The following is a 56,842-nucleotide window of genomic DNA, read 5'->3' as shown; positions in this document are numbered from 1 at the left end:
TCCGAAGAACTGCTCAGACAAGCCGCTGTCCACGGCCGGCGGCCGCTTCCACCACAGCAGCGCGGCGATCACGAACACATAGCTCAGCACGTCGGCGCCATAGGCCGCCGCCGCGCCGAAGCTGGCCAGCAGCAGCCCGCCGATGGCCGGGCCGAGCGCACGGGCGATGTTGATGCCCAGCGAGTTCAGCGCCACCGCGTTCTTCAGGTCGTTCCGCGGCACGAGCTCGGGCACGATGGACTGCCAGGTCGGCCCCATCAGCGCCGCGCCGATGCCGCCGACGAAGGTCAGCGCGACGAGGTACTCGACGGTGAGCGTGTTCGTGCGCGCCAGCAGCAGCAAGGCGCCGCTGACGAGCGCCAGCAGGACCTGGATGCCGATCAGGAAGCGCCGCCGGTCCAGGATGTCAGACAGCACGCCCGCGGGGATGGCCAGCAGGAAGATCGGCAGCGTGGCCGCCGTCTGGATCAGCGCCACGGCCGTGGGGCTGGCCGACAGCTCGGTCACCATCCACGAGCTGGCCACATCGCGCATGAAGCTGCCGATGTTGCCCAGCACCGTGGCGGCCCACAGCACGGCGAAGATGGGTTGGCGCAACGGCGCGAAGCTGCTGGAGGTGGGTGGGGTGGTGCTCATGGTGTGATGTCCAGGTCATGCCAGGCGACGAGCAGGAATGCACCCGCCAGGCCCCAGTGTTCGAAGAAGGCGTTGGCCGCAGGCCGCCGCTGTGTGGCGGGCAAGGCCCAAAAGCGGTCGGCCAGCAAGCTGGCCAGCACCGTGAAGCCGGCCAGCGCCAGCGCGCCGAGCCAGCGGTAGCGGCCTGTCACCACCATCACCGAGGCGACAAGCTCGAGCGCAATGGTGGCCACCGCCAGCGGCGCAGCGGGCGCCAGGCCGAACTGCCGCATCTCGGCCACGGCACCGGGGAAGTCGCGCGCCTTGTCGAACGCGCCCTGCAGGTAGGCCGAGCACAGCAGCAGCAAGGCCAGGCCGTGCGCCCAGGGCGACACGAAGGCGCTGCGCAGCACGTCCATCAGACCGCCCAGCATGCGCAGCCCAGCGCGCCCCAGAAACCCTGGAGGTCGCTGATCGGCAGCTTGCTGGTCCAGGCCGTGGCGTGCTGGTGGCCGTGCACGCTGCAGTCGTTCGCGCAGGCGCAGGCGGCAGCCGCCTGGCGCAGCGAGGCCTGCAGCGGCGCGCCCTGCTCGCCCCAGTTGCCGTAGCCGCCGAAGCGCCGCACGGGCGACCAGTCCGGCATGGCCGGCGGCGGCGCGCCGGCGTCGTGCGCCGCGAAATCGCCGGCCGCGTAGACCACCTTGCCACCGACCACCGTCAGCAGCGCCGTGGTGTCGGCGATCTCGGACTCGGCACAGGCAAAGAAGTCGCGGTCGGGCACCACGAGGTCGGCGAACTGGCCTTCCTCGATGCGGCCCTTCTTGCCCTCCTCGTTGCTGAACCAGGTGACGTTCTCGGTCCACATGCGCAGCGCGGCCTCGCGGTCCAGGCAGTTGCGCTGCGGGTACAGCTGCAGGCCGCCGACCGTCTTGCCCGTGACCAGCCAGGACAGCGACACCCAGGGGTTGTAGGAGGCGACACGCGTCGCGTCGGTGCCGGCCGAGACCTTGACGCCCTTGTCCAGCATGCGCTTGACGGGCGGCGTGGCCTCGGCCGCGCCGGCGCCATAGCGCTCCACGAAGTACTCGCCCTGGTAGGCCATGCGGTGCTGCACGGCAATGCCGCCGCCCAGTGCGGCGATGCGGTCGATGGAGCGCTCGGAGATGGTCTCGCAGTGGTCGAAGAACCAGTTCAGGCCGGCGAGCGGCACGTCCCGGTTCACCTTCTCGAACACGTCGAGCGCGCGCGTGATGGTCTCGTCGTAGGTGGCATGCAATCGCCAGGGCCAGCGGTTCTGCGCGAGAAGGCGCACGACCTCTTCGAGATCGCCCTCCATCTCGGGCGCCATGTCGGGCCGCGGCTGGCGGAAGTCCTCGAAGTCGGCCGCCGAGAACACCAGCATCTCGCCCGCGCCGTTGTGGCGGAACCAGTCCGTGCCCTGCTTGTACTGCGAGGTGGCGGTCCAGTTCAGGAAGTCGGCCTTTTCCTGCTTGGGCTTTTGCGTGAACAGGTTGTAGGCCAGGCGGATCGTGAGCTGGTCGGCCTTGGCCAGTTCCTCGATGACGGCGTAGTCGTCGGGGTAGTTCTGGAACCCGCCGCCCGCGTCGATGGCGCCCGTCACGCCCAGGCGGTTCAGCTCGCGCATGAAGTGGCGGGTGGAGTTCAGCTGATATTCGTACGGCAGCTTGGGGCCCTTGGCCAGCGTGGCGTAGAGGATGGACGCGTTGGGCTTGGCCAGCAGCAGGCCGGTGGGGTTGCCCGCCGCGTCACGCGTGATCTCGCCACCGGGCGGCGCGGGCGTGTCGCGCGTGTAGCCCACGGCCCGCAGCGCGGCGCCGTTGAGCAGTGCGCGGTCGTACAGGTGCAGCAGGAAGACGGGCGTGTCGGGGGCGACCGCGTTGATTTCGTCCAGTGTGGGCAGGCGCTTCTCTGCGAACTGGTGCTCGGTGAAGCCACCCACCACGCGCACCCACTGCGGCGCGGGTGTGATGTCGACCTGGCGCTTGAGCATGGCCATGGCGTCGGCCAGGCTCTTCACGCCGTCCCAGCGCAGTTCGAGGTTGAAGTTCAGCCCGCCGCGGATGATGTGCAGGTGGTTGTCGATCAGGCCCGGCAGCACGCGCCTGCCACGCAGGTCGATGAGCTTCGTGTCAGGCCCGGCGAGTGGCATGACCTCGTGGTCCTGCCCCACCTTCAGGAAGCGGCCGTTCTGGATGGCGACGGCGCTGGCCGTGGGCTGGCTGCGGTTCAACGTGGTGAACAGGCCGCGGTGCAGGATGAGTTCGGGGGTGGTGCGTGTCGTCATTGGGCGCTCCCATGGGTTGTGATGCGTTCAGTGCGCGGTCCGAGGACATTGGACGGCCCCTCCGCAATTCCCCGCCCCGGGCCGCAGGCGGCCTGGGGCGGGGGACATTCGCTTCGTTCCGTCCACCGTCGTCCCGATCCGCCACCGCCTCAAGGCTCAGCCTTCATGCGCCCCGAACATCGCCCGCGCATAGTTGATCCCGATCCCATACCCCCCACCGAACTTGCGCGCAATCCCGGTCGTCATCTCATAGGTATCCGTCCGCGCCCAGTCGCGCTGCATCTCCAGCAGGTATTGCAGCGAGGTGATGGGCTGCGCACCGGCCTGCACCATGCGGTCCATCGCGCGCTCGTGCGCCTCGGTGGAGATGTCGCCGCAGGCATCGGCGATCACATAGACCTCGAAGCCCTGGTCCAGCGCCGACAGGGCCGGCCCCACGATGCACACGCTGGTCCACAGGCCGGCCAGCACGATGCGCGACTTGCCGATCTCGTTGATGCGGGCGATGACGGCCGCGTCTTCCCAGGTGTTCATGGACGTGCGGTCCAGCAGCGCCAGGCCCGGGAACGGCGCCGTCACCTCCTCGAACATCGGGCCGGAGAAGCTCTTCTCGGCCACGGTGGTCAGGATGGTCGAGGCACCGAAGCCGGCGGCCGCGCTGGCCACCAGGGCCGCGTTGGAGCGCAGCTGCACCGGGTCGATGGAGTGCGTGGCGAACGCCATCTGCGACTGGAAGTCGATCATGACCAGCGTGTGGTCCGTGGGGTTCAACAGCTTGGCGCCGGGCGTGGGGGTTGCGGTGATGGCCATGGTGATGCTCCTGGTTGGGTCGAAGAAAAATGCAGGGGTGCCAGCGAAGCGGCGGATGGTCGGCTGTGCGCCGCCCGCTGGCTAGACCGTTTGTGCGGCCCGTTGAAGGAATGTGCTCAGGCGCTCATGCAGCCGAATCGACCAGCACCAGCTCGGCATCGGCCAGCGCCGTCACCCGCACCGTGTCCACGTCGCGGATGGCCGCACCGTCGCGGGCCTCGAAGCGCACGCCGTCGATCTCCACTGCGCCCGTGGCCGGCACCAGGTAGCCGCGGCGGTCCTTGCCGAGGCGGTACTCGGCGCTCTCGCCGGCCTTCAGCGTGGCGCCGAGCACCCGGGCGTTGGTGCGGATCGGCAGTGCGTCCTCATCGCTCTCGATGCCGCTGGCCAGGGCTACGAACTGCCCCGAGCGCTCGCCCTTGGGGAAGGGCTTGGCGCCCCAGGAGGGCGCCTTGCCGCGGCCGTCCGGCAGGATCCAGATCTGGAAGATCCTGGTCACGCCCGGCTCCTGGTTGTATTCGGAGTGGCGGATGCCGGTGCCTGCGCTCATCACCTGCACGTCGCCCGCTTCGGTGCGGCCCTTGTTGCCCATGTTGTCCTGGTGCGTGATGGCGCCTTCGCGTACATAGGTGATGATTTCCATGTCGGCATGCGCATGCGGCGGGAAGCCCGTGCCGGGGGCGATGGTGTCGTCGTTCCACACGCGCAGCGAACCCCAGCTCATGCGCGCCGGGTCGTGGTAATCGGCGAACGAGAAGTGGTGCTTGGCGTCGAGCCAGCCGTGGTTGGCACCGCCGAGGGACTGGAAGGGGCGACGTTCGATCATGCTGTTTCTCCTGGGTTTCCGGTTGCGATGGAGTGAATGTAGGATCCATCGATCGATAAGAGAATAGAAAAGATGGAAAAGCATCCATTCCGAACCTGACATGCAAAAACTTCCGGACCTGGAGGCCTGGGCCATCTTTGCCAAGGTGGCCGAGACCGGCTCGTTTGCCAAGGCGGCGGCCGACCTGGGCATCTCGCAGCCCACCGTGTCCAAGGCGCTCACAAGGCTGGAGCAGCGGCTCAAGACCATGCTGTTCCACCGCACCTCGCGCAAGATGTCGCTGACGGCCAGTGGCCAGGTGGCGCTGGAGCGCGCCGCGCGCATCCTGGCCGAGGGCGAGGCGGTGGAGGCCGAGGTGACCGAGCAGTCCACCAGCCTGCGCGGCACGATCCGGCTGGCCGCGCCCATGTCGTTCGGCGTGTCGCACCTGGCGCCCGCGCTGCCGGCCTTCATGGAGCTGCATCCGGACGTGACGCTGGACCTGCATCTGAGCGACGAGCTCATCGACATGGTGGCGCAGGGCTTCGACGCGGCGCTGCGCATCTCCTCCCTGCCCGACTCCAGCCTGCTGGCGCGGCGGCTGTGCACGGTGCGGCTGCTGCTGGTGGGCGCGCCCGCCTACTTCGCCGTGCACGGCACGCCGGGCCATCCGCGCGACCTGGCCACGCACCGTGCGCTGCGCTACGTGCACGCGCGGGCCGGCGAGGCCTGGCGCTTCCAGCATCCGCGCAAGGGCGAGTTCTCGCAGGTCGTGCCCTCGGCCCTGCGCGTGAACAACGCCGAGGCGCTGGTGCCGGCCCTGCGCGCCGGCCTGGGCCTGGCCATGCAGCCGGAGTTCCTGGCCTGGGAGGACCTGCGCGCGGGCCTGGTGCAGTCCACGCTGGACGACTGGCAGGTGCCACCGATCGCACTGCACATCGTCACGCCGCCGGGGCGGGCCAAGCCGGCACGGGTGGAGGCCCTGATCGAATACCTGGCGAAGCATTTCGCCAGCGCGCCGTGGGCGGGCAGCACGGGCTGAGCGCGCGGCGCGCGGCCGCTACAACAGCTCGATCGCCGCGAGGCTCTTCAAGCGAGGTCGCGACGCGGCGCGCTGGCTATTGCTCCCTCTTCATCTGGGAGAGGGTTGGGGTGCGGGCGCCCGCCACCAGCGTGGCGCCCTGCCCCCCCTACCCCGCCACCCCATACGGCGTGAACCGGCTCTGGTTCTCGTCCACATCCAGTGGCCGCCCCACGAACGGGAACGCGCGCTGCGGGCAGGCCACGCGTTCGCAGACCTTGCAGCCCATGCCGATGGGCGTGGGCACCTCGGCGTCCTGCAGGTCCAGGCCCTTGGAATACACCAGCCGCTGCGCATGCCGGATGTCGCAGCCCAGGGCGATGGCGAAGGTCTTGCGCGGCGAGCCGTAACCGCGCTGGCCGTGCGTGACCGTGCGCGCGATCCACAGGTAGGCCCGGCCGTCGGGCATGCGCGCCAGCTGGGTGAGGATGCTGCCGGGCTGGGCGAAGGCCTCGTAAACGTTCCACAGCGGGCAGGTGCCGCCCGTCTTGGAGAAGTGGAAATGCGTGGCCGACTGGCGCTTGGAGATGTTGCCCGCGCGGTCCACGCGGATGAAGAAGAACGGCACGCCGGGCGCGTCCGCACGCTGCAGCGTCGATAGCCGGTGGCACACCGTCTCGAAGCCCACGCCGAAGCGGCGCGCGAGCCGGTCGATGTCGTGGCGCAGGGCTTGCGCGGCCTGCAGGAACACGCCATAGGGCAGCAGCAGCGCGCCGGCGAAGTAGTTGGCCAGGCCGATGCGGGCGAGCGTCTGGGCTGCGGCGTCGCCCAGGTCGGGCACGGCGATCAGCCGGTTGATGGCGGCGTCCTGCTCCAGCAGCGCCAGCTGCGTGGCGAGCTGGAAGGCCTGCTGCCCGCTCTCCAGCCCGCCCGACAGGCGCAACACGCGGCTGGCCGGGTCGTAGCGGCGCTGGCTGTCGTCCGTGTCTTCCTCGGTCGGCACCACGCGCACGCCGTGGCGCTGCAGCAGGCGCTGCAGCAGCCATTCGTTCAGCGGCCCACCGGCACTGCGCGCCTCGGCCGCCAGGCCCTCTGCGGCCGTGTCCAGGGCGTCGAAGTAGTTGCCCTGCGCGAAGAAGAAATCGCGCACGACCTCGAACGGCATGGGCCGCGCATGCACGGCCCCGCCGCGACCGTCGCCAAGCTCCACCGAGATGGCTTCCAGGCGGGCCATGGCGTCCGCATGGCGCCGGTGCAGCGCCAGCAGCGCGCGGCCCACGGCCGGCATCTGCGCCGCGACCTCGCGCAGCTCGGGCAGGGCCACGGTCTCGCCGCCCGGGTTGTCGGCCAGCGCGTCGCGCATCTCGGCGACCAGGCGCGCTTCTTCGTCTTCGGAGAACTGCTGCACGTCCACGCCCAGCGTGCGGCTGATCTTGAGCAGCACGGCCACCGTGAGCGGCCGCTGGTTCTGCTCGATCTGGTTCAGGTAGCTGGGCGACAGGCCCAGCGCCTGCGCGAGCGCCACCTGGCTCAGCCCGCGCTCGGCACGCAGGCGGCGCAGGCGCACGCCCATGTAGGTCTTTTTCATCGCATCATCGCCTCGCGCATCTTCGCAACCTTCGCAAATTCAGCCCATTCCATTCGCAACCATTTGCCATTTCAGTGCTTCACCGGGGGCGCCATTCTGCGTAAATTGCGAACATTCGCAAGCCCACCCGCATCGACCGGAGACCGCATGACCGCTGCCACGACCGCCCCCGCCTTCAAGCCCAAGAAGTCCGTCGCCCTCTCGGGCGTGACGGCCGGCAACACCGCGCTGTGCACGGTGGGCCGCACCGGCAACGACCTGCACTACCGCGGCTACGACATCCTGGACATCGCCGAGGTCTGCGAGTTCGAGGAGATCGCCCACCTGCTGGTGCACGGCAAGCTGCCCACGCGCGCCGAACTCGCGGCATACAAGGCGAAGTTGAAGGCCCTGCGCGGCGTGCCGGCCAGCGTGAAGTCGGCGCTGGAGCAGATCCCCGCCAACGCCCACCCCATGGACGTGATGCGCACCGGCGTCTCGGCCCTGGGCTGCACGCTGCCCGAGCGCGACGACCACAACACGCCCGGCGCGCGCGACATCGCCGACCGGCTCATGGCTTCACTGGGCTCGATGCTGCTGTACTGGTACCACTGGTCCACCCAGGGCAGACGCATCGAACTGGAGACCGACGACGACTCCATCGGCGCGCACTTCCTGCACCTGCTGCATGGATCGAAACCCAGCGCCGCGTGGGAGCGCGCCATGCACACCTCGCTGAACCTGTACGCCGAGCACGAGTTCAACGCGTCGACCTTCGCCGCGCGCGTGATCGCCGGCACGGGCAGCGACATGCATTCGGCCATTGCCGGCGCCATCGGCGCGCTGCGTGGCCCCAAGCACGGCGGCGCGAACGAGGTGGCGTTCGAGATCCAGAAGCGCTACGACAACCCCGACGAGGCCGAGGCCGACATCCGCCGCCGCGTACAGGCCAAGGAAGTCGTGATCGGCTTCGGCCACCCCGTCTACACCGTGAGCGACCCGCGCAACGTGGTCATCAAGGGCGTGGCGCGCACGCTGTCGCAAGAGGCCGGCTCGACCAAGATGTTCGACATCGCCGAGCGGCTGGAATCGGTGATGTGGGAGGTGAAGCAGATGTTCCCCAACCTGGACTGGTTCAGCGCCGTGAGCTACCACATGATGGGCGTGCCGACCGCCATGTTCACGCCGCTGTTCGTGATCGCGCGCACCAGCGGCTGGGCCGCGCACATCATCGAGCAGCGCGTGGACAACAAGATCATCCGGCCGAGCGCAAACTACACGGGGCCGCAAGACCTGGCCTTCGTGTCGATCCAGGACCGCAAGTAAGCCCCATGAACACCCGCTACCGCAAGAACCTGCCCGGCACCGCGCTGGACTACTACGACGCGCGCCAGGCCGTGGACGACATCGCGCAGGGTGCCTACGACGCTCTGCCCTACACCGCGCGCGTGCATGCCGAAAACCTGGTGCGCCGCTGCGACCCGGCCACGCTGACCGATTCGCTCAAGCAACTCATCGAACGCAGGCGCGACCTGGACTTTCCGTGGTTCCCCGCGCGCGTGGTGTGCCACGACATCCTGGGCCAGACTGCGCTGGTGGACCTGGCCGGCCTGCGCGATGCGATCGCCGACAGGGGCGGCGACCCGGCCCAGGTCAACCCCGTGGTGCCCACCCAGCTGATCGTGGACCACTCGCTGGCCGTGGAGTTCGCGGGCTTCGACCCCAACGCATTTGCCAAAAACCGCGCCATCGAAGACCGCCGCAACGAGGACCGTTTCCACTTCATCGAGTGGACCAGGAAGGCGTTCCAGAACGTCGAGGTGATCCCGCCGGGGAACGGGATCATGCACCAGATCAACCTCGAAAGAATGAGCCCCGTGGTGCATGCCAAGGACGGCGTGGCCTACCCCGACACGCTGGTCGGCACCGACAGCCACACGCCGCACGTGGACGCGCTGGGCGTGATCGCCATCGGCGTGGGCGGGCTGGAGGCCGAGAGCGTGATGCTGGGCCGCGCCTCGTGGATGCGCCTGCCCGACATCGTGGGCGTGGAGCTGACAGGGAAGCCGCAGCCGGGCATCACGGCCACCGACATCGTGCTGGCGCTCACCGAATATCTGCGCAAGGAAAAGGTGGTCGGCGCGTATCTGGAGTTCTACGGTGCCGGCGCCGCGGCGCTGACATTGGGCGACCGCGCGACCATCTCCAACATGACGCCCGAGTTCGGCGCCACGGCCGCGATGTTCTCGATCGACCAGATGACGATCGACTACCTGCGCCTGACCGGGCGCGAGGACGCGCAGGTGCGGCTGGTCGAAATCTACGCGAAGCAAGCCGGTTTGTGGTCCGACGCGCTGGCCAGCGCCGAGTACGAACGCGTGCTGCGCTTCGACCTTTCGAGCGTGGTGCGCAACATGGCCGGTCCGTCGAACCCGCACAAGCGCCTGCCGACCTCGGACCTGGCCGCGCGCGGCATCGCGGCCAAGTGGGAAGAGGTGCCCGGCCAGATGCCGGACGGCGCCGTGATCATCGCGGCCATCACGAGCTGCACCAACACCAGCAACCCGCGCAACGTAATCGCCGCGGGCCTGCTGGCGCGCAACGCCAACGCACGTGGCCTCGTGCGCAAGCCCTGGGTCAAGACCTCGCTGGCGCCAGGCTCCAAGGCCGTGCAGCTGTACCTGGAAGAAGCCGGCCTGCTGCGCGAGCTGGAGCAGCTGGGCTTCGGCATCGTGGCCTTCGCCTGCACCACCTGCAACGGCATGAGCGGCGCGCTGGACCCTGCCATCCAGCAGGAGGTGATCGCGCGCGACCTGTACGCCACGGCCGTGCTGTCGGGCAACCGCAACTTCGACGGCCGCATCCACCCCTATGCCAGGCAGGCCTTCCTGGCCTCGCCGCCACTGGTGGTGGCCTATGCGATCGCGGGCACGGTGCGCTTCGACATCGAGAAGGACGTGCTGGGTGTGGACGCCGAGGGCCGCCCCGTCACCCTCAAGGACATCTGGCCCAGCGACGCCGAGATCGACGCCATCGTGGCCAGCAGCGTGAAGCCCGCGCATTTCCGCCGCGTGTACGACGCCATGTTCCAGATCGGCGTGGCGAGCGATGAGACGATCAGCCCGCTGTACGACTGGCGCGCGCAGAGCACCTATATCCGCCGGCCGCCGTACTGGGAAGGCGCGCTGGCCGGCGAGCGCACGCTGCGCGGCCTGCGCCCGCTGGCCGTGCTGCCCGACAACATCACGACCGATCACCTGTCGCCCTCCAACGCCATCCTGCGGGACAGCGCGGCCGGCGAGTACCTGCACCAGATGGGCCTGCCCGAGGAAGACTTCAATTCCTACGCCACGCACCGCGGCGACCACCTGACGGCGCAGCGCGCCACCTTCGCCAACCCGCAGCTCGTCAACGAGATGGCCGTGGTCGATGGCCAGGTCAAGAAGGGCTCGTTCACGCGCATTGAGCCCGAGGGCCGCGTGGTGCGCATGTGGGAAGGCATCGAGCACTACATGCAACGCAAGCAGCCGCTGATCATCATCGCCGGCGCCGACTACGGCCAGGGCAGCTCGCGCGACTGGGCGGCCAAGGGCGTGCGGCTGGCGGGCGTGCAAGCCATCGCAGCCGAGGGCTTCGAGCGCATCCACCGCACCAACCTGATCGGCATGGGGGTGTTGCCGCTGGAGTTCAAGCCCGGCACGAACCGCTTGACGCTGGGGCTGGATGGCACGGAGACCTACGACGTGGTGGGCGAGCGTCTGCCCCGCGCGACGCTGACGCTGGTGGTGCGGCGGCGTGATGGCGAGCTGGTGGAGGTGCCGATGACCTGCCGGCTGGATACGGCGGAGGAAGTGTCGATCTACGAGGCAGGAGGGGTATTGCAGCGGTTCGCGCAGGACTTTCTGGCCACGGCACACGCGGCCTGAGGGGCGAGCACACAATGGACCGTGCCTTCCCCCTCCCTGCTGTTCATGGCCAAGCCCTCGCCCGACGTGTGCGAGCAGATGCAACGAATCCTCGCGACCGAAGGCTGGGACCGCCAACTGGGCGAAGCGCTGTTCGACGCGCAGAACTGGCACCAGTCCCTGTCGCATCCGCTGCCTTACAGCGATGCACTGCGCAATCGCTTGCTAGATATCGGTTCGCGCATCGACGCGGCGGCATTCACGACGGTGCTGAACCGCGTGCGCGGCAGCGGCTTGGCCGGGCAGGCCGATGCCATCCATTGGGCATTCCATGCGACTCGTCCGCCAGCCTTCGATGCACTGGTGAAGACCATTCGAGACGGCTTGCAGACACTCGGCCTGGAAGGCATGCCAGGACACAGCCCACACGTCACCATCAGCTACTGGGCACCGACCAGGCTCGCCGTGCAGAAGATTGCGCCCATCGCGTGGCGGATCGAAGAACTCCTGCTGGTCGAAACCTGCAGTTCACCCTACCGCGACCGCACGCTGGCCAGCTGGCCGCTGCGGCCCGTGCCGGCAGGACTGGAAAGCCAACGCGAGCTCTGGTGACGGGCCTTTCGCAAGAGCAAAGAGGCGCGAGAGAATGGCGCTCTCGGCTCCCCTCTCCCCTTGTGGGAGAGGGGTTGGGGGAGAGGGGTATGCATCAGCGCGACTTCACCAAAACCTTGCGCCAGAACATGACCGAGGCCGAGCAGCGCCTGTGGTACCACCTGCGCGCACACCGTATGGCCGGCCAGAAGTTCCGGCGGCAGCAACCCATCGGCCCCTACACGGTGGACTTCGTGCATTTCGGCGCGCGGCTGATCGTCGAAGCCGATGGCGGGCAGCATGCCGATTCACCACGCGATGCGGTGCGCGACGCCTGGCTGCGAAGCCAGGGTTTTGAAGTGCTGCACTTCTGAAACCACGACATCCTGCAGAACACGGACGTGGTGCTGCAGGCCATCTGGGCGTCAGTGGATGCCGCTGCCCCCTCTCCCCCAACCCCTCTCCCGCGAGGGGAGAGGGGAGCCAAGACATGACACATCCTTCCCAAATCAAGATTCCCGCCACGTACATGCGCGGCGGCACCAGCAAGGGCGTGTTCTTCCGCCTGCAGGACCTGCCCGAGGCCGCGCAACGACCCGGCCCCGCGCGCGACGCATTGCTGCTGCGGGTGATCGGCAGCCCCGACCCGTACGGCAAACAGACCGACGGCATGGGTGGCGCCACGTCCAGCACGAGCAAGGCCGTGATCCTCTCGCAGAGCGCACGGCCGGGCCATGACGTGGACTACCTGTTCGGCCAGGTGGCCATCGCCCAGCCCTTCGTGGATTGGAGCGGCAACTGCGGCAACCTGTCGGCCGCAGTGGGGCCGTTCGCCATCTGCAATGGCTTGATAGACGCCAGCCGCATCCCGCGCGACGGCATCGCCACCGTGCGCATCTGGCAGGCCAACATCGGCAAGACCATCGTCGCGCATGTGCCCATGACGGGCGGCGTGGTGCAGGAGACCGGCGACTTCGAGCTCGATGGCGTGACCTTTCCGGCCGCCGAAGTGCAGCTGGAGTTCATGGCCCCCGCCGAGGAGGGTGAGGGCGGCGCCATGTTCCCGACGGGCAATGTGGTGGACGACCTCGAAGTTCCCGGCGTCGGCGCGCTCAAGGCGACGCTCATCAACGCCGGCATCCCGACCATCTTCGTGAACGCCGAGGCCATCGGCTACACCGGCACCGAGCTGCAGGGCGCCATCAACGGCGACGCCGAGGCGCTCGCCAGGTTCGAGGCCATCCGCACGCACGGCGCGCTGCGCATGGGGCTGATCCATCACCTGGACGAGGCCGCCAAGCGCCAGCACACGCCCAAGGTCGCCTTCGTCGCCAAGCCAGCCGCCTACACCACGTCCAGCGGCAAGGCCGTCGCAGCCGGCGATGTGGACCTGCTGGTACGCGCCCTGTCCATGGGCCAGTTGCACCACGCCATGATGGGCACGGCGGCCGTGGCCATCGGCACGGCCGCCGCCATTCCCGGCACCCTGGTGAACCTGGCGGCCGGCGGCGGCGAGCGCCAGGCGGTGCGCTTCGGCCACCCGTCAGGCACCTTGCGCGTGGGCGCCGAGGCCGCGCTGGTCGATGGCCAATGGACCGTGACCAAGGCCGTCATGAGCCGCAGCGCGCGCGTGCTGATGGAAGGCTGGGTCCGCGTGCCCGGCGACAGTTTTTGAATTTCGAGGAACCGCCATGTCCACCCGCCAACAACTCAAAGCCCTCGCCGAAGCCCGCCGCGGCGTGCTGGTGCCGGGCGCCTTCAACGCGCTGTCGGCCAAGGTCATCGAAGACCTGGGCTTCGAGGCGATCTATATCACCGGCGCCGGCGTGACCAACATGTGGTTCGGCATGCCGGACCAGGGCTTCATGGGCCTCTCCGAGATCGCCGACCACACGGCGCGCATCCGCGACGCGGTGCGCCTGCCGCTGATCGTGGACGCCGACACCGGCTTCGGCAATGCACTCAACGTGCGCCACACGGTGCGCGTGCTGGAGCGTGCCGGCGCCGACTGCATCCAGCTCGAAGACCAGGTCGCGCCCAAGCGCTGCGGCCACTTCTCGGGCAAGGAGGTGATCTCCACCGAGGAGGCCGTCGCCAAGATCAAGGCCGCCGTCGATGCGCGGCACGACCCGGACTTTCTCGTGATGGCCCGCACGGATGCCTGCGCCACGCAGGGCTTCGAGGCCGCGGTGGAGCGCGCGCAGAAGTTCGCCGAGGCCGGGGCCGACATCCTCTTCGTGGAGGCGGTGACCACGGCCGAGGAGATCCGCGCCCTGCCTCAACGGCTGGCCACTCCGCAGCTCATGAACATGGTGATCGGCGGCAGGACACCGATCTTCGGTGCCGAGGAACTGGGTGCGCTGGGCTACGGCATCGTGCTGTACGCCAATGCCGCGCTACAGGGCGCGGTGGCGGGCATGCAGAAGGCGCTGACGGTGTTGCGCGACACCAGGCGCATCGACGAGGACGCATCGCTGGTGACGCCTTTTGCCGAGCGCCAGCGGCTGGTGGGCAAGCCCGAATGGGATGAACTGGAAAAGCGCTACAGCTGAGCCCGGGCCCAGGGCAAAAAAAAGCCCGCCCGTCGGGACGGGAGGGCTGATCTGGAGGAGCTACGGGGAGTCGAACCCCGCTTCTCAGGATGAAAACCTGATGTCCTAACCGATAGACGATAGCTCCGAAGGCCGCGATGTTAACCCGACATTCGGGCAGTTTCGCTGGCACCCCTAGATTTTCTTGCGCGCACTCACGCAGGTCGCAGCATTGTTCACATGGAACCCGCCCGCAACCGGGCGCGCCCTTCACCTACGGATAGACGGGATGCATGCACCGGCGCAGTGCGCGAGCGCGCTCCTACAGTGGCGCACCTTTCAACTACTGGCACCGCACATGAGCACCACCTATCCCCCCTCTGCCGATCGCATGCCACGCATGGACCGGCCTGTGGACGTCCTGTCCAACCTGCGTTCACGTGTGTCGTGGGGCGCCGTGTTCGCAGGCGTCGTCATCGCCATCGTGGTGCAGATGGTGTTGAGCCTGCTGGGCGCCGGCATCGGCCTGTCCACGGTGGATCCGCTGCGCCACAGCAGCCCGGACATGGCCAGCTTCGGCATGGGCGCCGGCATCTGGTGGGCGATCAGCAGCGTGATTTCGCTGTTCGCCGGCGGCTGGGTCGCGGCGCACCTGGCCGGCTCGCCCGAGAAGTCCGATGCCATGCTGCACGGCCTGCTGACCTGGGGCCTGGCGGCCATCGTCACGGCCTACCTGCTGGCTTCTGCCGTAGGCGCCGTGGTGCGTGGCGGTGCCAACGTGGTAGGCACAGCCGCCACGGTGACGGCCAGCGGCGCGGCCGCAGTGGCCGGCCCGGCGGCCGAGATGGCGAAAAAGCAGCTGGAAGCCAGCGGCATCTCGTGGGATTCGATCAAGGCCCAGGCCCAGGAACTGCTGAAGCAGACCGGCAAGCCCGCGCTGCAACCCGGCGCGCTGGAAGACAAGGCTGAGGCGGCCACCGAGGAGGCCAAGGCCGCGGCCGCCAATGCCGGCGCCGCAGGCAGCACGCAAGCTGCGGGCGGCGACATCCAGGCCGCCATCCAGAAGATCATCGACTCGGGCAAGGACACGGTCGACCAGGTGGACCGCGATGCCGTGGTGAACATCGTGATGGCACGCTCGGGTGCCACGCGACCTGAAGCCGAAGCCCGCGTGGACGGCTGGATCAAGACTTACCAGGACGCCCGCGTGAAGTACCAGGAGCAAAAGGCAGCCGCCGAAGCGAAGGCCCGCGAAGTGGCTGACGCTACCGCCAAGGCATCGTCGCAGGCGGCCCTGGCCACCGTGGCAGCCCTGGTGCTGGGTGGCATCGCCGCCGCACTGGGCGGCCTGGCCGCACGCCGCCGGTACCTGGTGGCCGTGCCCCGCACCGTAGCCTGAACGTCAACCCCGCACGAGGACCCGCTATGTTCCGCATCATCAAACTCGCACCGCTCGTCTTGATGGCCTGGCGCTGGTACAAGGGCAAGGGCGCCAGCGCGGCGCCGCGCGCCGGTCTCCCGCGGCGCTGACACGCCATCTGACTGAACACAGGCCGGCTCTTGCCGGCCTGTTGCTATTGCAGCGCCGGGTATGCGTGGCCCCCGCCGCCCCGGAGCTTGAACACGCTCACCAGTTGCTCCAGCCGCGCCGCCTGATGGTTCAGCGACTCGGCGGCCGATGCCGCCTCTTCCACCAGCGCTGCGTTCTGCTGCGTGGTCTGGTCCATGCCGGCGATGGCCTGGTTGATTTGCTCGATATCGCTGGACTGCTGGTGGCTGCCGCTCGCGATGTCGCCAATGATGCGCGTGACCTCGGCCACGCTGGCCACCACCTCGGCCATGGTCTTGCCGGCCTCGTCCACGAGCTGGGTGCCCTGCTCCACGCTGCCGACCGAGGCATCGATCAACTGCTTGATCTCCTTGGCGGCAGCGGCCGAGCGTTGGGCCAGGCCGCGCACCTCGGAGGCCACCACTGCGAAGCCGCGGCCCTGCTCGCCGGCCCGCGCCGCCTCCACGGCCGCGTTCAGCGCCAGGATGTTGGTCTGGAAGGCGATGCCGTCGATCACGCTGATGATGTCGACGATCTTGCGCGAGGACGTGTTCACGGCGCCCATGGTGGCGATGACCTGGTTCACGACCGCGCCGCCGCGTGCCGCCACTTCCGAGGCCGTGGCTGCAAGCTCGTTCGCCTGGCGCGCATGCTCGGCGTTCTGCCGCACGGCGCCGGTCAGCTCCTCCATCGACGCGGCAGTCTGCTCCAGTGCGCTGGCCTGCTGCTCGGTGCGCGCCGACAGGTCGTTGTTGCCGGCCGCGATCTCGTGGGAGGCGGTGGCGATCGACGCGGTGCCCGCCCGCACCTCGCCCACGATGTTGGCGATGCTGTCGCGCATGGTCTGCATGGCGTGCAGCATGCTGCCGTTGTCGCCGGGCTTGAGCGCGATGTCCACCGACAGGTCGCCCTGCGCAATGCGTTCGGAAATGCGCATGGCCTCGCCAGGCTCGCCGCCCAGTTGGCGCAGCAGCCGGCGCGCGATCGCCACGCCGATGGCCGCCAGCACAGCGGCCAGCAACAGCGCGCCCAGGCCGAACTGCAGCACGCGGGCACGGATCGCCGCGTCCACCGTGTCCACGTACACGCCGGAGCCCACCAGCCAGCCCCAGGGCGCGAAGCCCTTCACGTAGGACGCCTTGAGCACGGGGTCTGTGCTGCCCGGCTTGGGCCACAGGTACATCACATAGCCGGCCTCGCGCTCGCGCACCACGCGCACGAACTCCACGAACAGCCGCATGCCGGTCGGGTCCTTGTTCTCGGTGAGGTCCTTGCCGTCGAGCTCGGGGCGGATCGGATGCATGACCATGGTCGGGTGCATGTCGTTGATCCAGAAGTACTCGTTGCCGCTGTAGCGCATCGCCCTGAGCGCGTCCTTGGTGGACTGCTGTGCCTGGGCCTGGGTGATCTTGCCGGCCACGGCCTGAGCGTGGAAGTGGACCATCAGGCTGTGGGCCGACTCGACGTTCTGGCGCACGCTGCTCCTGCGCTCCTCCATGATCAGATGGCGCTCGGTGAACAGCGCTGCCGAGGCGATGACGATGACGCCCAGCACGGCGCTGGCGATCAGCAGGCCCAGCAGCTTGGCAATGCCCATGGATCGTTGCGTTCTGTCCATCCCATACTCCCTCGTGCCGCGCACATTCGCCCAAAACCGCACGAATGCTACGCCCGCGTGGGCCGGCCGAAGCCGTGAGGAAGGGCCAAAAGTCCGCCAAATGGGCCCGCTGGGCGGGCCGCTCAGCCCCGGCCGTCGCCCGCGGCGTGCCGGCTGGCCAGCAGCGCGGCCTCGACCCGGCTGCGCACCTGCAGCTTCTGCAGGATGTTGGTCACGTAGTGCTTGATGGTCTTCTCGGACAGGCACAGCGCGTCGCCGATCTCGCGGTTGGTCTTGCCGCTGCCGATCAGGCCCAGGATGCGGCGCTCGCGCTCGGTCAGCTCCTGCAGTGGGTCGGGCGCCTTGTGCCGCGTGAGCGAGACCAGCATCTCCGCTGCGATCGAGGGCGACACGTAGACCTCACCCGCCACCGCCCCGCGCAGCACGCCGGCCAGCTCGCGCGCCGACACGCCCTTGAGCACGTAGCCGCGCGCGCCGGCCTTCAGCGCGGCCAGCAGCTTGTCCTTGTCCTCGGACATCGTCAGCATCACGATGGCCGTGGCCGGGCAGGCCATGGCGATACGCTCGGCCGTGACGATGCCGCTCCAGCCCGGCATGCTGATGTCCAGCAGCACCACGTTCGGCAGCAGCGCCTGGGCCAGCGCCAGCGCTTCTTCGCCAGACGCCGTCTCGCCGACCACGCGGAAATCCGGGTCCAGCCCCAGCGAATGCACCACGCCCTGGCGGAACAAGGGGTGGTCGTCGACCACCAGCACCTCGATCACTTCAGCCATGGGCCTGCTCCAGGCTGGCCAGCGGCAGGCTCACGCGGATGGTGGTGCCGCGGCCCGCGTGGCTGGTGACGTCGAACGCGCCGCCCAGCGATTCGACGCGCTGGCGCATGCCGCGCAGGCCCAGGCGGCGGCGCGCCAGGGCTTCGCCCACATCGAAGCCCGGGCCGTCGTCGCGCACCTCCAGCGTGAGCGCGCGCGCATCGGCGCGCAGCCCGATGCGGCAGGCCGCTCCGGCCGCGTGCCGCAAGCAGTTGGCCAGCGACTCCTGCAGCAGCCGGTACAGCGTGGTCTTGGTGCGCACGGGCACCTGCAGGCCCGGCGCGACCTCGGCCGCGAGCGTGACGGGGTGCTGCGTCTTGGCGCGGAAGTCGCGCACCACACGCGCCGCCACTTCGTCCAGCGCCAGCGGCTCGATGTCGGGCAGCTCCAGGTCGGCGGAGATGGCGCGCAGGTCGGCCATCGCGGCCTGCACGGCGTCGCCGATGCGGTCCAGCGTGCGTGCAAGCGCCACAGGCTGTGCATCGCCCGCGTCGCGCAGGTTGCTGATCTGCATCAGCGCGAAACCTAGATCTTGGCACGGGCCGTCGTGCACGCTGGCCGACACGCGCTGCAGCAGCGCCTCGTGCAGCACGATGGCGCCCTCGGCCGCACGCCGCACGCGGGCGTTGAGCTCGCGGTTCTGCGCGTCCAGCGCGGTCAGCTGCAGCACCTGCTGGCTCAGCGCGCCCTGCTGCGCGAAGATCGTCTGGCTGCCTCGGCGCACGACGGCGAACAGCAGCAGGTAGGTGGCCAGCATGACACCGGCCACCACGCCCCAGCTGCGCCGCTGCGCGATGCGGGCCTCGCGGTCCACCTCGTCGGGCAGTTGGTAGAACTCGGCCACGGCGCCGATGTGGCCGCGGTCGGAGGTGTGGATCGGCGTGTAGGTCTCGATCAGCCGCTCCAGCGGCTGGCCGTGGTCGGCCTGCGCCTGGCCGCGCCGGACGCTGAGCTCCGAGAAGATGCTGCCGGCGCTGGCCGCGGCCAGACCTTCGTCGATCGCCAGCTTCTGGCCGATGCCCTTGCCGTCGCTGGTGAACAGCACCAGCCCGTCGGGCCGCCAGATGCGCAGCGAAAGGATGCGCCGCGCCCATTCGGTGTCTGCCATCAGCGCCTGCAGCGCCTGGCGTTCGGCCTCGCCCAGCGTGCCGGTCACGCCCACGCGCTGCAGCTGCGGGGCGATGAAGCCGTCGACATACAGCGCCGTGTCGGCACCGATGCGCTGCACCACGCTCGCGTGCACCTGGCGGCCGACCCACCAGCCCACGCTGAGTGTGGTCGCGAACAGGATGGGAAAGCTGACCAGCAGGAACTGCTGCGACAGCGACAGGCGTGCAGCCGGGAACTTCATGCGCGCACTGTAACGGCCCGCTTACATGGCCACCATGGACCAAGGTCCCGACCGATCGCGACCATGCGCGGGCGAGATCCCGCCGTTCTGCCCTGTTGCATCAGCGGGCCGGTTCCTACGATCGCCTCCGTCGCCCACCACTTCCTGACGGAGCCCCCATGCCCTTGCTGTCTTCCATGCCCCATCCCCGCGCCGCCGGCCGCTCGCTGCTGCTGGGCGCCGTGCTCGTCCTGTCCACCGGCCTCGCCGCGGCCGCATCGTCCAAGGGCTGCGAAGGCGGCGGCTTTCGCGTGCTGGGCCTCTCCGGCAAGGTCGACACCACGGTGCCCGCCTCGGCGGTCGCCGCGCGCTTTCTGGTGCAGGGCAAGTACGTGCAGTTCGAGGTGGACGCCGCCAGCTTCGGCATCCGCAACTATGTGCTGACCGGCGCGGCCAACCCGCTGGACATGACCGGCGGCGTGCCGACCACCGTGTTCGCCGCCAAGCTGCCCGACCACCGCGGCGCCACGCTGACCAGCGGCGTGGACGTGGAACTGAATGACGAGGGCATCGAGCTCATGCGCGAAGGCCCGCAGGTCACGATGAAGCTGCAGGCCAAGGACTGCGCCAGCGGCGGCGTGTTCCAGATGGAGGTGGAGCGCGTGGACGAAACCTCCACCGTCTTCACGCACACGCTGGCCACCAACCCGGGCAACCCCACGCTGAGCACCTTCTACTTCGACAACCGCAACTTCCGCAACCGCGAGGGCGATGCCGTGCCGTACAAGGACACCACCGTCGTCGTCACGCCGCGCATCAACTTCGGCAACGACTACTCGGCCAAGCTGGTCGGCCGCGACAGCCCGCAGGTCGCCACGCGTATCCCCGACCCCACCTGCGTAAACGGCATCTTCCGGCGCAACGGCACCATCGACAACGTGGCGCATTGCGGTCTGACATCACGCTGGGACGTGGCCAGCGGCGGGCGCATGGGCATGGTGTTCGGCGAGGACGCGACCGAGGTCGCACCACCGGCCACGCTCTGCACGCACCAGTGCCAGGCACAGAACCGCGTGAAGGGCCGCTCGACGGTGCTGGGCTTCCCGTTCCTGGTGGCGCCCGGTGATCGGCTGATGCCGCGGCGCTGAGTCTCAGAAAGTCGCCTGCGGGATCTCGCCCGGCCCGAACACCAGCGACACGCGCGCCTCGTCGGGAATGGCTGGCAGGCTGGCGTCCAGCGCCTCCCAGGCACTGCGCAGTTCGGCCAGCCGCCCAGGCTCGCGCGCGGCCAGGTTGGCGCGCTCACGCGGGTCGGCCACCACATCGAACAGGTACTCCGCGCCGTCCATGCGCAGGTACTTCCAGGGGCCACGAACCAGCGCGCGCTGGGCGCGGTGCTTCATGCGCCAGAACAGGTCGCGCGCAGGCGCGGGGGCGCTGGGGTCGTCGAACAGCGGCAGCAGGCTCTGGCCGTCCAGCGGATGGTCGGCCTGGGCCGCGACGCCGGCCGCGTCGAGGAAGGTCGCGGTCCAGTCCATGGTCATGTTGGGCTGGTCGCTCACGCCATCGGCCGCGATGCGGGCCGGCCAGCGCGCCAGCAGCGGCACGCGGATGCCGCCTTCCAGCAGGTCCATCTTGCCGCCCACGAAGGGCCAGTTGTTGGAGAAGCGCTCGCCGCCGTTGTCGCTGGTGAAAACGACCAGCGTGTTGTCGGCCAGGCCGCGCCGCTCCAGCGCATCGAGCACCTGGCCGATGCCGTCGTCCATCTGCGTGACCATGGTCTGGTAAGTGGCCAGGCTGCCGCCGTCCAGGTGCTTGATGCTAGTGCCGATGCGCTGCGACTCGGCCGCGTCCTCGCGCGTGACCCAGGGCCAGTGCGGCGCGCTGTAGTGCAGGCTCAGCAGGAAGGGCTGGTCGGCCGACTGGCGCTCGATGAACTCGGCCGCACGTGCGCTCAACAGGTCGGTGAGGTAGCCGTCGCGGTGGATCTCGGTCTCGTTGTCCCACAGGTCGTGGTTGCCGCGCGAGTCGGTGTGCGAGAAGTAGTCGGTGCCACCGGCATGGAAGCCCCAGAACTCCTGGTAGCCCGATTTGCGCGGGCCGAAATGCGACGGGTAGCCCAGGTGCCATTTGCCGACCAGTGCGGTGGCGTAGCCGGCATCGCGCAACAGCGAAGGCAGCGTGGGATGCTCGGGCGGCAGGCCCAGCACCTTGTCGCCATGAGCGCCCGCCAGTGGCTCTTCGGCCGCGCCGCGCAGACGGTACTGGTAGCGGCCCGTGATCAGCGCAAAGCGCGTGGGCGAGCAGACCGCCGAGTTCGAATACCCGCGCGTGAAGCGCAGGCCTTGCGCGGCCATGCGGTCCAGCCGCGGGGACACGTCGATGGCGCGGTTGTGCGCATCGCGCGCGCCGGTGCAGCCCAGGTCGGCATAACCCAGGTCGTCGGCCAGAATGAAGATGAGATTGGGGCGTGGGGTCGTTGCAGGCATGGCGGGCACTCTACACGCCGGGCGTGCCGTGCACGGCGGGCCAGCGCGGCATCCAGCCAGTGAGGAACTCGGCGAAGCCCTGGGCAGCGGGCGACAGGCTGCGCGTGGCGGACCGGTACAGGCAGACGGTGCGGATGGCCTCGGGTTCGACCACGCGCCGCATCACGAGGCCGAAGTAGCCCGCCATCGGCGCCACGTAGGCGGGAGCCAGCGTGGCCACCCGGCCCTGCGCGGCGATGCCCAGGGCGGTGGAGACGTTGTCCACGATGTCGACGGGCGCGATGCGCGCGCCTTCGGGCGAGCTGAGCCGCATCATCTCCACGCTGCGCTCGTGGTCGCGGCCGGCGGCCAGCAGGGCGTGCTCGCGCAGCATGTCCCAGCGCACCGTCTTGCGCCTGGCAAGCGGGTGCGACTTGGCGCACCACAGCACCCAGGGGCTGGTGAACAGCGGCTGGCGCTCCACGTCGGTGCCCACGGGCCGGTCCGGCCCCACGGCCAGGTCCACATCGCCGCTGGCCACGCTCTCGACCAGGCCATCCACCGGCAGGTCGCGGATGCGCACCACGACCTTGGGGCGCTCGGCCGCATAGGCCTGGATGGCCGCGGGCAAGGCCACACTGGCGATCACCATGGGCGCGCCGATGCGCACCACGCCGGCCGCGCGGTGGCGCACATCGGCGGCCGCGCTCTCGCAGGCGTGCACGTGGCGCAGCACGGTCTCGGCCGAGGCCAGAAAGTCGCGGCCCGCGCTGGACAGGCCCACCCGCCGCGTCGTGCGGTCGAACACGCGAAAGCCGACGACGGACTCGAACTCGGCCACGAGCTGGCTCACGGCCTGCGCGGTCAGGCCCAGGCGCTCGGCGGCGGCGTTGAAGCTGTGCAGCTCGGCCACCGCGACATAGGCCTCCAGCTGGCGTAGCGTGAAGCGGGTCAATGGCATGGGCGGGATTATCAAGCTGTGCTTGATAACGGCGCGGATTCCATTGCTGGTGCCGGGACGCCATGGCCTGCACACTGGCCGCCCTCCCCCACGAGAGACAAGCCCATGCTGGAGACATCCGTTCACACCGCCCTGGCGAGCGAACTGCACCGCGCCGAGCAGAAGCGCGAGCAGGTTGCGCAGTTTTCCAAGCGCCATCCCGGCATGACGATGGAGGACAGCTACGCAGTCCAGCGCGCCTGGATGGACATCAAGCGGGCCGAGGGCCGCCGCGTCATCGGCCACAAGATCGGGCTGACCTCGCGCGCGATGCAGATCGCCTCGCAGATCACCGAGCCCGACTACGGCTGCCTGCTGGACGACATGCTGCTGCAGGGCGGCAGCGAGGTGGAGGCGGCGCGCTTCATCGTGCCGCGGCTGGAAGTGGAGTTCGCCTTCGTGCTGGCCCGCCCGCTCAAGGGTGCGCATGTCTCGCTGATCGACGTGCTCAACGCGACCGACTACGTGGTGCCGGCGTTGGAGCTCATCGACGCGCGCATCGAACAGTTCGACCGTGACACCAAGGCGCCACGCAAGGTGCTGGACACCATTGCCGACAACGCGGCCAATGCCGGCATCGCGCTGGGCGGCCGGCCCATGAAGCCCGACGCGGTGGACTGGCGCTGGGCCGGCGCGCTGCTGTTCAAGAACGGCCAGGTCGAGGAGTCGGGCCTGGGCGCGGCCGTGCTGAACCACCCCGGCAACGGCGTGGCCTGGCTGGCCCACAAGCTCGCGGCCTTCGACCAGGGGCTGGAAACCGGCGAGATCGTGCTGGGGGGCTCGTTCACGCGGCCCGTTGCCTGCGCGGCCGGCGATGTGTTCCATGCGGACTACGGGCCGCTGGGCTCGATCTCGCTGCGTTTCGTTTGAAGGAGCGTTCATGAGTTTGCTGGACATCGCGGGCATCGCCGTCTCGCCCGACCACTACATCGCCGGCCAGCGCGTGGCCTCGGCCGAGCGCTTCGCGCTGCATTCGCCCATCGACCAGCGGCCGCTCGGCCACATCAGCGAAGGCCTGGCCGAGCACGTGGAAGCCGCCATCGTCGCGGCGCAGCACGCCTTCCCGGCCTGGAGCGCGCTGACGGCGGCCGAGCGCAAGCCCTACCTGGACCGCTTCGCCGACGAGATCGGCAAACGCGCCGATGCCTTCTGCTTGCTGGAGAGCAACGACGCGGGCGTGCTGCTCTCGCGCATGCGCCACGGCGTGGTGCCGCGCGCGATGCTCAACATCCGTTGGTTCGCCGAGCATGCGCTCACGCTGCAGGACCGCCCCATCGAGACCGAGCAGGCCACGCACCTCGTGCGGCACGACCCGGCCGGCGTGGTCGTCGTCATCACGCCCTGGAACGCGCCGCTCATGCTGTCGACCTGGAAGCTCGGCCCGGCCCTGGCGGCCGGCAACTGCTGCATCCTGAAGCCGCCGGAATGGGCGCCGCTGACCTGCTCGCTGCTGGCCGATGCCGCGCATGCTGCCGGCCTGACGCCCGGCGTGTTCAACGTGGTGCAGGGCACGGGCGCGAACACAGGCGCCCGGCTCGTCAGCGACGCGCGCATCGCGCGCGTGTCGTTCACGGGCTCGGTGCCCACAGCCAAGTGGATCGCGCAGGCGGCCGGCGCCAACCTCGTGCCCTGCAGCCTGGAGCTGGGCGGCAAGAGCCCCTTCATCGTGCTGCCCGATGCCGACCTGGAACAGGCCGCCGCCACCGGCGCGCTGATGTACCGCAACGCGGGCCAGGTCTGCCTGGCGGGCACGCGCTTTCTCGTGCACGCCCAGGTGGCCGAGGCCTTCATCGCCGCGATGCGCGCGCATGTCGAGAAGCTGAACGTGGGCGACCCGCGTGAGGAAGCGACCGAGGTTGGCCCCATCATCCACCCGCGCCAGCTCGAACGTGTGGCCGGCTTCGTCGAGCGCGCCGTGGCGGCCGGCGCGCGCGTGCTGTGGGGCGGCGCGCGGCATGCGTTCGGCGCGCAGTACTACCAGCCGACCATGCTGGCCGACGTGGCGCAGGGCAGCGAGATCGTGCAGAACGAGGTGTTCGGCCCGGTGCTGACGCTGCAGACCTTCGCCAGCGACGACGAGGCCGTCCTGCTTGCCAACGGCACGGACTACGGCCTGGGCGGTGTCTGCTATGGCGAGACCGCACACGCGACCGAGGTGGCGCAGCGCGTGCGCACCGGCTTCATCTGGGTCAACAGCTTCGGCATCCGCGACCTGGCCGCGCCGTTCGGCGGGATCAAGCGCAGCGGCATCGGCCGCGAGGGCGGCGACTGGAGCTTCGAGTTCTTCTGCGACGTGAAGGATGTCGTCGTGCCGAAGAAGCCCTTTCGCGCCAGCTTTTCGCACCGATAAGGAGACGACACCATGGGACAGATCGTCGGCGCCGCGCTGGTCTCGCACCACCCGGGCCTCATGCAATGCGAGGAGTTCCGCCGGCTGCAGGGCGCGGGCGAGGACTCTGACTTGATCGCGGGCTACGCTCGGCTGCGCCGCAAGATCGCGGCGGCGCAGCCCGACGTGGTCATGATCTTCGACTCGCACTGGTTCACTACGGGCTACCACCTCGTCGATGCCGGAAAGCACTACCAGGGCACCTACCTGTCGGACGAGATGCCGTGGTACCTGCACGGCGTGCCCTACGACTACCGTGGCCAGCCCGACCTGGCGTTCGCAATAGAGGAGCTGTCGCGTGAACGGGCCGGCTACCACCGCGCCATCAGCCACCCGGAGCTGGGCCGGCAGTACCCGACCATCAACCTCGTGAAGCAACTGCGGCTGGAGCTGGCCGGGCTGCCGGTCGTGACGGTGAGTTCGTGCCAGAACTGCGAGTGGCCGCACTTCCTGCAGTCTGGCGAGATCATCGGCGAGGCGATCCGCCGTTCGAACTACCGGGTGCTGCTGCTGGCCTCGGGTGCGCTGAGCCACAAATTCAACGGCATCGACTGGAAGCCCAAGCATCCGCGCATCTTCCACGAGAGCAATGTCTCGCGGCCCGAGAACATCGAGAGCGACAAACAGGCCATCGCGCTGTTCGCCGAGGGCCGGCACGACCTGATCCTGGAGCGCTGGGACGCGGACTACCGCAGGAAGCCCTGGGAAGCCTTCGGCGCGCACTACCTGCAGATGCTCGGCGCTCTGGGCGGTGCGGCCTGCACGGCCAGGGGCCAGCAACTCTCTGTCTATGAGAACGCCCGCGGTACGGGCAATGTCCACATCTGGTTCGACACACCATGAACTTCGAATTTCCGTACCAAGAACTTCCGGCCGTGATGCGCGGCCCGCGCGTGGAGCGGCGCCGCGTGCTGATCGGCGGCTCGGCCTTCTGGGGCACGATGCTCGACGGTGCGCAACTGCGGCTGGACGACGGCCGCGTGGTCGATCCGGGCGCCCTGCCCCATCTGCCGCCGGTGAAGCCGAGCAAGATCATCGCGGTGCACATCTCCTACAGCTCGCGCAGCATGGAGACGCGCAACCGCCCCAAGCCGACCGACACGCCGACCTACTTCACCAAGCCACCGACCGCGTTGAACGGTCATGGCGGCCAGATCCTGAAGCCGGCCGACTGCCAGTACCTGAACTACGAGGGCGAGTACGCGGTCGTCATCGGCAGCACCTGCCGCAATGTGACGCCCGACGAGGCCTGGGACCACATCGCCGGCTTCTGCCCGGCGCTGGACATGGGGCTGCAGGACTTTCGCGACACCGACCAGGGCTCGATGCTGCGCGTGAAGGGCGCGGACACGCTGCTGCCCATCGGCCCCGGCATTGTGCGCGGCGTGGACCTGTTCGCGCAGACGCTGCGCACCTATGTGAACGGGCTCGTCGTGCAGGAGGCTCAGATCGGCGAGGAGACCATCTGGGGCCCGCACTATGTGATCGCCGACATCGCGCGCCACATCACGCTGGCGGCGGGCGACGTGATCCTGATGGGCACGCCCTGTCATTCACGCTCTGTGAACGCGGGCGATGTGGTGGAGTGCGAGATCACGGGGCTGGGGCGTCTGGCCGGCACGGTGACGGCGGTGGCGCAGCCGCGTGCCAGCGCGTTGGGCGTGGGCCATGCGCCGACCGACACGCCGGAGGTGCGCCGGGTGGCGCTGGGCTTCGACGAGCGCGTGCCGCAAGAGCTCAAGGACAACCTGCACGCTGCGCGGAAGGCACACGGCGGCATCGGCTGAAACGCAGTCCAGCGCGCAAAAAAGAAAAGGACCCGTTGGGTCCTTGACTTTGCGAATCTGGAGCGGGAAAAGAGTCTCGAACTCTCGACCTCAACCTTGGCAAGGTTGCGCTCTACCAACTGAGCTATTCCCGCATGTCTGAAACCGCTGGCTCCCCCCACTTGCGTGGAATGGAGCGGGAGAAGAGTCTCGAACTCTCGACCTCAACCTTGGCAAGGTTGCGCTCTACCAACTGAGCTACTCCCGCGCTTCAAGCCTCAAATTATAGCGCGATTTTTCACGTCCCGGCAAGTCGTCGCGCTTTTTTGATGCGTTCTCAATGCTTCGTCGACGTCGCTGGCGGCGTGGCCTGCACAGCCACGTCGAGTGCAGCCGGCGCAGCTGCGACCTCCTCGTCGGACAGCGCGGTCGGCATGCGCTCCAGCGCCACTTCGAGCACCTGGTCGATCCATTTCACGGGCACGATCTCGAGGCCGTTCTTCACGTTCTCGGGAATCTCCTGCAGGTCCTTGGCGTTTTCCTCGGGGATCAGGACGGTCTTGATGCCACCGCGCAGCGCGGCCAGCAGCTTTTCCTTCAGCCCGCCGATGGCCGTGACTTCGCCGCGCAAGGTGATCTCGCCCGTCATCGCCACGTCGCTGCGCACGGGAATGCCGGTCAGCGCCGACACGAAGGCGGTCGTCATCGCCGCGCCGGCACTCGGGCCGTCCTTGGGCGTCGCGCCATCGGGCACGTGGATGTGGATGTCGCGCTTCTCGAACACTTCGTCCTTGATGCCCAGGCGGCGCGAGCGGCTGCGCACCACGGTCCGCGCGGCCTCGACCGACTCTTTCATGACATCGCCGAGCGAACCGGTGCGCGTGATCACGCCCTTGCCGGGCATGATGGCAGCCTCGATTGTCAGCAGGTCGCCGCCCACCTCGGTCCACGCCAGGCCCACGACCTGGCCGATCTGGTTCTGTTGCTCGGCACGGCCGTAGTTGTACTTGCGCACACCCAGGAAGTCGTTCAGGTTCTCGGCATTCACCGTGACCTGCGGCGTCATCTTCTTGAGCTGCAAGGCCTTGACCACCTTGCGGCAGATCTTGGACAGCTCGCGCTCGAGCGAACGCACGCCGGCTTCACGCGTGTAGTAGCGCACCACGTCGCGCACGGCGTCCTCGGTCACCAGCAGCTCTTCTTCCTTCACGCCGTTGTTCTTCAACTGCTTGGGCAGCAGATACTTCAGCGCGATGTTGACCTTCTCGTCCTCGGTGTAGCCCGACAGGCGAATAACTTCCATGCGGTCCAGCAAGGCCGGCGGGATGTTCATCGAGTTCGAGGTCGCGATGAACATCACGTCGGACAGGTCGAAGTCGACCTCGACGTAGTGGTCACCGAAGGTGTGGTTCTGCTCCGGGTCCAGCACTTCGAGCAGTGCGCTGGACGGATCGCCGCGGAAGTCCGTGCCCAGCTTGTCGATCTCGTCGAGCAGGAACAGCGGGTTGCGCGTGCCGACCTTGGACAGGCTCTGCAGCACCTTGCCCGGCAGCGCGCCGATGTAGGTGCGGCGGTGCCCGCGGATCTCGGCTTCGTCGCGCATGCCGCCCAGCGCCATGCGCACGTACTTGCGCCCGGTGGCCTTGGCGACCGATTGGCCGAGAGATGTCTTGCCAACGCCCGGAGGGCCGACCAGGCACAGGATCGGCGCCTTCACCTTGTCCACACGCTGCTGCACAGCGAGATATTCCAGGATGCGGTCCTTGACCTTGTCCAGGCCGAAGTGGTCTTCGTTCAGCACCACTTCTGCGTTGGCCAGGTCGTGCTTGATCTTCGTGCGCTTGCTCCAGGGCAAGTTGGTCAGCACGTCGATGTAATTGCGCACCACGGTGGCTTCGGCCGACATCGGCGACATGAGCTTGAGCTTCTTGAGCTCGCCTTCGGCCTTCTTCAGCGCTTCCTTGGACATCTTGGCGAGGCGGATCTTCTTCTCGATCTCCTCGATGTCGGCACCCTCTTCGCCTTCGCCCAGTTCCTTCTGGATGGCCTTGACCTGCTCGTTGAGGTAGAAGTCGCGCTGGTTCTTCTCCATCTGGCGCTTCACGCGGCCGCGGATCTTCTTGTCGACGTTCAGGATGTCGACTTCGCGCTCGAGCTGGCCGTACAGATTCTCCAGGCGCTCGCGCACGTCGGACAGATCGAGCACGACCTGCTTGTTATCGAGCTTGAGCGGCAGGTGCGCTGCGATGGTGTCGGCCAGGCGGCCGGCATCGTCGATGCTGGAGATCGACGTCAGGATCTCCGGCGGGATCTTCTTGTTCAGCTTCACATACTGGTCGAACTGCTGCATGACCGCACGGCGCAGAGCTTCGACCTCGGTGTTCTTCTGCGCGGCATCGGGCGCTTCGATCGGCGTGACGTTGGCGCTGAAATGCGACTCACCGTCTTCGATGTGGTTCACGCGCGCGCGCTGCTGGCCCTCGACCAGCACCTTGACCGTGCCGTCGGGCAGCTTGAGCATCTGCAGGATGGTGGAGACGCAACCGACGTCGAACATGTCGGTGACCAGCGGCTCGTCCTTGGCGGCGGCCTTCTGCGCCACCAGCATGATGCGGCGCTCGGCCTCCATCGCGGCTTCCAGCGCCTTGATGCTCTTGGGTCGGCCGACGAACAGCGGGATCACCATGTGAGGGAACACCACCACGTCGCGCAGCGGCAGCAGCGGTAGATCCATCGGGGTAGGAGGCAAGGGAGTTTGACCGGACATGAAAATCCTTTGAGTGACCTGTCGAATATGGTCGCCAGCGTCACATTTTCAACCTCGGCGCTTTGACGCGCCGAAGCAGGGTTGATGGGGCCGGCTCACATGCAGCCGGCTCGTGCGGTCAGGCTTTCTTCGCCGCTTCGCGGTAGACCAGAAGCGGCGGCTTGTTTTCCTCGATCGTGGACTCGTCCACCACGACCTTGTCGACGTTGGCCGTCGTGGGCAACTCGAACATCGTGTTGATCAGCGATTGCTCCAGGATGGAGCGCAGCCCCCGCGCACCGGTCTTGCGCAACAGCGCCTTGCGGGCGATGGCCTTCAGCGCCGAGGGGCGGATCTCCAGGTCCACGTCTTCCATCGACAGCAGCTTGGCGTACTGCTTGATCAGGGCGTTCTTGGGCTCGGTGAGAATCTGGACCAGTGCGTCTTCGGTCAGCTCGCCGAGCGTCGCAACCACGGGCATGCGGCCGACGAGCTCGGGGATCAGGCCGAACTTGATCAGGTCTTCCGGCTCGACCTCGAGGAACACTTCGGTCAGGGCGCGCTCCTTCTTGCTCTTGACCGACGCACCGAAGCCGATGCCCGACGATTCCGTCCGGTTGCCGATGACCTTCTCCAGGCCGGCAAATGCGCCACCGCAGATGAACAGGATATTGGTCGTGTCGACCTGCAGAAAGTCCTGGTTCGGATGCTTGCGCCCGCCCTGCGGCGGCACGCTGGCCATCGTGCCTTCGATGAGCTTGAGCAAAGCCTGCTGCACGCCTTCGCCCGACACGTCGCGCGTGATCGAGGGGTTGTCGGACTTGCGCGAGATCTTGTCGATCTCGTCGATGTAGACGATGCCGCGCTGCGCGCGCTCCACGTCGTAGTTGCAGCTCTGCAGCAGCTTGGCCACGATGTTCTCGACGTCTTCGCCGACATAGCCGGCTTCGGTCAGCGTGGTCGCGTCGGCCATCACGAACGGAACGTCCAACATGCGCGCGAGGGTCTGCGCCAGCAAGGTCTTGCCCGAGCCAGTAGGCCCGATCAGCAGGATGTTGCTCTTGGACAGTTCGACGTCGTCTTTCTTGGCCTTGTCCTTGTAACGCAGCCGCTTGTAGTGGTTGTAGACCGCCACGGACAAGGTGCGCTTGGCCACTTCCTGGCCGATCACGTAATTGTCGAGGTTGTTCTTGATCTCCACCGGCGTCGGCAGGTCGCCGCGCCCATCGCGCGCCTCAGCGCCAGCCGGCACTTCGTCGCGGATGATTTCGTTGCACAGGTCGATGCACTCGTCGCAGATGAAGACCGACGGTCCTGCGATGAGTTTCTTGACCTCGTGCTGACTCTTCCCGCAGAAGGAGCAGTACAGGGTTTTCTCGCTGGAAGAGCCTTTTTTCTCGGCCATGTAGGAGTGCCTTTAGAGGACGTGAAGCAATGATAACCAAACGGAAAACGGCGCCTTTCGTGAGAAAGGGCGCCGTTTCATGCGCTGTTTTACGCTTGGCGGGTCAGGGGCGCTTGGCGATGACCTGGTCGACCAGCCCGTATTCCTTGGACTCGTCGGCCGTCAGGAAGTAGTCGCGCTCGGTATCGGCCTTGACCTTTTCCAGCGGCTGGCCCGTGCGCTCGGCCAGGATGCGGTTCATCTGGTCCTTGGTGCGCAGGATGTCGCGCGCATGGATTTCGATGTCGGTAGCCTGGCCGCGCGCACCACCCAGAACCTGGTGGATCATGATCTTGGAGTTGGGCAGCGAGAAACGCTTGCCCTTCGCACCGGCAGCCAGCAGGAACGCGCCCATGCTGGCGGCAAAGCCGATGCACATGGTGGACACGTCGGGCTTCACGAACTGCATGGTGTCGTAAATCGCCATGCCGGCCGTGACGCTGCCGCCGGGCGAATTGATATAGAACGAGATGTCCTTGTCCGGGTTCTCGCTCTCGAGGAACAGCAGTTGCGCCACGACGAGGTTGGCCGTCTGGTCATTGACCTCGCCCACCAGGAAGATGATGCGCTCCTTGAGCAGGCGCGAGTAGATGTCGTAAGAACGCTCGCCGCGGCCGGACTGCTCGATGACCATGGGGACCATGCCCAAGCCCTGCGTGTCGAGTGAACTGTTGTGAATGACCATGTCTTTCTCCAGAGTTTGAGGGATGTCACCAGGGATGGAAGTGGGGGCCGCAGCACGAATCGCAAGCCCCGCCGGCATCAGCCCTGCTGCGCCATCAACTCGTCGAACCCGATGGCCTTGTCGTTGACCTTGGCCTGGCTCAGCACGTAGTCGGTCACGTTGTTCTCGATCACGGCAGCTTCGACGTCGGACAGGCGCTGACGATCGCCGTAGTACCAGCGCACCACGTCTGCCGGCTTCTCGTAGCTGGCGGCCAGGTCGTCGATGTGGGCCTTGATCTGCTCGGGCTTGGCGGTCAGATCGTTCTTGCGCACCAGCTCGGCAACCACCAGCCCCAGGCGCACGCGGCGCTCGGCCTGCGGACGCACGATTTCTTCAGGGATCGGTGCCTTGTCAGCGTCCTTGATGCTGCGGCTCTTCAGGTCGGCGCGCGCGCCTTCGATCATGCGGGCGATCTCTGCGTTCACGCTGGCGTTCGGCAGATCCAGTTCGGCCTTGGTCAGCAGTGCGTCCATCACGGCCTGCTTGTTGCGGGCCAGCAGGCGGAACTTGACTTCGCGCTCCAGGTTCTTGCGAATGTCGTTGCGCAGGCCCTCCACCGTACCGTCGGCGATGCCCAGGGACTTGGCCAGCGTGTCGTCGATCTCCGGCAGGTGGCTGGACTCGATCTTCTTGATCGTGACGAGGAAGTCAGCCTGCTTGCCGGCCACGTCCTTACCGTGGTAGTCGGCCGGGAACGCCAGCGGGAAGGTGCGGCTCTCGCCCAGCTTCATGCCGCGCACGGCGTCTTCGAATTCCTTGAGCATCTGGCCTTCGCCAACAACGAACTGGAAGTCTTCGGCCTTGCCGCCCTGGAACGGCTCGCCGTCGATCTTGCCTTCGAAGTCCACCGTCACGCGGTCGCCTTCGGTGGCGGCTGCATCCTGGGCGCGCTGCGCGAAGCTGCGGCGCTGCTTGCGCAGGATGTCCAGCGTCTTGTCGATGGCTTCGTCGGTCACCTCGGCGCTGAAGCGGTCGATCTCGGCCGTGGCCAGGTCACCGATCACGACTTCCGGGAACACCTCGAACACGGCGTCGAACGCCATCTGGCCTTCGGGCGAGCTTTCCTTCTCGCTGATGCGGGGCTGGCCGGCCACGCGCAGGTTGGCTTCGTTGGCGGCTGCGGCGAACGCTTCACCGACCTTGTCGTTCATGACTTCGTAGTGCACCGAGTAGCCATAGCGCTGGGCCACCACCGTCATGGGGACTTTGCCTGGACGGAAGCCATCCATCTTCACCGTGCGCGCCATCTTGCGCAGACGGGTGTTGACTTCGTTCTGGATCAGGTCGACCGGCAGCGACAAGGTGATCTTGCGTTCCAGCTTTTCGAGGGTTTCAACGGTTACTGCCATGGTGGTCTCGGATAAAGGAAGGGGTGGTGCGCGGGGGGGGACTCGAACCCCCACACCATTGCTGGCGTCAGGACCTAAACCTGGTGCGTCTACCAATTTCGCCACCCGCGCGTTTCGGTCAACCCACGATTTTAGCCGGTCGCAGCAGGCGCCCCGACCGGCCCGGGCTACCGCCTATCCGGCGGCCGCGGGCGCCTGCCTGCGCTCTTCGTCCGTGGGCCTCCTGACGCGGAACCAGGCCGCATACATGGCGGGCAACGCCAGCAGCGTCAGCACGGTCGCCACGACCAGCCCTCCCATGATGGCAACCGCCATCGGCCCCCAGAACACCGAGCGCGACAGCGGGATCATGGCCAGCACGGCGGCCAGCGCGGTCAGCACGATGGGGCGCAGGCGTCGAACGGCCGACTCGACGATGGCGTCCCAGGTCGGCACGCCGCGTGCACGGTCCTGCTCGATCTGGTCGATCAGGATCACCGAGTTGCGCTGGATCATGCCCATGAGCGCGATCACGCCCAGCAGCGCCACGAAGCCGAACGGCCGGCCCAGCAGAATCAGCGCACCGGCGACGCCGGCGATACCCAGGGGCCCTGTCAGGAACACCAGCATGGCGCGGCTGAAGCTGTGCAGTTGCAGCATCAGCAGCGTGAACGTGAAGAACAGCATGACCGGAATGCCGGCTGCGATCGAGGCCGAACCGCGGCTGCTCTCCTCCACCGCGCCTGCCACCTCGATGGCGTAGCCGGCCGGGCCCTGCTGCGCCCATTGCGCTTCCAGCGCACGCAGCCGCGGCAGCAACTCGTTGGTCACGGTGGCGCCCTGCAGGCCTTCGGAGATGTCGCTCTGCACCGTGATCGCGTAGTCGCGGTTCTCGCGCCACATCACACCGGGCTCCCAGTCAAACACCGGCTTGGCGATCTGCGTGAGCGGGATCTGCCGGCCCGAGGCCGTGGGCACGTAGGCGTTGGCCAGTGCCGTGATCACGCCCCGCTCGCCCTCGGGCTGGCGCAGCACGATGTCGATCAGCTTGTCGTGTTCGCGAAACTGCCCGATCGGCGTGCCGGACAGCAGCGTGCGGCTGGCCTGCGCGATCGACTGGCTGGTCACGCCCAGCGCGCGCGCCTTGGTCTGGTCGACCTCCAGGCGCACGATCTTCACGGATTCGTTCCAGTTGTCATTCACGCCGCGCGTGTTGGGGCTCTCGCGCATGGCAGCCTTGACCTCGTCGGCGCGCAGCCGCAGCGTCTGCGGATCGGGGCCGCGCACGCGGAATTGCACCGGATAGGGCACGGGCGGGCCATTGGGCAGCAGCTTCACACGCCCGCGCACCTCGGGGAATTCCTCGGCCAGCAAGCCCGGCAGCCGCACGCGCAGCGTCTCGCGCACCTTCAGGTCCTGCGACAGCACGATGAACTGGGAGACATTGGTCTGCGGGAACACCTGGTCCAGCGGCAGGTAAAAGCGCGGCACGCCCGAGCCCACCCACACGCTGACGGTGGACACCCCGGGCTCGCGCATGAGCCGTTCTTCCACGCGCTTGGCCGTGGCCTCGTTGGCTGCGAACGACGTGCCTTCCGGGAACCAGATGTCGACCAGGATTTCCGGCCGGCTCGAATCGGGGAAGAACTGCTGCTGCACGCGGCCCATGCCGACGATGCCCAGCGCGAAAATTAGCAACGTCGCCAGGATGGTCAGCCAGCGGTGCGCCACGCACCAGTTCACGGCACGCCGAAAGCTGTTGTAGAAGCCCGAGTCGAACATCTCGTGCGGCTGCTCCGGCGTTCTCGCCTGGCCGTGGTGGGCGTGGGTCTTGAGCAGCAGCGTGCCCAGGTAGGGCACGAAGTAGACCGAAACGAACCAGCTCAGCACCAGCGCGATCACGGTCACCGCGAAGATGGCAAAGGTGTATTCCCCCGTCACCGACTTGGCGATGCCGATGGGCAGGAAGCCCACGGCCGTGATCAGCGTGCCGGTCAGCATGGGCATGGCCGTGATCTCGTAGGCGAAGGTCGCGGCCCGCACTTTGTCGTAGCCCTCTTCCATCTTGCGCACCATCATCTCCACCGCAATGATGGCGTCGTCCACCAGCAGGCCCAGCGCGATGATGAGCGAGCCCAGCGAGATCTTGTGCAGGCCGATGTTGAAGTACCACATGGCCAGGAAGGTCACGGCCAGCACCAGCGGGATCGTGATGCCCACCACCAGGCCGGGCCGGATGTCGATGTAGTAGCGGCGCCACCAGTGCGCCTCGTGCGGCCTCGAATGGAAGCCCAGCGCGATGAAGCTCACGGCCAGCACGATGACCACGGCCTCGACCAGCACCTTGACGAACTCGTTGACCGAGCTGGCCACGGCGATGGGCTGGTTCTGCACCTGGGCCAGGCTGATGCCGGCCGGCAGCCCGCGCTCGATCTTCACAAAGGCCTTGTTCAGCGCCTTGCCCAGCGCAATGATGTCGCCGCCCTTGGTCATCGAGACGCCCAGCGCGATGACTTCCTTGCCCTGGTGCCGCACCTTGACGGCAGGTGGGTCGACGTAGCCGCGCTTGATCTCGGCGATGTCGCCCAGCCGCAGCTGCGCGCCCGTGGGCCCGCGGATCGGCATGGCGCTCAGCTCGTCGACGGCCTCGAACTGACCCGTGACACGCAGTTGCACCACGTCCAGCGGCGTCTGCACCGCGCCCGCGCTCTCGACCGCGTTCTGCTGGCCGAGCTGCGACAACACCTGGTTGAAGTCCAGCCCCAGCTGCGCCAGGCGGCGCTGCGAGACCTCGATGAAGACCTTCTCGTCCTGCACGCCAAACAGTTCGACCTTGGCCACGTCGGGCACGCGCAGCAGGGTCTGGCGCGCATCGTCGGCGAAGGTCTTGAGCTCGGCGTAGCTGAAGCCATCGGCCGACAGCGCATAGATCACGCCGTAGACGTCGCCGAAGTCGTCGTTGAAGAACGGCCCCTGCACGCCTTGCGGCAAGGTGAAGTGCATGTCGCTGATCTTCTTGCGCACCACGTACCAGAGATTCGCGACCTCCTTGGGCGGCGAGGAGTCGCGCAGCTCGAAGATGATCTGCGACTCGCCCGGCTTGGAATAGCTGCGGATGCGGAACGCGTACGGCACTTCCTGCAGCGTGCGCTCCAGCTTGTCGGTGACCTGCTCGGCCACCTGCTGGGCCGTGGCGCCGGGCCAGTAGGTGCGCACGACCATGGCGCGGAAGGTGAACGGCGGGTCTTCGTCCTGGCCCAGCTGGTAGTAGGCGGCAAAGCCCAGCAGCATCAGCACCACCATCAGGTACCGGGTCAGGGCGGGATGGTCCAGCGCCCAGCGCGAGAGGTTGAAGCCAGCCTTGGGCTGGTCCAGGGTGTTCGGTGCGCTCATCGCGGGCCTAGCGGGTGGCGGAGGCCGCAGCCGCCGGTGCATCGGCCTGGCCGCTTCCGACCCGCGGCTGGTAGACCGTGACCTTCTGCCCCGGTGACAACACATGCACGCCGGCTGCTACGACCTGCGTGCCCGGCTGCACGCCGGACGCCACGACCACATCGTTGCCGTCTGCCGTGGCCACCACCACCGGGACCGACTTCACCGTCATGCTGGCTTCGTCCAGCACCCAGACCGAGGTCGTGCCGGCCGCGTCGCGCTTGAGCGCACTGGTCGGCAGCTTCATGACCGGCGCCCCCGCCAGGCTCATGGACTGCGGCACCACGCTGACCGTCGTGCCCAGCGGCGGCGGGCTGGCCGTTTCCAGCGACACCTTGACCTGGAAGGTGCGCGTGGCCGCGTCGGCGCTGGCCGCCACTTCGCGGATGCGCCCCGCCAGCACGGTGTCCGAATTCCATTGCCGCACCTGCACGGGCGAGCCAACCTTCACTGCACGCACCCGATCCTCCGGCACCGCGAACACCACGTCGCGCACGCCGCTCTGGGCCACGCGCACCACCGGCTGGCCGGCACTGACGACTTGGCCGGGCTCGGCCTCTATGCCGGTCACCACGCCGGCCACGTCGGCGATCAGGCGCGCATAGCCCGCCTGGTTGCCCTGGGCCGACAGCTGGGCCTGGGCCTGGTCGAGCTGCGCCTGGGCAGCCTTGTAGGAGGATTCACGGCGCTCCAGTTCGGCGCCACTGATGAAGTTTTGTGCGCGCAGCTCCTGGTAGCGCTTGAGATCGGCGCTGGCCAGGTCGCGGTTCGTGGTGGCGGCCGCCACCTGGGCGCGGGCCGCATCGGCGGCCAGGCGCAGGTCCTGCGCGTCGAGCTCGGCCAACACCTGCCCGACCCGCACCGTCTGCCCCAGTTCGGCCTGCCGGCGCACGATCTTGCCCGCGACGCGAAAACCCAGCCGCGTCTCGATGCGCGGCCGCACTTCGCCGGCGAACGCCAGGTCGGTGCCATAAGCCGATGTGCCCACGGTGACGAGCTTGACGGCTCGCACGGGCTCTGGCGCAGGCTCGGGTTTGGAGCAGCCCACCAGCAGCGCGACGCCCAAGGCTGGCGCCGCAAGGGCCGCGCCCGGCAACTGAAAACGGCAGACGCGCCAAGGCTTGTATGACATGGAAGATCCCGAGAAAAGACGTCCGATGCTGGGGCCGGCGTCTGCTGATTTGCTACTGACTAGCGGGTTAGCAATCTAGGTAAAAGCCCGCTCCTTGTCAAACTGAAAAAGGTTCAGGCAAACAGGGCGACAATCCGCGCCGTGCGCGCCCCCCCTGCCCCGCCGCCGGCCGTTTCCGCGCCGGCCGTCGACCACTACGAAAACTTCCCCGTCGCCTCCTGGCTGTGCCCGGCGGCGCTACGGCCTGCCGTCGCCGCACTGTATTGGTATGCGCGCACGGCGGACGACATCGCCGACGAAGGCGATGCACGGGCAGACGAGCGGTTGGCCGACCTCGCTGCCTACCGGTCCGACCTGGACGCACTGTTCGCCGGTACCACGCCATCGGGCCGCTGGCCTGCCGTGTTCGGCCCCTTGCGTGCGGCGATCGCGCGCGATGGCCTGCCGCACAAGCCGCTGGCCGACCTGCTGGACGCGTTCGCGCAGGACGTGCGCAAGACCGCCGAGGGCGCAGGCTATGCCGACCGGGCCGAGCTGCTGGACTACTGCGCACGCTCCGCCGCGCCCGTCGGCCGCCTCATGCTGCACCTGTACGGCGTGCAGGACGACCGCGCGCTGGCGCACAGCGATGCCATCTGCTCGGCGCTGCAATTGATCAACTTCTGGCAGGACCTCTCGGTCGACCTGCCGCGCGCCCGCTACTACCTGCCGCAGGACCGCTGCGCCCACCATGGCACGACCCAGCAGGCGCCGACACGCGCTCTGGTGGCCGAACAGGTGCGCTGGGCGCGCGAGCTGATGCACAGTGGCGCGCCGCTGGTGCACCGCGTGCCGGGCCGCATGGGCTGGGAACTGCGGCTGGTCGTGCAGGGCGGGCTGCGCATCCTGGACAAGATCGAGTCCATGGATTGCGCGACCTGGCAGGCACGGCCGAAGCTGCGCCCCTGGGACGGCGTGGTGATGTTCTGGCGCAGCCTGTGGATGTGAGGCCGGAGCCCACCGGCGGCGGATGGGAGAATCGCCGCCCATGACACCTGAGCAGTACGTGCAACAAAAGGCCGCGGCCTCCGGTAGCAGCTTTTACTACGCCTTCCTGTTCCTGCCCAAGCAGCGCCGTGCAGCCATCACGGCCTTCTACGCTTTTTGCCGCGAGGTCGACGACGTCGTCGACGAAGTGGCCGATCCGGCCGTGGCACGAACCAAGCTCGGCTGGTGGCAGGCCGAGGTCGCCAAGTCCTTCGCCGGCCAGCCCACCCACCCCGTGATGGCCGCGCTGATGCCGCTGGTGCCCGAATTCGGCATCGAGCAGCGGCAGCTGCAGGCCATCATCGAGGGCTGCCAGATGGACCTGGAACAGACGCGCTACCTGGACTTCCCCGGCCTGCAGCGCTATTGCCACCTGGTGGCCGGCGTGGTGGGCGAAGTCTCGGCCTCCATCTTCGGCCAGACCGACCCGGCCACCACGCGCTACGCACACACGTTGGGCCTGGCCTTTCAGCTCACCAACATCATCCGCGACGTGGGTGAGGACGCGATGCGCGGCCGCATCTACCTGCCGATCGACGACCTGCAGCGCTTCGACGTGAAGGCGCACGAGATCCTGAACCGCGTGCATTCGGACCGCTTCGTGGCCTTGATGCGCTTCCAGGCCCAGCGTGCCCACGGCTATTACGACGAGGCCATGGCCGCCCTGCCGCCGGCCGACCGGCGTGCGCAAAAGCCCGGCCTGATGATGGCCAGCATCTACCGCACGCTGCTGCGCGAGATCGAAAGCGACGACTTCGCCGTGCTGCACCAGCGCGTGAGCCTGACACCCTTGCGCAAGTTCTGGCTCGCGTGGAAGGTGCAGGCCCTGGGCATGACGTGAGGGTCGGCATCGTCGGCGCCGGCTGGGCAGGCCTGGCCGCAGGTGTACGGGCGGCGCAAGCCGACCATGCCGTCACCGTCTTCGAGTCTGCGCGCACCGCCGGCGGCCGCGCCCGCAGCGTGGTGCACGCCGACGGTCTGATCCTGGACAACGGCCAGCACATCCTGATCGGCGCCTACACCCAGACCCTGGCGCTCATGCGCACGGTGGGCGTGGAGATCGAACAGGCCCTGCTGCGCCTGCCGCTGGACCTGCGCTTCGCAGACGGCAGCGGCATCCGGCTGCCCGACACCGCGCCGCCCTGGGACGCGATGGCCGGCATCGTGCGCGCGCGCGGCTGGACCTGGCGCGACAAGGCCGGCCTGCTGGCCGCCACCACGCGCTGGCAGCTGCAGGGCTTTCGCTGCGCGCCGGGCCTGAGCGTGGCCGCACTGTGCGCCGGCATGCCGCAGCGCGTGCTGGACGCCTTCGTCGAGCCGCTGTGCCTGTCGGCACTGAACACGCCCTCCGAACGCGCCAGCGCCCAGGTGTTCCTGCGTGTGCTGCACGACTCACTGATGGGCGGGCGTGGCGGCTCCAACCTGCTGATCCCGCGCCAGCCGCTGGGGGCTCTGTTCCCCGAGCCCGCCATCGCCTGGCTCGAGCAACGCGGGCACGGCGTACGGCTCGCGCACCGCGTGGCGTCGTTGCGCCCGAACGGCCCGCGCTGGCAGATCGACGGCCAGGACTTCGACTGCGTGCTGCTGGCCTGCCCGTCCTGGGAGGCCGCGCGGCTGGTGCGTGCAGCGCTGCCCGGTGCCGGCGCGTGGCTGGCCCGGGCCGAAGCCCTGCGGTTCGAGCCCATCACCACCGTCTATGCGCGCAGCGCCACCCGGCTCCCGCGCGCCATGACGGCCTTGCCCAGCGGGCCGGATGCGCCGGCCCAGTTCGTGTTCGACCGCCGGCATCTCGGCGCGGACGGCCTGCTGGCCTTCGTCGTCAGCGTGAGCGGCGGCACGCGCGAGGTGCTGGAGCAGCAGGTGCTGGCGCAGGGCCGGCGCCAGCTGGGCCTGCACGACCTGCAGGCCGTGACCACCATCATTGAAAAGCGCGCCACCTTCGCCTGCACGCCCGGCCTGGCGCGCCCCGCCGCGCGCATCGCGCCCGGCCTGGCCGCCTGCGGCGAGTATGTGGACGGCCCCTACCCCGGCACGCTGGAGGGCGCGGTGCGCAGCGCGCTCGACGCGGTCGCCAAGCTGTAGCTCAGAGCAGCGCGCACAGCTCGCGCAGGCTGGCCACGGTGACGTGGGGCTGCACCTGCTGCGTCCACGGATGCTCGCCGCGGTTGACCCAGGCCGTCTGCATGCCGGCCGCGTGCGCGCCCAGCACGTCGAGCAGGGCGTCGTCGCCCACGTGCAGCACCTGCGCCGCCTCCACGCCCGCCGCGGCGGCGCCGGCCTGGAATATGCGCGCATCGGGCTTGCCCACGCCGAAGCTCGACGCGCTGACGCTGGCGCGGAAGTAGCGCGCCAGGCCCACGCGCTCCAGGTCGGCATTGCCGTTGGACAGGGCCACCAGCGGAAAGCGCGCGGCCAGGTGGTCCAGCGCCGCCAGCGCGTCCTCGTACAGCTCGACCCGGTTGCGCTCGGCAAAGAACACGTCGAAGGCCGGTTCGGCCAGCGCGCCGTCCTCGCCGGCCCGCGTGAGCGCCAGGCGGATCGCCTCGCGCCGCATCAGGCTCATGTCGTGGGCCATGTCCTGGCGCACCTGCGCCACCTCGGCGCGCAGCGCCAGACGCGTCTCGGCGCTGGCGTACAGCGCGGCGGTCAGCGGCGCGTGCTGGCCCAGCCAATCGGCCAGCACCGCCTCGGCGCGGGCGATGGTGGGCCAGATCGGCCACAAGGTGTCGTCCAGGTCCAGCGTGATGGCATGGACAGCATCGGTGTTCAGCGTTCCCATAGGTGCCGGAGAATACGGCATGCCCCTTCACGCCGCGCCCGCCACACCCACCCCCTCCGACCAGACCGCCGTCCTCTATTGCAACCTCGGCACGCCCGATGCGCCCACGGCGCCGGCCGTGCGCCGCTACCTCGCCGAATTCCTGGCCGACCCGCGCGTGGTGGAGATCCCGCGCGCCGTGTGGCTGCCCATCCTGCACGGCATCATCCTGCGCGTGCGGCCAGCCAAGTCGGCTGCCAAGTACGCCAGCGTCTGGACCGAACAGGGCTCGGCGCTGAAGGTCTGGACGGCGCAGCAGACCGCGTTGCTGCGCGACGCGCTGGCCGCCAGCGGCCACCGCCTGGCGGTGCACTACGCGATGCGCTACGGCAACCCGTCCATCGCCGCGCAACTCGATGCGCTGGCCGCCGCTGGCGTGCAGCGCGTGCTCGTGCTGCAGGCCTACCCGCAGTATTCGGGCACGACCACGGCCAGCGTGCTCGATGCCGTCTTCGACTGGAGCCGCCGGCAGCGCCGCGTGCCCGCCTTGCGTTTCGTCAACGACTACCACGACGACCCGGCCTACATCGCCGCGCTGGCCGGCAGCGTGGAGCGGCACTGGGCGCAGCATGGCCGCGGCGAGCTGCTGGTGATGAGCTTCCATGGCATCCCGGCGCGCAACATCGCGCTGGGCGACCCGTACCAGGTGCAATGCCTGGCCACGGCGCGCCTGTTGGCGCAGCGGCTGGGCCTGTCGGACGCGCAGCACCGCGTGACCTTCCAGTCGCGCTTCGGCCGCGCCAAATGGCTGGAGCCCTACACCGAGCCGACGCTGCGGGTGCTGGCCAAGGAAGGCGTCAGGCGCGTGGACGTGATGTGCCCGGGCTTTCCGGTGGATTGCCTGGAGACGCTGGAAGAAATCTCCATGGAGGCGCGCGAGGCCTTCCTGCACGAGGGCGGCGAGGCCTTCAGCTACATCCCCTGCCTGAACGACAGCCCCGAGTGGATCGCCGCCCTGGCCGGCATCGCCGAGCGCAACCTGGGCGGCTGGGACACGCGTCAATAGAGCGTGGCCTGCTGCCGCGCCGGCAGCTCGCGGTCGTAGGCCGCGCCGTCGAAGGCCGCATCCGTCAGCGCCGACAGGATGGCGCCCGGCGTCGGCACGTCGGGCCGGGCCGGCGCCTCGCCCCACAACCGGGAGCGCTGGATGGCCCGCGCGCACTGGAAGTACACGCTGTCCACCGCGATCACGAGCACGCATCGGGGCAGCGCTCCGCCCACCGCGAAGCGCTGCAGCAAGGCGGCATCGGCGCTGATGCGGGCCCGCCCGTTCACGCGCAGCGTCTCGCCCAGGCCGGGATCAGGAACAGCAGGCCCACGCGCGGATCGGCCAGGATGTTGCGCAGGCTGTCGATGCGGTTGTTGCTGCGGCGCTCGGGCAGCAGCAAGGTCTTCTCGTCCTCGACCTGCATTAAGCCCGGCGCGTCGCCGCGCGGCGATGCATCCAGCCCGCCCGGCCCGCTGGTGGCCAGCACGGCAAAGGGCGAAGCTTCGATCAGCGCGCGGTACAGCGGGTGCACATGGCCGATCTCCTTGTTGAGCGAGGCCTCGCCAGGCTGGCCGAACAGGGCCTCGAGCTGGGCCACGGTGGTGATGGTCGTGTCGTGGGTGTGCGTCATGGGGAACTCCGGGTCGAAGCATGGGCGCTGGCGACCGGCCGGTTCAGGCTCCCGTCAGGCAGCCCCGCCTAAGCTGACCGGACCGCCGCGCGCGCCAGCCGCGTGGCGATCAGCCGGCGCCTTCTGGCGCCGACCCTCACCACCCCGGAGCCCCGCGCTCCCGCGACCCATGAAAACCACACGAGACATCCACGACCTGATCGGGGGGCTGCTGATGATGGCGGCCGGCCTCTTCTTCGCCGTCTACGGCACCCGCTACAGCTTCGGCAGCACCGCCCGCATGGGGCCGGGCTATTTCCCGGTCGTGCTGGGCGGCACCCTGGCCGTGCTGGGCCTGCTGGTCGCCCTGCCCGCCTGGTGGCGCCAGGGCGCAGGTGTCACCGTCCAATGGCGCAACCTCGTCTGGTGCATCGGCAGCCTGCTGCTGTTCGCCTGGACGCTGCAGCCGCTGGGCGTGATCGCCGCGTCCTTCCTCGCCGGCCTGCTGGCCCTGGTGCCGTCGGCCATGGCGCTGCGCACGCGCCTCACCGTGTGCGCCGTCGTGGCCGTGCTGACCACGCTCATCTTCCCCATGGCCCTGCAGATGCAGTTGCCCATCTGGCCCTGGAATTGACACGACATGGAACTGCTCGACAACCTCTGGCTCGGCCTGCAAGTAGCCTCCGAGCCCATCACATTGCTCTACTGCTTCGGCGGCGTGCTGCTGGGGACCGTGGTCGGCGTGCTGCCCGGCATCGGCGCGCTGGCCGCCATCTCGCTGCTGCTGCCGCTCACCTACCACATGCCGCCCACGGCCGCCATCATCATGCTGGCCGGCGTCTACTACGGCGCGCAGTACGGCGGCTCCACCGCCTCCATCCTGCTGAACCTGCCCGGCACGCCGTCCTCGGCCGTGACCTGCCTGGACGGCTACCCCATGGCCAGGCAGGGCAAGGCCGGCATCGCGCTGTTCGTGACCACCATCGCCTCGCTGGCCGGCGCCATGAGCGGGCTGGTGCTGCTGGTGCTGTTCTCGCCGGCCATCGCCGAGGTGGGCCTGAAATTCGGCCCCGCCGAGTTCTTCTCGATGATGGTGCTGGGGCTGGTGGCCGCCTCGTCGATGACGGCCGGCTCGGCCGCCAAGGGACTGTGCATGGTGGTGTTCGGCCTGCTGCTGGGCATGGTGGGCACCGATGTGAACTCGGGCGTGGCGCGCTTCGCGTTCGACGTGCCCGAGCTCACCGACGGCATCAACCTGATCGCGCTGGCCATGGGCCTGTTCGGCGTGGCCGAGGTCGTGCGCTGCATCAATTCGGCCGACACGGCACGCAAGCCCGACAAGGTCACCCTGCGCTCCATGGTGCCTTCGCAAGCCGAGTTCCGCGCCACCTTGAAGCCGATGGCGCGCGGCTCGGCGTTGGGCTCCGCGCTGGGCGCGCTGCCCGGCGTCGGCCCGTCGATCGCGGCTTTCATGTCCTACGCCATAGAGAAAAAGGTGGCCAAGGACCCGAGCCGCTTCGGCCATGGCGCGGTCGAGGGCATCACCGCGCCCGAGTCGGCCAACAACGCGGCCGCGCAGACGGCCTTCGTGCCCTCGCTGTCCCTGGGCATCCCGGGCGACGCGGTCATGGCCGTGATGCTCGGCGCGCTGATCATCCACGGCATCCAGCCCGGCCCCATGCTGATCAGCGACCAGCCCGAGCTGTTCTGGGGCCTGGTCGTGAGCTTCGCCATCGGCAACATCATGCTGGTGGTGCTGAACCTGCCCACCATCGGCCTGTGGGTGGCGCTGCTGCGCATCCCGTTCGCGTGGATGTACCCGGCCATCCTGGTGTTCGTGGCGCTCGGCGTCTACAGCGTGAACAACAACGTGTTCGACATCTACGCCGTGGCCGCGCTGGGCATCATGGGCTATGCGCTGATGGTGCTGCGCTTCGAGCCGGCGCCGCTGCTGCTGGGCTACATCCTGGGGCCGATGCTGGAGGAACACCTGCGCCGTGCCATGCTGCTGTCGCGCGGTGACCCGGCGGTCTTCATCCAGCGGCCCATCAGCGCCACGCTGCTCGCGCTGACGGCGGCCATGCTGGCCTGGGCCATCTGGTCCACGGTGCGCAAGACGGTCCAGGCCAAGCGCCAGCTCGACGCTGCCGAAGCGGCCCCGGCCTGAGCGAGGCGGCTGCCCCATCTGCTAGCCTTGCCGCATGCGAATCCTGCTGGTTGAAGACGATGCCGTGCTGCGCGAAGTGATGTCGCGCAGCCTGGCGGACGCCGGCCACCGCGTCGACGTGGCCGCGTGCGTGGAGGACGCCGACCACCTGTGGCGCGTGCAACCCTTCGACGCCGTGCTGCTGGACCTGAACCTGCCCCAGCAGCCGCGCGTCGGCAGCACGCTGGGCAGCGGCCTCACCGTGCTGCGCCAGGCTCGCCAGCGCGGCGACCGCACGCCGGTGCTGGTGCTCACGGCACGCAACCGCACCGAGGAGCGCATCGCCGGCCTGGACGCCGGCGCCGACGACTACCTGGGCAAGCCCTTCGACCTGGCCGAGGTCGAGGCCCGGCTGCGCGCGCTGGTGCGCCGCGCGCAGGGCACGGACGACCGCTCCGCGCTCGGCCTGCTGCAGCTGGACAGGCGCGCGCGCCGCTTCAGCGTGGGCGCCGAACCGCTGGACCTGCCCGCACGCGAGTTCGAAGTGCTGTGGGAGCTCATGAGCCCACCCGGCCACGCCGTCAGCAAACGCACGCTGTCCGACAAGCTGTCCAGTTTCGACGAGGCCCTGGGCGACAACGCGCTGGAGGCCTTCATCTCCCGCCTGCGCAAGAAGCTGGCCGGCAGCGGCGCGGCCATCCGCACGCTGCGCGGCATCGGCTACCTGCTGGAGCCCGAGGCTTGACACCAGCACCGGCCCCGCGCAGCGGCGCGGCGCCCTCGCCGTCGCTGCGCATCCGCATGCTGCGGCATGTGATGCTGCCGCTGGTGCTGATCTGGCTGGCCGGCACCGCCGCCACGCTGGGCGTGGCCAGCTACTTCACCGAAGAGGCGTTCGACCGCGCGCTGCTGGACGACGCGTACTCCATCGCCTCGCAGGTGCGGCCGCTGCCCGACGGCCAAGTGGCCTTGCAGCTCACGCCCAGCGAATTGACCGCCGCGCTGTTCGACCAGGCCGAGGCGGTGTATTTCGCCGTGCTGCGCCCGGACGGCACACGCATGGCCGGCGAGCCCCTGCCGCGCATGCCGCTGCCAGGCGGCGAGCCCGCCTACCGCTATGGCAACTTCGACTACCAGGGCCAGCCCGTGCGCGCGGTGATCCTGCGCCACCAGGTGCAGGGCGGCCCCTACCACGTCGTCATGGCGCACACCACGCGCATCCGAGGCGCCCTGGTGCAGCGCCTGCTGGTGTTCGGCGCCCTGCCCCTCTTGGCCCTGCTCGGCCTGCTGGCCTGGTGGCTGTGGCGCGGCATCGAGCGCGACCTGGCGCCACTGGCCCGGCTGCAGGCCGCGCTGGCGCACCGCGACGCCAAGGACCTGTCGCCCGTGGCCGTGCCGAGCACCACGCAGGAGATCGAGCAGGTCGGCCATGCCGTGAACCACCTGTTCGAACGGCTGGGCCGCAACGTGCGGGCCCAGCGCGAATTCGCCGGCAACGTGGCGCACGAGCTGCGCACGCCGCTGGCCGGCATCCGTGCGCTGGCCGAGTACGGCCTGGCCCATCCCGGCACCGCCGTGCCGCAGCAGCAGCTGCAGCAGATCGCCACCAGCGCCGAACGCGCAGGCCGCCTCGTCAACCAGTTGCTGGACCTGGCCATGGCCGACGAGGGCGAGGTCGTGCTGCAGAACGAACGCCTGGCCCTGCCCGCACTGGTCGGCCGGGCCGTCGTGCGCCACCTGGACCGGGCCGACGCGCGCGGCGTGGACCTGGGCGCGCGCGGCCTGGACGACGCCGCCCCCGAGGACCTGGTCGCCTGGGGCGACGCCGCACTGGTCGAGGGCATCCTGGACAACCTGATCGACAACGCCCTGCGCTATGGCGGCCAGACGCTCACCATCGAGCTCAGCGCCGACCGTGCCGCCCGCACCTGCGTGCTGGCCGTGGTGGACGACGGCCCCGGCATCGCGGAGGCGGCGCGGCGCGACCTCATGCAGCGCTGGGCCCAGGGCCGCGACGGCGAGAAGCTGGGCCAGGGCGCAGGCCTGGGCCTGTCCATCGTGGCGCGCTATGCCCAGTTGCTGGGCACCGAGCTTCAGCTGGCCAGCGTGGACGGCACCCGCGGCCTGCGCGCCAGCATCGCCCTGCCGCGCGCGGGCTGAAGCCAATCACGGCCGAAGTGTTCAACGAGAAGGTGGCCGGCGGCTCGTTCCGCGGCGTGCGGGCCGACGGCGTCGACTGGCGCTGGGACTTCGACAAGGACGGCAGCCTGATCATCTACAGCCGCGGCAGGTCCGACCGCGGCAAATGGCGCGTCGAGGGCGACAAGCTGTGCACCGACATGGTCCAGTCCAACTCCACCTGCAACGATGTGCGCCTGCTCGACGGCCAACTGCTCTACAAGCGCGTCGCCAACGGCGAAGTTGTGACACTCAAGCCCAAGTAAGGCCCAAGCCGAAGCGGCGCCGGGCACCTGCCGAGCGGTCAGCGCCCGGCCTGCGCCGCGTCGATGAACGCCGCCACCACGTCCAACTGCCCGGCCACATTCAGCGCCGGCGCATGCCCGCAACCCGGCACCTCGACCACCTGCAAGCGCCCCGCCGCCCCCGGCCCGCGCGTGCGCATCGCGGCCAGGGCCTCGGGCAACACGAGGTCGGACGCGGCACCGCGCAGGCACAGCACGGGCGCGGTGATCGCGTCGTAGTGCGGCCACAGCAGATAGTCGTCGGGGTGGTGCGTGAACTGGCCCACGATGGCCGGGTCGTAGTGCGGCGTCACGCGGCCGTCGGGCAGGCGGCGTGTAGACGTCTCCGTCAGCCGGCGCCACTGTGCGTCACTGAGCCAGCCGAAGGGCTGGTAGGCCTGGCGGTAGAAGGCCTCCAGCTCGGCCATCGTGGCGAAGGCCGGCGGGTGGCCGGCATAGGCCTTGATGCGCGCGATCGCCGCGGCCGCGAGCTGCGGCGCGTTGTCGTTGAGCGTCAGGCTCAGGATGCGCTCGCGCATGCCGGGCACGACCAGCCCGCCCGCGCAGGCCGTGCCGATGGCGCCGCCCATGGACGTGCCCACCCAGTGCGCCTGCCCAATGCCCAGCGCGTCGAAGAACGCCCCGGCCAGCTGCGCGTAGAACGCGATGCAGTACTCGGCCACCGGCGCGGGGCTCCACTGCGAGTAGCCACGGCCGATGGTGTCGGGGCAGAGCACGCGGTAGCGCGGCGCCAGGTGCGCGGCCAGCTCGTCCATGTCGCGGCCCGTGCGCGCCAGCCCGTGCCAGGCCACCACCACGGGCGCATCGGGCGCGCCCCACTCCGTGTAGTGGATCTCTCGGCCGGCGCAGGTGGCGTAGCGGGATGCGGGCGTGGTCATGGGCACATCATTCAGGGATCGTCAGCGTGGTGCCGCTGAAGGCGATGGCATTGGCCGCGGCCGGCGTCGTCGGGATGGCCGGTACGTTGGCCGCCGTGATGGCCGGCGCCGCGCCGGGCGTGCCACCGCGTGGCACCGTGCGCAGCACCTGGCTGGCGGGCAGCGCGGTGCCGGCCGTCAGATGGGCGTAGACCGCGTCCATGGCCCGGTTCAGGTACACGTGCAGCGGGATGTAGCGGCTGTCGTAGCCGGGCAGGATGGTCGGCAGGCCGATGAAGCTGTCGAAGTGCTGCGCGTTCGTGACCTCGATATACGACAGCCTGCTGGCCGCGCCCTCGACCTTCTGGTTCAGCGCGTAATAGGGGCGCGACGTGTGCGATGCCGGCAGCAGCGCGTCGTCGCGCCCGTGCACGATCACGGCCGGCTTGCCGCGCAGGTTGCCGTTGCGGCGCGTCTCGTCCAGGCCGGTCTTCAGGCGCGTGGCCCAGGCACCACTGCCGTCGACCAGTTGCCGCAGGCACAGCGCGCCGTCCAGGTTCAGGTCATAGCTGCCGGTGGACGGCGAACGCGACACGATGTCGCGCGCCGCGCCACCCACGCTGTTGTCGTTGATGAGCTGCACGTTGCTGGCCGGCGGCACGCCATTGCCGGTGGCGAACATGGTGGCCAGCGAGACGGCGTCCAGTGCCTGCGGCACGGCCAGCGGCAGGGCCGTGGTCGCGCCATAGCCGTAGCCGCACAGCCGCTCCTGCACGCCCGCGCGCGTCAGCGCACTGGCGAAGGTGACGGCCACGGCCGGCGCCACTTCGAACGCGGCCAGCGACGGGTGCAGCCGCTGGGCCTCGTCTTCCCAGCCGTAGGCGCGCAGCTTGGCCAGGGCCTCTTCGGCCTGTGCCGCGGTGGTGGTCGCCGCCAGCAAGCCCTTGGCCTGTAGCGACGCGCAGCGCGCGCCGGCCAATGCGCCGAAGCCCGCGGCATAGGCGGCCTGGTAGGGCGTGCCGGCCAGGCTGGCAGCCAGCGAGGCGCAGGGCTGGAACACCTGGGCGTAGGTCGTGAAGTCGATCAGGGTCCTGGCACTGACCGGGATGGCATTGGCGCCGCGCCGGATGCTCACGCCCGGGTCGGCCGGCAGCTCGACCGCCGGCTCGGACACGGCCACGCCGTCGATCCAACCCTCGGTGTCCAGCTCGGCCGCGGCCAGCGCCGAGCCACCGCCGTTGGACGCGCTGGATGCGATCACGATGGTGTTGCCGCGCGCGAAGGTCTGCAGCCGCGTCGTGTCCGAAAGCTTGCCCAGACGCTCGTTGAGCACGTAGAAAGCGAACTGCACGGCCTGCAGCGTGGACTTGCCCCAGTCCTTCTCGGGGTTCTGCTGCGAGTGCGCGTGCTTGAACGCGAAACGGTTGGGGGTCTGCGCGTTGAACGTGGCCAGCTCGGCCGGCGTGAGTGCCGCGCGAAAGGCCGCCGCGTTGCCAGCCGTGGCGGCGCTGGCCCGCCTGCCGTCGATCAGCGGCACGGTGTCGTTCTGCAGGTCGTGCGGTGCGGCGCCCGTGCCCTTGTCGGTGTAGGCCACGGCACAGCCGCGCTTGAGGCCCCATTCGCCGGCCGACAGCGCGCCATAGACGCCGCGCGAGCCCGACGAAGTGGCCGTGACGATGCAGGGCTTGGCCGGGTCGAAGCTGCTCGGCACCTGCACCAGCAGCGTCACGTTCTGGCGGCCGGTTCCGTCGTCGGCATAGGCGACGTATTCGCCGCCCGCCACCTTGCCCTCACCCGTGGTGACCGTGCCGTCGACCGCCACGTTGGGGCCGTACAGCAGGCCGTAGCCGCCGGCGGCCGTCATGTCCAGCAGCGCGCGGTAGTTGGTGTAGATCGCATGGCGGCGCAGCTCGGCAGCCGTGGGCGCGGCGGCGTTGGCATAGCCGGGCGCGGCGCCGGCCAGGCCGGTCTTGCCCAGGCCGGCGGTCAGCAGGTCGTCGGTGCTGCCGTCGTACTCGGTCTGCTGCACGTTGCCGATGAACGCCGGTTTCACGTTGGCCTCCAGGCCGCCGCCACCGCCGCAGGCCGTGGCGAGCGCGGCCGCCGCGAGCGCGGTGGCGGCCAGGGGGAATCGAGTGGGCTGGGTCATGCGCTGGTCTCCTCGTGGTTGGAATCTCAATGGCGCGCCGCCGCGCGTGCGCGCAGCCGGCCGACGATGCCGGTCGGGAAGTGGTAGACCGACAGCACGAACAGCAGGCCCAGCCACAGCAGCCAGCGGTCGGGCGTGAACAGCGCGGCCAGCCAAGGCAGCGCCGCCACGGACTCGTGCGCCAGGCGCAGCAGGTCCTGCAGGTAGCTCTGCGCCACCACGAACAGCGTGGCGCCGATGGCCGCGCCGTAGATGGTGCCCATGCCGCCGATGACCACGATCAGCAGGATGTCGACCATGATCTCGAAGCTCAGCGAGGTGTCCGGCCCGTTGTAGCGCAGCCAGATCGCCAGCATGGCACCGGCCAGCGTCGCGAACAGCGCCGACAGCACGGCGGCCGTCGTGCGATACACCACCACGCGGTAGCCGATGGCCTCGGCGCGGAACTCGTTCTCGCGGATGGCCTGCAGCACGCGGCCGAACGGCGAGTTGACGATGCGCAGCAGCGCCAGCACCAGCACCACCGCCAGCACGAAGAGCGCGTAGTAGCACAGCAGCCGCCCGTCGAGCGAGGCGCCGAGGAAGGGCTCGTCGGCGAACTCGAAGCTGGGCGAGATCAGCTCGGGCATCTTGAACGTGAGCCCGTCCTCGCCGCCCGTGAAGCCCGAGAGCTGCGAGGCCAGCGTCTGGAACGCCGAGGCCACGGCCAGCGTGATCATGGCGAAGAAGATCGCGCGCACGCGCAGCGAGAACAGGCCGATGGCCAGCGACAGCACGAACGACAGCGCCAGCGCCCCACCGATGCCCACGGCCAGCGCGTCCCAGCCCGGCCCCATGCGCGTGGACGCAATCGCCACGCCGTAGGCCCCGATGCCGAAGAACATGGTGTGCGCAAAGCTCACGATGCCGGTGTAGCCCAGCAGCAGGTCGAAGCTGGCCACCAGCACCACGAACACCAGCACCTTGGCCGCGACGTTGAGCGCCTTCACGCCGGGGAACAGGAAAGGCGCGAAGGCCAGGCCCAGCAGCAGCGCGATGAGCACGCATGCCAGCACGCGGCTGCGCGGCAGGTCGTTCGACAACAAGCGGTTCATCGGTTCACCACCGGATAGACACCCTGCGGACGCCACAGCAGGATCGCCACCATCAACGCGATCGACGCGAACTGCGTCGCCACTGGCAGCACGAAGCCCACGTAGTTGACGAGCAGGCCCACCAGCAGCGCGCCGATCAACGCGCCCGCCGTCGAGCCCAGCCCGCCGATGATGATCACGATGAAGATCAGCACGTTGACCTGCGCGCCCATCTGCGGCGTGAGGTTCTGCTGGAACAGGCCCCACATCACGCCGCCCAGGCCCGCCAGCGCACTGCCAGCCACGAACACGCCGATGAACAGCCGGCCGATGCGGTAGCCGAGCGACTCGACCATCTCGCGGTCCTGCACGCCAGCGCGGATCAAGAGGCCGATCTTGGTGCGGTTCAACGTGAAGGCCAGTGCGGCAAACACGGCCAGGCCCACGGCCACGGCCAGCAGCCGGTACTTGCTGATGGCCGCCTCGCCGATGAACAGCGAGCCGCGCAAGGCCTCGGGCAGCGGCAGCGGCAACTGCGCCGGGCCCCAGATCATCTTGATGAACTCCTCGCCGATGATCATGCCGCCCATGGTGATGAGGATCTGCTTCAGGTGCTGGCCGTACACCGGCCGCACGATGAAGCGCTCGAAGGCCAGGCCCACGGCGCCGGCCACGGCCATGGCCACCAGCATGGCGGGGAAGACCGCGACCAGGTTGCGCCACAGTTCCTGCGAGCCGGTCCAGTCGCCCATGAGGCCCAGCACGCTGCTGGCAATGAAAGCGCCCAGCGCGATGAACAGGCCATGGCCGAAATTCAGCACGTCCATGAGGCCGAACACCAGCGTGAGGCCCGAGGCGATGATGAAGATGATCATGCCCATGGCAAGGCCTGCGACGGTGAGCGTGAGCCAGGTGGAGGGCGAGCCCACGAGCGGCAGCGCGATGAGGGCGAGCACGGGCACCAGGGCCAGGGGTTTCCAGTCAAGGCCGGCGTTCATGTCGTGCTCCCCCGCGCACAGGCCGCGTGCCTGCCGACGCCGCCCGCCCTCACCCCTGCCCTCGCCCAGAGGGAGAGGGAGCAAGACATCCAGGTCGCACTCATATCGCCAGCCCCAGCAGCGACTGCTGCAGTTGCGCATCCGCCGCGAACGCATCCATGCGCCCGGCATGCACCACACGGCCGTTGTCCATCACGGCGACCGTGTCGCCCAGGCGCCGCGCGAAGTTCAGGTTCTGCTCCACGAGCAGGATGGTCACGCCCTGGGCCTTGAGTTCGGCAAAGGCGTTGATCATGTTGTCGATGATGGCCGGCGCCAGGCCCTTGCTGGGCTCGTCCACGATCAAGAGCTCGCGCGGCTCGACGATGGCACGGGCCACGGCCAGCATTTGCTTCTGTCCGCCCGAGAGCTTGCCGGCCGGGTGGTTCCAGAATTTTTCGACCGCGGGAAACATCTTGTAGATCCACTGCAGCCGCGCCGCGTCCATCTGCTCGGCGCGCTTGGCGCTGCGCGCGGCCAGCAGCATGTTTTCCTTGACGGTGAGGTCGGCGAAGACGCCCATGTTCTCGGGCACGTAGGCCACGCCCAGCCCCGCGATCTGCGGCGTGGCGAAGGCGGTGATGTCCTTTCCTCCCAGCACCACGGAGCCCTGCGACGCATGCCACAGGCCCATCACCGTGCGCAGCGTGGTGGACTTGCCCGCGCCGTTGCGGCCCAGCAGCATCGTGACCTGGCCTTGCGGCACCACGAGGTCCACGCCGTGCAGGATGTGGTACGCCGCAATGTGCGTGTGCACGCCGTGCAGTTCGAGCAAAGGCTTTGTTGAAACCTCCTCGCTCCGCTCGGAGGAGCGAGCGCCTTCGGGCGGCCGGGCGGCGCTCATGCCTTGGCCACTCCGAGATAAGCCTCTTGCACGATGGGCGAGGCGATGACTTCGGCCGGCTCGCCGTCGGCCACCAGCTGCCCGTTGTGCAGCACGATGATGCGGTCGGCCAGCTCGCGCACCACGTCCATCTTGTGCTCCACGAGCAGGATGGTCTTGCTGCGGTCGCGCTTGAGCTTGCGGATCAGGTCCAGGATCACGGGCGCCTCGGCCGCGTTCATGCCGGCCGTGGGCTCGTCGAACATGAAGACCTGCGGCTGCAGCGCCATGAGCAGCGCGACCTCCAGCTTGCGCTGGTCGCCGTGCGGCAGGCTGGCCACGGTGTGGTGCTCGCGGGCCTTCAGGGCCACCTCGTCCAGGATCGCGTCGGCACGCGCGCCCAGGTCGCGGTGGTCGCTCCAGATGCTCCACAGGTTCAGCCCGCGCCGGTGCGCGCCATCCTGCGTGGCCTGCACGGCCAGCCGCACGTTCTCCAGCACCGTGAGGTTGGGGAACAGGTTGGTGAGCTGGAAAGCCCGCCCCAGGCCGGCGCGGGTGCGCGCCGAGGGCGGGCCGGTCAACTGCCGGCCGTTGAGCGACACCGTGCCCGCGCTGGCCTTGAGCTGGCCCGAGATCAGGTTGAAGTAGGTGGTCTTGCCCGCGCCGTTGGGCCCGACGATGGCCGTCAGCGTGCCGGGCGCGAACGCGCAGCTCACCGCGTTGACGGCCACATGGCCGCCGAAGCGAATCGTCAGGTCGCGGGTTTCGAGCACGCGGCGATCAGCGCTTGTTGCGGATCGGGATCTGCATTTCCTCGGGCTTGATTTCGCGCACGAGTTCCGGCACGCCCCAGCTGAACGCCGGGTCGGCCTTGATGCGGAAGTGGTACATGCTCTGCATGGCCTGGTGGTCTTCCTTGCGGAAGGTCATGGTGCCCTTGGGCGTGTCGAAGCTCATGCCTTCCATGGCGGTGATGAGCTTGTTGGTGGTGGTGTCGCCGCCGGTCTTCTTGAGCGCCGTGACCACCGCCATCGCAGCCGAGAAGCCACCGGCGGTGAAGAAGTCCGGCGGCGTCTTGTATTCCTTGTAGTGGGCCGCGACCAGGGCTTCGTTGACCGGGTTCTTGGGCAGGCCGAAGTAGTAGTAGGTGGCGCCCTCCATCCCCGGGAAGCGCTTGTAGGCCGTCATCGCAGGCAGGATGTTGCCGCCGGTGGCCACCTCGATGCCGAAGCGCTTTTGCAGGTCCGCATCGGCCAGCGCGTTGAACGGCGTGGTGGCGCCGGCCCACACCACCTCGATGATCTTGCGGCCGGGCTTGTCCTTGAGCTGGTCGACCATGCGCTGGATGCCGGCCGTGAAGTCGGTCGTGGCCGGTGGCAGGTACTCCTCGTGCACGACCTTGGACTTCTTGAGCGCGTCCTTGAAGGCCTTCACGCCGTCCTTGCCGAAGGCCCAGTCCTGGGCCAGCATGACGATGTTGACGCCTTCCTTGTCCACCGCCACGGCATTGCCGATGGCGTCCTGGCTGGAGTTGCGGCCGGTGCGGAAGATGTACTTGTTCCACTTGTCGCCCGTGATGGAATCGGCCACGGCCGGCTCGACGATCAGGATCTTCTTGTACTCCTCGGCCACGGGCAGCATGGCCAGCGCCACGCCCGAGCCGGTGGTGCCCACGGCCAGGTCGGCCTTGTCGTCGGCATAGGCGGCGGCCAGCAGCGACTTGCCCAGGTCGGGCTTGCCCTGGTCGTCCTTCTCGATCACGACCAGCTTCCTGCCGTTGACGGCCATGGAGCCGCCGGTGGCGTAGTTCAGCCCCATGGCAAAGCCGATCTGGGTCTGCTTGCCATAGGCTTCCAGCGGGCCGGTCTTGCCGTAGACGTGGGCGATGCGGATGTCTTTGGTCTGCGCGTGCGCCGGCAGGCCCAGGCAGGCAGCCCATGCGGCAACGGCCGACAACGCGGTGAGATGGCGACGGTTCATGGCGTAGTCTCTGAAGTGGTTTGGCTGAATATCGCACAGCGCGTGCCACCTCCTCAAGTATTTGTTTTCATTGGATATTTTTGGAATCTCGAATCCGAATTGCGCCATATTCCGACACGGTGTGTGTACGAATTTCGGTCAATTGATCGCTGGCGAAACAGGGTTTTCCCAGAGTTTTCGCGGCGCGACTTGGCGTAGGAATGAACCGCATCATGAAAAAACAGGCTTGTCACAAGCCTACGATCGCGCTGCATCTTGACCACAAAAGGAATCGCCATGAAGCACCAGACCAACAAGTTCCGCACCCTCGCCGCCACGGTCATGCTCGCCGCCTGCAGTGTTGCGTTCGTCGGCTGCACGACCACCGGCCCGGGCACGGCCGGCACCAACGCATCTTCCCGCACCGCCATCGACGCGGACGTGGATGCCGCGCTGTCCAAGCTCTACAACACCGTGCCAGGCTCGCGCGAGTTGGTCAGCAAGTCTGCCGGCGTGCTGGTGTTCCCCTCGGTTTTGAGCGCCAGCCTGGGCCTGGGCGCCGAATACGGCCGCGGCGCATTGCGCACCGGCGGCCGCACGCAGGGCTACTACAGCACTACTGCCGGCTCGATCGGCTGGCAGGCAGGCGCCCAGTCGCGCGCCGTGATCTATGTGTTCAGCACGCAGGATGCGCTCGACAAGTTCCGCGCCAGCAAGGGCTGGACGGTGGGCGCCGACGCCACCGTGGCCCTGGCCAACATCGGCGCCAACGGCCAAATCGACAGCAACACCGTGCGCCAGCCCGTGGTCGGCTACGTGCTGACCAACGCGGGCCTGGAAGCCGGCGTGGCACTGCAAGGCGCCAAGATCAGCCCGGTCACGCTGTAACCAGCCAGGCAATCGGCGGAGTTCGCGCTCCGCTCCCAAGCGGCCCCTGCGGGCCGCTTGTGCGTTGTGCGCCCCGACTTGGGGAGCCAGCGCA

At 68.7% G+C, this 56,842-nt stretch carries 48 protein-coding genes, 4 tRNA genes and 1 pseudogene (1 of these 53 only partly in view); 23 read left to right on the top strand and 30 right to left on the bottom strand.

The window, feature by feature from the left end; genetic code table 11:
- The 5 genes from ASF43_RS01825 to ASF43_RS01805 form a co-directional block, all read right to left on the bottom strand.
- On the bottom strand, window positions 1–636 hold the 5' portion of the coding sequence (locus tag ASF43_RS01825) for an MFS transporter (protein WP_056175843.1). The gene continues 990 nt to the left of window position 1, outside the view; only the first 636 of its 1,626 coding nucleotides appear in the window; its start codon is at window positions 634–636; its stop codon lies off the left edge, out of view.
- Window positions 633–1,049: a DoxX family protein gene (locus ASF43_RS01820; protein WP_235578093.1), complete on the bottom strand. Its 417-nt coding sequence runs from the start codon at window positions 1,047–1,049 to the stop codon at window positions 633–635. Before ASF43_RS01820 ends, ASF43_RS01825 begins: the two co-directional genes overlap by 4 nt.
- Entirely contained in the window at window positions 1,034–2,920 is a 1,887-nt protein-coding gene (locus ASF43_RS01815) for an amidohydrolase (protein WP_056175839.1), read from the bottom strand. Before ASF43_RS01815 ends, ASF43_RS01820 begins: the two co-directional genes overlap by 16 nt.
- Window positions 2,921–3,076: 156 nt before the next feature.
- Entirely contained in the window at window positions 3,077–3,730 is a 654-nt protein-coding gene (locus ASF43_RS01810; protein ID WP_056175837.1) for an isochorismatase family protein, read from the bottom strand.
- A gap of 124 nt (window positions 3,731–3,854) precedes the next feature.
- Window positions 3,855–4,556: a pirin family protein gene (locus tag ASF43_RS01805; protein ID WP_056175833.1), complete on the bottom strand. Its 702-nt coding sequence runs from the start codon at window positions 4,554–4,556 to the stop codon at window positions 3,855–3,857.
- A 100-nt stretch (window positions 4,557–4,656) separates the two neighbouring features.
- Between ASF43_RS01805 and ASF43_RS01800 the strand changes: the two genes are divergently transcribed.
- Window positions 4,657–5,577, top strand: a complete 921-nt coding sequence (locus ASF43_RS01800; protein ID WP_056175829.1) for a LysR family transcriptional regulator — start codon at window positions 4,657–4,659, stop codon at window positions 5,575–5,577.
- A gap of 148 nt (window positions 5,578–5,725) precedes the next feature.
- Here the strand turns inward: ASF43_RS01800 and ASF43_RS01795 are convergent, their stop codons facing one another.
- Window positions 5,726–7,144: a short-chain fatty acyl-CoA regulator family protein gene (locus ASF43_RS01795; RefSeq protein ID WP_056175826.1), complete on the bottom strand. Its 1,419-nt coding sequence runs from the start codon at window positions 7,142–7,144 to the stop codon at window positions 5,726–5,728.
- Between the two features lie 147 nt (window positions 7,145–7,291).
- On the opposite strand from ASF43_RS01795, the gene prpC reads away from it, so the two are divergent.
- The 6 genes from prpC to ASF43_RS01765 all read left to right on the top strand — a co-directional run bounded on the left by prpC (window position 7,292) and on the right by ASF43_RS01765 (window position 14,171).
- Entirely contained in the window at window positions 7,292–8,449 is a 1,158-nt protein-coding gene (gene prpC / locus ASF43_RS01790; protein WP_056175824.1) for a 2-methylcitrate synthase, read from the top strand.
- A 5-nt stretch (window positions 8,450–8,454) separates the two neighbouring features.
- Window positions 8,455–11,049, top strand: coding sequence for a Fe/S-dependent 2-methylisocitrate dehydratase AcnD (acnD, locus tag ASF43_RS01785; protein ID WP_056175822.1), 2,595 nt, complete (start codon window positions 8,455–8,457; stop codon window positions 11,047–11,049).
- A 45-nt stretch (window positions 11,050–11,094) separates the two neighbouring features.
- Window positions 11,095–11,640: a 2'-5' RNA ligase family protein gene (locus ASF43_RS01780; protein WP_056175820.1), complete on the top strand. Its 546-nt coding sequence runs from the start codon at window positions 11,095–11,097 to the stop codon at window positions 11,638–11,640.
- Between the two features lie 89 nt (window positions 11,641–11,729).
- Window positions 11,730–11,993: an endonuclease domain-containing protein gene (locus tag ASF43_RS01775; protein WP_200932404.1), complete on the top strand. Its 264-nt coding sequence runs from the start codon at window positions 11,730–11,732 to the stop codon at window positions 11,991–11,993.
- A gap of 116 nt (window positions 11,994–12,109) precedes the next feature.
- Window positions 12,110–13,294 (top strand): 2-methylaconitate cis-trans isomerase PrpF, encoded by a 1,185-nt coding sequence (prpF, locus tag ASF43_RS01770; protein ID WP_056175818.1) that lies wholly within the window; start codon window positions 12,110–12,112, stop codon window positions 13,292–13,294.
- 16 nt (window positions 13,295–13,310) lie between these two features.
- The gene (locus ASF43_RS01765; protein ID WP_056175815.1) at window positions 13,311–14,171 is read left to right on the top strand and encodes an oxaloacetate decarboxylase; all 861 of its coding nucleotides are present in this window, start codon (window positions 13,311–13,313) and stop codon (window positions 14,169–14,171) included.
- Window positions 14,172–14,223: 52 nt separating this feature from the next.
- Here ASF43_RS01765 and ASF43_RS01760 read toward each other — a convergent pair.
- Window positions 14,224–14,298, bottom strand: a tRNA-Glu gene (locus tag ASF43_RS01760).
- 210 nt (window positions 14,299–14,508) lie between these two features.
- On the opposite strand from ASF43_RS01760, the gene ASF43_RS01755 reads away from it, so the two are divergent.
- Window positions 14,509–15,549: a hypothetical protein gene (locus ASF43_RS01755; RefSeq protein WP_156373090.1), complete on the top strand. Its 1,041-nt coding sequence runs from the start codon at window positions 14,509–14,511 to the stop codon at window positions 15,547–15,549.
- A 175-nt stretch (window positions 15,550–15,724) separates the two neighbouring features.
- On the opposite strand, the gene ASF43_RS01750 is transcribed toward ASF43_RS01755, so the two are convergent.
- The 3 genes from ASF43_RS01750 to ASF43_RS01740 all read right to left on the bottom strand — a co-directional run bounded on the left by ASF43_RS01750 (window position 15,725) and on the right by ASF43_RS01740 (window position 19,480).
- Window positions 15,725–17,317 (bottom strand): methyl-accepting chemotaxis protein, encoded by a 1,593-nt coding sequence (locus ASF43_RS01750; RefSeq protein WP_235578092.1) that lies wholly within the window; start codon window positions 17,315–17,317, stop codon window positions 15,725–15,727.
- A 122-nt stretch (window positions 17,318–17,439) separates the two neighbouring features.
- Window positions 17,440–18,090 carry a response regulator transcription factor gene (locus tag ASF43_RS01745; protein WP_056175812.1) on the bottom strand — a complete coding sequence of 217 codons (651 nt, stop codon included), beginning with the start codon at window positions 18,088–18,090 and terminating at the stop codon, window positions 17,440–17,442.
- Complete coding sequence (locus ASF43_RS01740) at window positions 18,083–19,480, bottom strand: sensor histidine kinase (RefSeq protein ID WP_056175811.1); 1,398 nt, start codon at window positions 19,478–19,480, stop codon at window positions 18,083–18,085. The genes ASF43_RS01745 and ASF43_RS01740 overlap by 8 nt, the downstream gene beginning before the upstream one ends.
- A 158-nt stretch (window positions 19,481–19,638) precedes the next feature.
- On the opposite strand from ASF43_RS01740, the gene ASF43_RS01735 reads away from it, so the two are divergent.
- Window positions 19,639–20,607 carry a hypothetical protein gene (locus ASF43_RS01735; RefSeq protein WP_235578091.1) on the top strand — a complete coding sequence of 323 codons (969 nt, stop codon included), beginning with the start codon at window positions 19,639–19,641 and terminating at the stop codon, window positions 20,605–20,607.
- Between the two features lie 3 nt (window positions 20,608–20,610).
- Here ASF43_RS01735 and ASF43_RS01730 read toward each other — a convergent pair whose 3' ends face one another.
- A complete protein-coding gene (locus tag ASF43_RS01730) occupies window positions 20,611–21,948 on the bottom strand; it encodes a sulfatase (RefSeq protein ID WP_056177987.1) in 1,338 nt (445 codons plus the stop codon).
- 10 nt (window positions 21,949–21,958) lie between these two features.
- Window positions 21,959–22,888 (bottom strand): LysR family transcriptional regulator, encoded by a 930-nt coding sequence (locus ASF43_RS01725; RefSeq protein ID WP_056175810.1) that lies wholly within the window; start codon window positions 22,886–22,888, stop codon window positions 21,959–21,961.
- Window positions 22,889–22,993: 105 nt separating this feature from the next.
- Here ASF43_RS01725 and hpaH point away from each other — a divergent pair, with 105 nt between their 5' ends.
- The 4 genes from hpaH to ASF43_RS01705 are packed head-to-tail and all read left to right on the top strand — an operon-like array spanning window position 22,994 to window position 27,103.
- Window positions 22,994–23,797 (top strand): 2-oxo-hept-4-ene-1,7-dioate hydratase, encoded by an 804-nt coding sequence (gene hpaH, locus ASF43_RS01720; protein WP_056175807.1) that lies wholly within the window; start codon window positions 22,994–22,996, stop codon window positions 23,795–23,797.
- Between the two features lie 10 nt (window positions 23,798–23,807).
- Window positions 23,808–25,277, top strand: coding sequence for an aldehyde dehydrogenase family protein (locus ASF43_RS01715; RefSeq protein ID WP_056175803.1), 1,470 nt, complete (start codon window positions 23,808–23,810; stop codon window positions 25,275–25,277).
- 12 nt (window positions 25,278–25,289) lie between these two features.
- A complete protein-coding gene (locus ASF43_RS01710; protein ID WP_056175800.1) occupies window positions 25,290–26,159 on the top strand; it encodes an extradiol ring-cleavage dioxygenase in 870 nt (289 codons plus the stop codon).
- The gene (locus tag ASF43_RS01705) at window positions 26,156–27,103 is read left to right on the top strand and encodes a fumarylacetoacetate hydrolase family protein (RefSeq protein WP_056175798.1); all 948 of its coding nucleotides are present in this window, start codon (window positions 26,156–26,158) and stop codon (window positions 27,101–27,103) included. Before ASF43_RS01710 ends, ASF43_RS01705 begins: the two co-directional genes overlap by 4 nt.
- Window positions 27,104–27,161: 58 nt before the next feature.
- Here ASF43_RS01705 and ASF43_RS01700 read toward each other — a convergent pair.
- The 9 genes from ASF43_RS01700 to ASF43_RS01660 all read right to left on the bottom strand — a co-directional run bounded on the left by ASF43_RS01700 (window position 27,162) and on the right by ASF43_RS01660 (window position 37,891).
- Window positions 27,162–27,237 (bottom strand) — tRNA-Gly (locus ASF43_RS01700).
- A gap of 37 nt (window positions 27,238–27,274) precedes the next feature.
- A tRNA-Gly gene (locus tag ASF43_RS01695) sits at window positions 27,275–27,350 on the bottom strand.
- Between the two features lie 69 nt (window positions 27,351–27,419).
- Entirely contained in the window at window positions 27,420–29,849 is a 2,430-nt protein-coding gene (lon, locus tag ASF43_RS01690) for an endopeptidase La (protein ID WP_056175795.1), read from the bottom strand.
- Between the two features lie 118 nt (window positions 29,850–29,967).
- Window positions 29,968–31,233, bottom strand: a complete 1,266-nt coding sequence (gene clpX / locus ASF43_RS01685) for an ATP-dependent Clp protease ATP-binding subunit ClpX (protein ID WP_056175792.1) — start codon at window positions 31,231–31,233, stop codon at window positions 29,968–29,970.
- A gap of 103 nt (window positions 31,234–31,336) precedes the next feature.
- Window positions 31,337–31,957 (bottom strand): ATP-dependent Clp endopeptidase proteolytic subunit ClpP, encoded by a 621-nt coding sequence (gene clpP / locus ASF43_RS01680; protein WP_056175788.1) that lies wholly within the window; start codon window positions 31,955–31,957, stop codon window positions 31,337–31,339.
- Between the two features lie 77 nt (window positions 31,958–32,034).
- Window positions 32,035–33,348 carry a trigger factor gene (gene tig, locus ASF43_RS01675; RefSeq protein WP_056175787.1) on the bottom strand — a complete coding sequence of 438 codons (1,314 nt, stop codon included), beginning with the start codon at window positions 33,346–33,348 and terminating at the stop codon, window positions 32,035–32,037.
- Between the two features lie 24 nt (window positions 33,349–33,372).
- A tRNA-Leu gene (locus tag ASF43_RS01670) sits at window positions 33,373–33,459 on the bottom strand.
- Window positions 33,460–33,522: 63 nt separating this feature from the next.
- Complete coding sequence (locus ASF43_RS01665) at window positions 33,523–36,720, bottom strand: efflux RND transporter permease subunit (protein ID WP_056175784.1); 3,198 nt, start codon at window positions 36,718–36,720, stop codon at window positions 33,523–33,525.
- 7 nt (window positions 36,721–36,727) lie between these two features.
- Window positions 36,728–37,891, bottom strand: a complete 1,164-nt coding sequence (locus ASF43_RS01660) for an efflux RND transporter periplasmic adaptor subunit (protein ID WP_056175781.1) — start codon at window positions 37,889–37,891, stop codon at window positions 36,728–36,730.
- 141 nt (window positions 37,892–38,032) lie between these two features.
- On the opposite strand from ASF43_RS01660, the gene hpnC reads away from it, so the two are divergent.
- From hpnC to hpnE, 3 genes are read left to right on the top strand one after another with little or no spacing between them, the layout of a single operon-like run.
- Window positions 38,033–38,878 carry a squalene synthase HpnC gene (gene hpnC, locus ASF43_RS01655; RefSeq protein ID WP_235578090.1) on the top strand — a complete coding sequence of 282 codons (846 nt, stop codon included), beginning with the start codon at window positions 38,033–38,035 and terminating at the stop codon, window positions 38,876–38,878.
- A 40-nt stretch (window positions 38,879–38,918) separates the two neighbouring features.
- Entirely contained in the window at window positions 38,919–39,758 is an 840-nt protein-coding gene (hpnD, locus tag ASF43_RS01650; protein WP_056175775.1) for a presqualene diphosphate synthase HpnD, read from the top strand.
- Entirely contained in the window at window positions 39,755–40,999 is a 1,245-nt protein-coding gene (gene hpnE, locus ASF43_RS01645) for a hydroxysqualene dehydroxylase HpnE (protein ID WP_056175772.1), read from the top strand. The genes hpnD and hpnE overlap by 4 nt, the downstream gene beginning before the upstream one ends.
- A 1-nt stretch (window position 41,000) precedes the next feature.
- Here the strand turns inward: hpnE and ASF43_RS01640 are convergent, their stop codons facing one another.
- Entirely contained in the window at window positions 41,001–41,696 is a 696-nt protein-coding gene (locus tag ASF43_RS01640; protein ID WP_200932403.1) for an HAD family hydrolase, read from the bottom strand.
- Between the two features lie 19 nt (window positions 41,697–41,715).
- On the opposite strand from ASF43_RS01640, the gene hemH reads away from it, so the two are divergent.
- Window positions 41,716–42,741 carry a ferrochelatase gene (hemH, locus tag ASF43_RS01635; RefSeq protein ID WP_056175766.1) on the top strand — a complete coding sequence of 342 codons (1,026 nt, stop codon included), beginning with the start codon at window positions 41,716–41,718 and terminating at the stop codon, window positions 42,739–42,741.
- Here the strand turns inward: hemH and ASF43_RS01630 are convergent.
- Window positions 42,735–43,354: pseudogene (locus tag ASF43_RS01630) on the bottom strand (pyridoxamine 5'-phosphate oxidase family protein). The gene hemH and the pseudogene ASF43_RS01630 sit on opposite strands and share 7 nt — an antisense overlap.
- A gap of 169 nt (window positions 43,355–43,523) precedes the next feature.
- Between ASF43_RS01630 and ASF43_RS01625 the strand changes: the two are divergent.
- The 5 genes from ASF43_RS01625 to ASF43_RS01605 are packed head-to-tail and all read left to right on the top strand — an operon-like array spanning window position 43,524 to window position 47,923.
- A complete protein-coding gene (locus tag ASF43_RS01625; RefSeq protein ID WP_056175763.1) occupies window positions 43,524–43,967 on the top strand; it encodes a tripartite tricarboxylate transporter TctB family protein in 444 nt (147 codons plus the stop codon).
- Between the two features lie 6 nt (window positions 43,968–43,973).
- Window positions 43,974–45,500 carry a tripartite tricarboxylate transporter permease gene (locus ASF43_RS01620; RefSeq protein ID WP_056175759.1) on the top strand — a complete coding sequence of 509 codons (1,527 nt, stop codon included), beginning with the start codon at window positions 43,974–43,976 and terminating at the stop codon, window positions 45,498–45,500.
- A gap of 34 nt (window positions 45,501–45,534) precedes the next feature.
- Complete coding sequence (locus ASF43_RS01615) at window positions 45,535–46,224, top strand: response regulator transcription factor (protein WP_056175757.1); 690 nt, start codon at window positions 45,535–45,537, stop codon at window positions 46,222–46,224.
- On the top strand, window positions 46,221–47,639 hold the full coding sequence (locus ASF43_RS01610; RefSeq protein ID WP_056175754.1) for a sensor histidine kinase: 1,419 nt from the start codon (window positions 46,221–46,223) through the stop codon (window positions 47,637–47,639). The genes ASF43_RS01615 and ASF43_RS01610 overlap by 4 nt, the downstream gene beginning before the upstream one ends.
- Before the next feature lie 17 nt (window positions 47,640–47,656).
- Entirely contained in the window at window positions 47,657–47,923 is a 267-nt protein-coding gene (locus ASF43_RS01605; RefSeq protein WP_056175751.1) for a hypothetical protein, read from the top strand.
- A gap of 38 nt (window positions 47,924–47,961) precedes the next feature.
- On the opposite strand, the gene ASF43_RS01600 is transcribed toward ASF43_RS01605, so the two are convergent.
- The 7 genes from ASF43_RS01600 to ASF43_RS01570 form a co-directional block, all read right to left on the bottom strand.
- Window positions 47,962–48,840 carry an alpha/beta fold hydrolase gene (locus ASF43_RS01600; RefSeq protein ID WP_056175748.1) on the bottom strand — a complete coding sequence of 293 codons (879 nt, stop codon included), beginning with the start codon at window positions 48,838–48,840 and terminating at the stop codon, window positions 47,962–47,964.
- Window positions 48,841–48,847: 7 nt separating this feature from the next.
- Complete coding sequence (locus tag ASF43_RS01595) at window positions 48,848–50,968, bottom strand: 3-hydroxybutyrate oligomer hydrolase family protein (protein WP_056175745.1); 2,121 nt, start codon at window positions 50,966–50,968, stop codon at window positions 48,848–48,850.
- 26 nt (window positions 50,969–50,994) lie between these two features.
- On the bottom strand, window positions 50,995–52,062 hold the full coding sequence (locus ASF43_RS01590; RefSeq protein ID WP_056175743.1) for a branched-chain amino acid ABC transporter permease: 1,068 nt from the start codon (window positions 52,060–52,062) through the stop codon (window positions 50,995–50,997).
- Window positions 52,059–53,039, bottom strand: a complete 981-nt coding sequence (locus ASF43_RS01585; protein WP_056175738.1) for a branched-chain amino acid ABC transporter permease — start codon at window positions 53,037–53,039, stop codon at window positions 52,059–52,061. The genes ASF43_RS01590 and ASF43_RS01585 overlap by 4 nt, the downstream gene beginning before the upstream one ends.
- A 100-nt stretch (window positions 53,040–53,139) precedes the next feature.
- Window positions 53,140–53,922 (bottom strand): ABC transporter ATP-binding protein, encoded by a 783-nt coding sequence (locus ASF43_RS01580; protein ID WP_056175736.1) that lies wholly within the window; start codon window positions 53,920–53,922, stop codon window positions 53,140–53,142.
- Window positions 53,919–54,674 (bottom strand): ABC transporter ATP-binding protein, encoded by a 756-nt coding sequence (locus ASF43_RS01575; RefSeq protein WP_056175734.1) that lies wholly within the window; start codon window positions 54,672–54,674, stop codon window positions 53,919–53,921. Before ASF43_RS01575 ends, ASF43_RS01580 begins: the two co-directional genes overlap by 4 nt.
- 7 nt (window positions 54,675–54,681) lie before the next feature.
- The gene (locus ASF43_RS01570; protein ID WP_056175731.1) at window positions 54,682–55,881 is read right to left on the bottom strand and encodes a substrate-binding domain-containing protein; all 1,200 of its coding nucleotides are present in this window, start codon (window positions 55,879–55,881) and stop codon (window positions 54,682–54,684) included.
- Between the two features lie 276 nt (window positions 55,882–56,157).
- On the opposite strand from ASF43_RS01570, the gene ASF43_RS01565 reads away from it, so the two are divergent.
- On the top strand, window positions 56,158–56,748 hold the full coding sequence (locus ASF43_RS01565; protein WP_056175728.1) for a YSC84-related protein: 591 nt from the start codon (window positions 56,158–56,160) through the stop codon (window positions 56,746–56,748).
- Window positions 56,749–56,842 lie beyond the last annotated feature (94 nt).

Origin of the sequence: Pseudorhodoferax sp. Leaf267 (assembly GCF_001422405.1) — a bacterium.
Lineage (GTDB): Bacteria > Pseudomonadota > Gammaproteobacteria > Burkholderiales > Burkholderiaceae_C > Pseudorhodoferax.
This window is presented reverse-complemented; position numbering and strand designations above follow the sequence as displayed.

Coding starts and splice junctions, on each gene's coding strand:
- ASF43_RS01820 (WP_235578093.1), bottom strand. CDS start 1,049: ATGCTGGGCGGTCTGATGGACGTGCTGCGCAGCGCCTTCGTGTCGCCC.
- ASF43_RS01815 (WP_056175839.1), bottom strand. CDS start 2,920: ATGACGACACGCACCACCCCCGAACTCATCCTGCACCGCGGCCTGTTC.
- ASF43_RS01810 (WP_056175837.1), bottom strand. CDS start 3,730: ATGGCCATCACCGCAACCCCCACGCCCGGCGCCAAGCTGTTGAACCCC.
- ASF43_RS01805 (WP_056175833.1), bottom strand. CDS start 4,556: ATGATCGAACGTCGCCCCTTCCAGTCCCTCGGCGGTGCCAACCACGGC.
- ASF43_RS01800 (WP_056175829.1), top strand. CDS start 4,657: ATGCAAAAACTTCCGGACCTGGAGGCCTGGGCCATCTTTGCCAAGGTG.
- ASF43_RS01795 (WP_056175826.1), bottom strand. CDS start 7,144: ATGAAAAAGACCTACATGGGCGTGCGCCTGCGCCGCCTGCGTGCCGAG.
- prpC (WP_056175824.1), top strand. CDS start 7,292: ATGACCGCTGCCACGACCGCCCCCGCCTTCAAGCCCAAGAAGTCCGTC.
- acnD (WP_056175822.1), top strand. CDS start 8,455: ATGAACACCCGCTACCGCAAGAACCTGCCCGGCACCGCGCTGGACTAC.
- ASF43_RS01780 (WP_056175820.1), top strand. CDS start 11,095: ATGGCCAAGCCCTCGCCCGACGTGTGCGAGCAGATGCAACGAATCCTC.
- ASF43_RS01775 (WP_200932404.1), top strand. CDS start 11,730: ATGCATCAGCGCGACTTCACCAAAACCTTGCGCCAGAACATGACCGAG.
- prpF (WP_056175818.1), top strand. CDS start 12,110: ATGACACATCCTTCCCAAATCAAGATTCCCGCCACGTACATGCGCGGC.
- ASF43_RS01765 (WP_056175815.1), top strand. CDS start 13,311: ATGTCCACCCGCCAACAACTCAAAGCCCTCGCCGAAGCCCGCCGCGGC.
- ASF43_RS01755 (WP_156373090.1), top strand. CDS start 14,509: ATGAGCACCACCTATCCCCCCTCTGCCGATCGCATGCCACGCATGGAC.
- ASF43_RS01750 (WP_235578092.1), bottom strand. CDS start 17,317: ATGGACAGAACGCAACGATCCATGGGCATTGCCAAGCTGCTGGGCCTG.
- ASF43_RS01745 (WP_056175812.1), bottom strand. CDS start 18,090: ATGGCTGAAGTGATCGAGGTGCTGGTGGTCGACGACCACCCCTTGTTC.
- ASF43_RS01740 (WP_056175811.1), bottom strand. CDS start 19,480: ATGAAGTTCCCGGCTGCACGCCTGTCGCTGTCGCAGCAGTTCCTGCTG.
- ASF43_RS01735 (WP_235578091.1), top strand. CDS start 19,639: ATGCCCTTGCTGTCTTCCATGCCCCATCCCCGCGCCGCCGGCCGCTCG.
- ASF43_RS01730 (WP_056177987.1), bottom strand. CDS start 21,948: ATGCCTGCAACGACCCCACGCCCCAATCTCATCTTCATTCTGGCCGAC.
- ASF43_RS01725 (WP_056175810.1), bottom strand. CDS start 22,888: ATGCCATTGACCCGCTTCACGCTACGCCAGCTGGAGGCCTATGTCGCG.
- hpaH (WP_056175807.1), top strand. CDS start 22,994: ATGCTGGAGACATCCGTTCACACCGCCCTGGCGAGCGAACTGCACCGC.
- ASF43_RS01715 (WP_056175803.1), top strand. CDS start 23,808: ATGAGTTTGCTGGACATCGCGGGCATCGCCGTCTCGCCCGACCACTAC.
- ASF43_RS01710 (WP_056175800.1), top strand. CDS start 25,290: ATGGGACAGATCGTCGGCGCCGCGCTGGTCTCGCACCACCCGGGCCTC.
- ASF43_RS01705 (WP_056175798.1), top strand. CDS start 26,156: ATGAACTTCGAATTTCCGTACCAAGAACTTCCGGCCGTGATGCGCGGC.
- lon (WP_056175795.1), bottom strand. CDS start 29,849: ATGTCCGGTCAAACTCCCTTGCCTCCTACCCCGATGGATCTACCGCTG.
- clpX (WP_056175792.1), bottom strand. CDS start 31,233: ATGGCCGAGAAAAAAGGCTCTTCCAGCGAGAAAACCCTGTACTGCTCC.
- clpP (WP_056175788.1), bottom strand. CDS start 31,957: ATGGTCATTCACAACAGTTCACTCGACACGCAGGGCTTGGGCATGGTC.
- tig (WP_056175787.1), bottom strand. CDS start 33,348: ATGGCAGTAACCGTTGAAACCCTCGAAAAGCTGGAACGCAAGATCACC.
- ASF43_RS01665 (WP_056175784.1), bottom strand. CDS start 36,720: ATGAGCGCACCGAACACCCTGGACCAGCCCAAGGCTGGCTTCAACCTC.
- ASF43_RS01660 (WP_056175781.1), bottom strand. CDS start 37,891: ATGTCATACAAGCCTTGGCGCGTCTGCCGTTTTCAGTTGCCGGGCGCG.
- hpnD (WP_056175775.1), top strand. CDS start 38,919: ATGACACCTGAGCAGTACGTGCAACAAAAGGCCGCGGCCTCCGGTAGC.
- ASF43_RS01640 (WP_200932403.1), bottom strand. CDS start 41,696: ATGGGAACGCTGAACACCGATGCTGTCCATGCCATCACGCTGGACCTG.
- hemH (WP_056175766.1), top strand. CDS start 41,716: ATGCCCCTTCACGCCGCGCCCGCCACACCCACCCCCTCCGACCAGACC.
- ASF43_RS01625 (WP_056175763.1), top strand. CDS start 43,524: ATGAAAACCACACGAGACATCCACGACCTGATCGGGGGGCTGCTGATG.
- ASF43_RS01620 (WP_056175759.1), top strand. CDS start 43,974: ATGGAACTGCTCGACAACCTCTGGCTCGGCCTGCAAGTAGCCTCCGAG.
- ASF43_RS01615 (WP_056175757.1), top strand. CDS start 45,535: ATGCGAATCCTGCTGGTTGAAGACGATGCCGTGCTGCGCGAAGTGATG.
- ASF43_RS01600 (WP_056175748.1), bottom strand. CDS start 48,840: ATGACCACGCCCGCATCCCGCTACGCCACCTGCGCCGGCCGAGAGATC.
- ASF43_RS01595 (WP_056175745.1), bottom strand. CDS start 50,968: ATGACCCAGCCCACTCGATTCCCCCTGGCCGCCACCGCGCTCGCGGCG.
- ASF43_RS01590 (WP_056175743.1), bottom strand. CDS start 52,062: ATGAACCGCTTGTTGTCGAACGACCTGCCGCGCAGCCGCGTGCTGGCA.
- ASF43_RS01585 (WP_056175738.1), bottom strand. CDS start 53,039: ATGAACGCCGGCCTTGACTGGAAACCCCTGGCCCTGGTGCCCGTGCTC.
- ASF43_RS01580 (WP_056175736.1), bottom strand. CDS start 53,922: ATGAGCGCCGCCCGGCCGCCCGAAGGCGCTCGCTCCTCCGAGCGGAGC.
- ASF43_RS01570 (WP_056175731.1), bottom strand. CDS start 55,881: ATGAACCGTCGCCATCTCACCGCGTTGTCGGCCGTTGCCGCATGGGCT.
- ASF43_RS01565 (WP_056175728.1), top strand. CDS start 56,158: ATGAAGCACCAGACCAACAAGTTCCGCACCCTCGCCGCCACGGTCATG.